52 protein-coding genes and 2 pseudogenes (2 of these 54 cut by a window edge) are annotated in these 55,932 nt (G+C 60.4%); 31 read left to right on the top strand and 23 right to left on the bottom strand.

What is annotated here, in order from left to right; genetic code table 11:
- The 3 genes in view from ACIO0C_RS09430 to ACIO0C_RS09420 are tightly spaced (at most 36 nt apart) and all read right to left on the bottom strand, a layout consistent with a single transcriptional unit that may run on beyond the window.
- Window positions 1-393, bottom strand: the beginning of a protein-coding gene (locus ACIO0C_RS09430) for an acetyl-CoA C-acetyltransferase (protein WP_401310722.1). It extends 789 nt beyond the left edge of the window; only the first 393 of its 1,182 coding nucleotides appear in the window; it begins with the start codon at window positions 391-393; the stop codon falls past the left edge of the window.
- Window positions 394-404: 11 nt separating this feature from the next.
- Complete coding sequence (locus tag ACIO0C_RS09425) at window positions 405-1,070, bottom strand: CoA transferase subunit B (protein WP_401310719.1); 666 nt, start codon at window positions 1,068-1,070, stop codon at window positions 405-407.
- A 36-nt stretch (window positions 1,071-1,106) separates the two neighbouring features.
- Window positions 1,107-1,805, bottom strand: a complete 699-nt coding sequence (locus ACIO0C_RS09420) for a CoA transferase subunit A (RefSeq protein ID WP_008063052.1) — start codon at window positions 1,803-1,805, stop codon at window positions 1,107-1,109.
- A gap of 141 nt (window positions 1,806-1,946) precedes the next feature.
- On the opposite strand from ACIO0C_RS09420, the gene ACIO0C_RS09415 reads away from it, so the two are divergent.
- Complete coding sequence (locus ACIO0C_RS09415; RefSeq protein WP_401310716.1) at window positions 1,947-2,834, top strand: LysR family transcriptional regulator; 888 nt, start codon at window positions 1,947-1,949, stop codon at window positions 2,832-2,834.
- 37 nt (window positions 2,835-2,871) lie between these two features.
- On the opposite strand, the gene ACIO0C_RS09410 is transcribed toward ACIO0C_RS09415, so the two are convergent.
- Window positions 2,872-3,714 (bottom strand): NAD-dependent protein deacetylase, encoded by an 843-nt coding sequence (locus ACIO0C_RS09410; protein WP_401310713.1) that lies wholly within the window; start codon window positions 3,712-3,714, stop codon window positions 2,872-2,874.
- 28 nt (window positions 3,715-3,742) lie between these two features.
- Window positions 3,743-4,789 (bottom strand): class I SAM-dependent methyltransferase, encoded by a 1,047-nt coding sequence (locus ACIO0C_RS09405; RefSeq protein ID WP_401310711.1) that lies wholly within the window; start codon window positions 4,787-4,789, stop codon window positions 3,743-3,745.
- Between the two features lie 382 nt (window positions 4,790-5,171).
- Here ACIO0C_RS09405 and ACIO0C_RS09400 point away from each other — a divergent pair, with 382 nt between their 5' ends.
- From ACIO0C_RS09400 to ACIO0C_RS09390, 3 genes are all read left to right on the top strand, one after another.
- Window positions 5,172-6,506, top strand: coding sequence for an acetamidase/formamidase family protein (locus ACIO0C_RS09400; RefSeq protein ID WP_401310708.1), 1,335 nt, complete (start codon window positions 5,172-5,174; stop codon window positions 6,504-6,506).
- A 144-nt stretch (window positions 6,507-6,650) separates the two neighbouring features.
- The gene (locus ACIO0C_RS09395; protein WP_401310706.1) at window positions 6,651-7,490 is read left to right on the top strand and encodes a DUF692 domain-containing protein; all 840 of its coding nucleotides are present in this window, start codon (window positions 6,651-6,653) and stop codon (window positions 7,488-7,490) included.
- Entirely contained in the window at window positions 7,483-8,241 is a 759-nt protein-coding gene (locus tag ACIO0C_RS09390) for a DUF2063 domain-containing protein (protein ID WP_401310704.1), read from the top strand. The genes ACIO0C_RS09395 and ACIO0C_RS09390 overlap by 8 nt, the downstream gene beginning before the upstream one ends.
- A gap of 55 nt (window positions 8,242-8,296) precedes the next feature.
- Here ACIO0C_RS09390 and ACIO0C_RS09385 read toward each other — a convergent pair whose 3' ends face one another.
- Both ACIO0C_RS09385 and ACIO0C_RS09380 read right to left on the bottom strand, forming a co-directional pair.
- A complete protein-coding gene (locus ACIO0C_RS09385; RefSeq protein ID WP_401310701.1) occupies window positions 8,297-9,607 on the bottom strand; it encodes an ATP-binding protein in 1,311 nt (436 codons plus the stop codon).
- Window positions 9,604-10,344 (bottom strand): response regulator, encoded by a 741-nt coding sequence (locus ACIO0C_RS09380; RefSeq protein WP_008063067.1) that lies wholly within the window; start codon window positions 10,342-10,344, stop codon window positions 9,604-9,606. Before ACIO0C_RS09380 ends, ACIO0C_RS09385 begins: the two co-directional genes overlap by 4 nt.
- Window positions 10,345-10,638: 294 nt before the next feature.
- Here ACIO0C_RS09380 and ACIO0C_RS09375 point away from each other — a divergent pair, with 294 nt between their 5' ends.
- The 3 genes from ACIO0C_RS09375 (at window position 10,639) to ACIO0C_RS09365 (ending at window position 12,535) form a co-directional block, all read left to right on the top strand.
- Window positions 10,639-10,902: a DUF2790 domain-containing protein gene (locus ACIO0C_RS09375; RefSeq protein WP_401310698.1), complete on the top strand. Its 264-nt coding sequence runs from the start codon at window positions 10,639-10,641 to the stop codon at window positions 10,900-10,902.
- 49 nt (window positions 10,903-10,951) lie between these two features.
- Window positions 10,952-11,164 (top strand): hypothetical protein, encoded by a 213-nt coding sequence (locus ACIO0C_RS09370; protein ID WP_401310695.1) that lies wholly within the window; start codon window positions 10,952-10,954, stop codon window positions 11,162-11,164.
- A gap of 156 nt (window positions 11,165-11,320) precedes the next feature.
- Entirely contained in the window at window positions 11,321-12,535 is a 1,215-nt protein-coding gene (locus tag ACIO0C_RS09365; RefSeq protein WP_401310692.1) for a cytochrome c biogenesis protein DipZ, read from the top strand.
- 9 nt (window positions 12,536-12,544) lie between these two features.
- Here ACIO0C_RS09365 and ACIO0C_RS09360 read toward each other — a convergent pair whose 3' ends face one another.
- Complete coding sequence (locus ACIO0C_RS09360) at window positions 12,545-13,537, bottom strand: AraC family transcriptional regulator (protein ID WP_401310689.1); 993 nt, start codon at window positions 13,535-13,537, stop codon at window positions 12,545-12,547.
- 176 nt (window positions 13,538-13,713) lie between these two features.
- Between ACIO0C_RS09360 and ACIO0C_RS09355 the strand changes: the two genes are divergently transcribed.
- Window positions 13,714-13,983 carry a DUF4242 domain-containing protein gene (locus tag ACIO0C_RS09355; RefSeq protein WP_008063076.1) on the top strand — a complete coding sequence of 90 codons (270 nt, stop codon included), beginning with the start codon at window positions 13,714-13,716 and terminating at the stop codon, window positions 13,981-13,983.
- A 39-nt stretch (window positions 13,984-14,022) separates the two neighbouring features.
- A complete protein-coding gene (locus tag ACIO0C_RS09350) occupies window positions 14,023-14,835 on the top strand; it encodes a class I SAM-dependent methyltransferase (RefSeq protein WP_401310685.1) in 813 nt (270 codons plus the stop codon).
- 113 nt (window positions 14,836-14,948) lie between these two features.
- On the opposite strand, the gene ACIO0C_RS09345 is transcribed toward ACIO0C_RS09350, so the two are convergent.
- The 3 genes from ACIO0C_RS09345 to pcsA form a co-directional block, all read right to left on the bottom strand.
- Entirely contained in the window at window positions 14,949-15,875 is a 927-nt protein-coding gene (locus ACIO0C_RS09345; protein ID WP_401310682.1) for a universal stress protein, read from the bottom strand.
- Between the two features lie 151 nt (window positions 15,876-16,026).
- Entirely contained in the window at window positions 16,027-16,413 is a 387-nt protein-coding gene (locus ACIO0C_RS09340) for a DUF488 domain-containing protein (RefSeq protein ID WP_401310679.1), read from the bottom strand.
- Between the two features lie 4 nt (window positions 16,414-16,417).
- Window positions 16,418-17,140 (bottom strand): phosphatidylcholine synthase, encoded by a 723-nt coding sequence (gene pcsA, locus ACIO0C_RS09335; RefSeq protein ID WP_401310676.1) that lies wholly within the window; start codon window positions 17,138-17,140, stop codon window positions 16,418-16,420.
- A 248-nt stretch (window positions 17,141-17,388) separates the two neighbouring features.
- Between pcsA and ACIO0C_RS09330 the strand changes: the two genes are divergently transcribed.
- Window positions 17,389-18,132, top strand: a complete 744-nt coding sequence (locus ACIO0C_RS09330) for a tellurite resistance TerB family protein (RefSeq protein ID WP_401310674.1) — start codon at window positions 17,389-17,391, stop codon at window positions 18,130-18,132.
- 24 nt (window positions 18,133-18,156) lie between these two features.
- On the opposite strand, the gene ACIO0C_RS09325 is transcribed toward ACIO0C_RS09330, so the two are convergent.
- Complete coding sequence (locus ACIO0C_RS09325) at window positions 18,157-18,600, bottom strand: cupin domain-containing protein (RefSeq protein ID WP_401310672.1); 444 nt, start codon at window positions 18,598-18,600, stop codon at window positions 18,157-18,159.
- A 184-nt stretch (window positions 18,601-18,784) separates the two neighbouring features.
- Between ACIO0C_RS09325 and ligD the strand changes: the two genes are divergently transcribed.
- Window positions 18,785-21,385 carry a DNA ligase D gene (gene ligD, locus ACIO0C_RS09320; protein WP_401310669.1) on the top strand — a complete coding sequence of 867 codons (2,601 nt, stop codon included), beginning with the start codon at window positions 18,785-18,787 and terminating at the stop codon, window positions 21,383-21,385.
- 164 nt (window positions 21,386-21,549) lie between these two features.
- On the opposite strand, the gene ACIO0C_RS09315 is transcribed toward ligD, so the two are convergent.
- The 7 genes from ACIO0C_RS09315 to potE all read right to left on the bottom strand — a co-directional run bounded on the left by ACIO0C_RS09315 (window position 21,550) and on the right by potE (window position 30,298).
- Window positions 21,550-22,224, bottom strand: coding sequence for a DUF3313 domain-containing protein (locus tag ACIO0C_RS09315; protein ID WP_401310666.1), 675 nt, complete (start codon window positions 22,222-22,224; stop codon window positions 21,550-21,552).
- Between the two features lie 45 nt (window positions 22,225-22,269).
- On the bottom strand, window positions 22,270-23,538 hold the full coding sequence (locus ACIO0C_RS09310; RefSeq protein ID WP_401310663.1) for an OmpP1/FadL family transporter: 1,269 nt from the start codon (window positions 23,536-23,538) through the stop codon (window positions 22,270-22,272).
- A gap of 77 nt (window positions 23,539-23,615) precedes the next feature.
- On the bottom strand, window positions 23,616-25,229 hold the full coding sequence (locus ACIO0C_RS09305; protein ID WP_401310660.1) for an arylsulfatase: 1,614 nt from the start codon (window positions 25,227-25,229) through the stop codon (window positions 23,616-23,618).
- A gap of 342 nt (window positions 25,230-25,571) precedes the next feature.
- Window positions 25,572-25,847, bottom strand: coding sequence for a DUF3303 domain-containing protein (locus tag ACIO0C_RS09300; protein ID WP_401310657.1), 276 nt, complete (start codon window positions 25,845-25,847; stop codon window positions 25,572-25,574).
- Between the two features lie 222 nt (window positions 25,848-26,069).
- Complete coding sequence (locus tag ACIO0C_RS09295; protein ID WP_401310655.1) at window positions 26,070-26,471, bottom strand: hypothetical protein; 402 nt, start codon at window positions 26,469-26,471, stop codon at window positions 26,070-26,072.
- A 135-nt stretch (window positions 26,472-26,606) separates the two neighbouring features.
- A complete protein-coding gene (locus ACIO0C_RS09290) occupies window positions 26,607-28,892 on the bottom strand; it encodes an Orn/Lys/Arg decarboxylase N-terminal domain-containing protein (protein ID WP_401310652.1) in 2,286 nt (761 codons plus the stop codon).
- Entirely contained in the window at window positions 28,889-30,298 is a 1,410-nt protein-coding gene (gene potE / locus ACIO0C_RS09285) for a putrescine-ornithine antiporter (protein ID WP_401310650.1), read from the bottom strand. The genes ACIO0C_RS09290 and potE overlap by 4 nt, the downstream gene beginning before the upstream one ends.
- Window positions 30,299-30,480: 182 nt before the next feature.
- Between potE and ACIO0C_RS09280 the strand changes: the two genes are divergently transcribed.
- The 3 genes from ACIO0C_RS09280 to ACIO0C_RS09270 all read left to right on the top strand — a co-directional run bounded on the left by ACIO0C_RS09280 (window position 30,481) and on the right by ACIO0C_RS09270 (window position 32,703).
- On the top strand, window positions 30,481-30,810 hold the full coding sequence (locus ACIO0C_RS09280; protein ID WP_401310919.1) for a hypothetical protein: 330 nt from the start codon (window positions 30,481-30,483) through the stop codon (window positions 30,808-30,810).
- Between the two features lie 226 nt (window positions 30,811-31,036).
- On the top strand, window positions 31,037-31,453 hold the full coding sequence (locus tag ACIO0C_RS09275) for an organic hydroperoxide resistance protein (protein WP_008064280.1): 417 nt from the start codon (window positions 31,037-31,039) through the stop codon (window positions 31,451-31,453).
- 602 nt (window positions 31,454-32,055) lie between these two features.
- Complete coding sequence (locus tag ACIO0C_RS09270; protein WP_401310647.1) at window positions 32,056-32,703, top strand: hypothetical protein; 648 nt, start codon at window positions 32,056-32,058, stop codon at window positions 32,701-32,703.
- Between the two features lie 101 nt (window positions 32,704-32,804).
- On the opposite strand, the gene ACIO0C_RS09265 is transcribed toward ACIO0C_RS09270, so the two are convergent.
- Complete coding sequence (locus tag ACIO0C_RS09265) at window positions 32,805-32,930, bottom strand: hypothetical protein (protein WP_401310644.1); 126 nt, start codon at window positions 32,928-32,930, stop codon at window positions 32,805-32,807.
- A 529-nt stretch (window positions 32,931-33,459) separates the two neighbouring features.
- Between ACIO0C_RS09265 and ACIO0C_RS09260 the strand changes: the two genes are divergently transcribed.
- From ACIO0C_RS09260 to ACIO0C_RS09185, 16 genes and pseudogenes are all read left to right on the top strand, one after another.
- Window positions 33,460-34,377 (top strand): LysR substrate-binding domain-containing protein, encoded by a 918-nt coding sequence (locus ACIO0C_RS09260; RefSeq protein WP_401310641.1) that lies wholly within the window; start codon window positions 33,460-33,462, stop codon window positions 34,375-34,377.
- A 287-nt stretch (window positions 34,378-34,664) separates the two neighbouring features.
- The gene (locus tag ACIO0C_RS09255) at window positions 34,665-35,852 is read left to right on the top strand and encodes an aromatic ring-hydroxylating dioxygenase subunit alpha (protein ID WP_401310638.1); all 1,188 of its coding nucleotides are present in this window, start codon (window positions 34,665-34,667) and stop codon (window positions 35,850-35,852) included.
- 12 nt (window positions 35,853-35,864) lie between these two features.
- Window positions 35,865-37,310 (top strand): aldehyde dehydrogenase family protein, encoded by a 1,446-nt coding sequence (locus ACIO0C_RS09250; RefSeq protein ID WP_401310635.1) that lies wholly within the window; start codon window positions 35,865-35,867, stop codon window positions 37,308-37,310.
- Window positions 37,311-37,315: 5 nt separating this feature from the next.
- Window positions 37,316-37,480: pseudogene (locus ACIO0C_RS09245) on the top strand (rubredoxin); the annotation flags it as partial.
- Window positions 37,469-38,713 carry an FAD-dependent oxidoreductase gene (locus ACIO0C_RS09240; protein WP_401310916.1) on the top strand — a complete coding sequence of 415 codons (1,245 nt, stop codon included), beginning with the start codon at window positions 37,469-37,471 and terminating at the stop codon, window positions 38,711-38,713. The pseudogene ACIO0C_RS09245 and the gene ACIO0C_RS09240, both read left to right, overlap by 12 nt.
- A gap of 10 nt (window positions 38,714-38,723) precedes the next feature.
- Complete coding sequence (locus tag ACIO0C_RS09235) at window positions 38,724-40,052, top strand: NAD(P)/FAD-dependent oxidoreductase (protein ID WP_401310632.1); 1,329 nt, start codon at window positions 38,724-38,726, stop codon at window positions 40,050-40,052.
- Window positions 40,049-40,420, top strand: a complete 372-nt coding sequence (locus tag ACIO0C_RS09230) for an ethanolamine utilization protein EutQ (protein WP_401310629.1) — start codon at window positions 40,049-40,051, stop codon at window positions 40,418-40,420. The genes ACIO0C_RS09235 and ACIO0C_RS09230 overlap by 4 nt, the downstream gene beginning before the upstream one ends.
- A gap of 27 nt (window positions 40,421-40,447) precedes the next feature.
- A complete protein-coding gene (locus tag ACIO0C_RS09225; protein WP_401310626.1) occupies window positions 40,448-41,629 on the top strand; it encodes an MFS transporter in 1,182 nt (393 codons plus the stop codon).
- 211 nt (window positions 41,630-41,840) lie between these two features.
- Window positions 41,841-43,508 (top strand): BCCT family transporter, encoded by a 1,668-nt coding sequence (locus tag ACIO0C_RS09220; protein ID WP_401310623.1) that lies wholly within the window; start codon window positions 41,841-41,843, stop codon window positions 43,506-43,508.
- Between the two features lie 473 nt (window positions 43,509-43,981).
- Entirely contained in the window at window positions 43,982-44,608 is a 627-nt protein-coding gene (locus ACIO0C_RS09215; protein WP_401310620.1) for a TetR/AcrR family transcriptional regulator, read from the top strand.
- Window positions 44,601-44,995: pseudogene (locus ACIO0C_RS09210) on the top strand (mismatch-specific DNA-glycosylase); the annotation flags it as partial. The gene ACIO0C_RS09215 and the pseudogene ACIO0C_RS09210, both read left to right, overlap by 8 nt.
- Before the next feature lie 458 nt (window positions 44,996-45,453).
- Complete coding sequence (locus ACIO0C_RS09205) at window positions 45,454-45,933, top strand: hypothetical protein (protein WP_401310618.1); 480 nt, start codon at window positions 45,454-45,456, stop codon at window positions 45,931-45,933.
- Window positions 45,934-46,042: 109 nt separating this feature from the next.
- Complete coding sequence (locus ACIO0C_RS09200) at window positions 46,043-46,600, top strand: polysaccharide biosynthesis/export family protein (RefSeq protein ID WP_401310615.1); 558 nt, start codon at window positions 46,043-46,045, stop codon at window positions 46,598-46,600.
- A 56-nt stretch (window positions 46,601-46,656) separates the two neighbouring features.
- Window positions 46,657-47,745: a hypothetical protein gene (locus ACIO0C_RS09195; protein ID WP_401310612.1), complete on the top strand. Its 1,089-nt coding sequence runs from the start codon at window positions 46,657-46,659 to the stop codon at window positions 47,743-47,745.
- 20 nt (window positions 47,746-47,765) lie between these two features.
- Entirely contained in the window at window positions 47,766-49,328 is a 1,563-nt protein-coding gene (locus ACIO0C_RS09190; protein ID WP_401310609.1) for a GumC family protein, read from the top strand.
- An 11-nt stretch (window positions 49,329-49,339) separates the two neighbouring features.
- On the top strand, window positions 49,340-50,128 hold the full coding sequence (locus tag ACIO0C_RS09185) for a CpsD/CapB family tyrosine-protein kinase (protein ID WP_401310606.1): 789 nt from the start codon (window positions 49,340-49,342) through the stop codon (window positions 50,126-50,128).
- Between the two features lie 249 nt (window positions 50,129-50,377).
- Here the strand turns inward: ACIO0C_RS09185 and galE are convergent, their stop codons facing one another.
- From galE to ACIO0C_RS09170, 3 genes are all read right to left on the bottom strand, one after another.
- The gene (galE, locus tag ACIO0C_RS09180) at window positions 50,378-51,355 is read right to left on the bottom strand and encodes a UDP-glucose 4-epimerase GalE (protein ID WP_401310603.1); all 978 of its coding nucleotides are present in this window, start codon (window positions 51,353-51,355) and stop codon (window positions 50,378-50,380) included.
- Between the two features lie 79 nt (window positions 51,356-51,434).
- Entirely contained in the window at window positions 51,435-54,068 is a 2,634-nt protein-coding gene (locus tag ACIO0C_RS09175) for a glycosyl hydrolase family 5 (protein ID WP_401310601.1), read from the bottom strand.
- Between the two features lie 5 nt (window positions 54,069-54,073).
- A complete protein-coding gene (locus tag ACIO0C_RS09170) occupies window positions 54,074-55,600 on the bottom strand; it encodes an O-antigen ligase family protein (protein WP_401310598.1) in 1,527 nt (508 codons plus the stop codon).
- A gap of 102 nt (window positions 55,601-55,702) precedes the next feature.
- Between ACIO0C_RS09170 and ACIO0C_RS09165 the strand changes: the two genes are divergently transcribed.
- Window positions 55,703-55,932: the 5' end (the start) of an oligosaccharide flippase family protein gene (locus ACIO0C_RS09165; RefSeq protein WP_401310595.1), read on the top strand. Its footprint extends 1,153 nt past the window's final position; 230 of the gene's 1,383 nt are visible here — the first part of the coding sequence; the start codon lies at window positions 55,703-55,705; its stop codon lies off the right edge, out of view.

Genomic DNA, 55,932 nt, shown 5'->3' with positions numbered 1-55,932 from the left:
GCCGGTGCGGGCACCTGGCATGACGTAGTTGGCCAGGCTCATGTTTTCCTGGCCACCGGCGATGATCACCTCGGCGTCGCCGCAACGGATCGCCTGGGCGCCCAGGTGCAGAGCCTTGAGGCCCGAACCACAGACTTTGTTCAGGGTCATGGCCGGCACGGCGAAGGGCAGGCCGGCCTTGATGGCTGCCTGGCGCGCAGGATTCTGCCCGGCGCCGGCGGTCAGGACCTGGCCCATGATCACTTCATCGACTTGCGCAGGGTCCAGGCCGGTTTGCGCCAGCAGCTGACGGATCACTGCAGCGCCCAGGTCAACGGCGGATACGCTGGCCAGGGAACCCTGGAAACTGCCGATCGCGGTGCGCGTGGCGGCAACAATGACGACTTCTTGCATGGAATGATTCCTCACAGGTCACCGAACTGCATTTCCGGCACGTGGTCCGGCACGATCAGTTTACCGGCAGTCTTGGCAACGATCTCTTCGACGCTGACACCCGGTGCACGTTCTTTGAGAATGAACGCGCCGTTTTCGATTTCCAGGTAAGCCAGGTCAGTCAGCACGCGCTTGATGCACCCGGCGCCGGTCAGCGGCAGGCTGCATTGGGACAGCAGCTTGGACTCACCGTCCTTGGACGCGTGGGTCATGATGACGATGATGTTGTCGGCACCGGCCACCAGGTCCATGGCGCCGCCCATACCCTTTACCAGTTTGCCGGGAATCATCCACGAGGCGATGTTGCCTTGCACGTCCACTTCAAAGGCGCCCAGCACGGTCAGGTCGACGTGGCCACCACGGATCATCGCGAAGGATTCGGCCGAGGAAAAGATCGATGCGCCGATACGGGCGGTCACGGTCTGTTTGCCGGCGTTGATCATGTCGGCATCGATGGTGTCTTCCGTAGGAAAAGGACCCATGCCAAGCAGGCCGTTTTCCGACTGCAGCATGACTTCCATGCCTTCAGGGATATAGTTGGCGACCAGGGTCGGAATGCCGATGCCCAGGTTTACGTAGAAGCCGTCCTGCATTTCGCGGGCGACGCGTTGAGCCATTTGTTCGCGGGAAAGTGCCATTGTTGTTATTCCTTCATTCGGTCCGGGGGCAGGGGATCACTTACGTACGGTGCGCTGTTCGATGCGCTTCTCGAACGTGCCGCAGATGATCCGGTCGACATAGATGCCAGGGGTGTGGATCTGCGCCGGGTCCAGCTCGCCGGGTTCGACGATTTCTTCGACTTCGACCACGGTGATCTTGCCGGCGGTGGCGGCCAGCGGGTTGAAGTTCTGGGCGGTGTGGCGATAGATCACGTTACCGAAATGGTCGGCTTTCCAGCCTTTGACGATGGCGAAGTCACCGGTGATGGATTCTTCCATCAGGTACTTGCGACCATGGAATTCGCGCACTTCCTTGCCGTCGGCAACCGGAGTGCCCACGCCGGTGGCGGTGAAGAAGGCCGGGATGCCGGCGCCGCCTGCGCGCATTTTTTCAGCGAGGGTGCCTTGCGGGGTCAGGATGACTTCGATTTCGCCTTTGAGCAGTTGCTCTTCGAACAGCTTGTTTTCGCCGACGTAGGAAGCCACCACTTTACTGATCTGGCGGTCGGTCAGCAGCACGCCGAGGCCGAAACCGTCGACGCCGCAGTTGTTGGAAACGACGGTGAGGTCGCGTGTGCCTTTGCGCTTGATCTCGTTGATCAGGTTCTCCGGGATCCCGCACAGGCCGAAGCCGCCTGCGATCACGGTCATGCCGTCTTCAAGACCTGCCAGGGCTTCCTCGTAGGAACTCACGCGCTTGTCGAAACCTGCCATATGCACCTCTTTTATTCTTTGTGGGCGGCTGGCTAGCCGAATGGGATTGAGTGTCGCGCTACAGGATTAATTTGTTAAGTTGATTTTTAATGTTGATTAATTGATAAAACTCAACAATCTAATGATTTGGAGACAACGACCATGACAGTCAAGCAGATCCGCGCCTTCCTGGCTGTGGCCCAAAGCCTGAGTTTTGCCGTGGCCTGCGAGCGCCTGCACCTGTCGCAATCGGCCTTGAGCCTGACCATCAAGGCGCTGGAAGAAGGCCTGGGTGGGCGTCTGTTCACCCGCAACACACGCAACGTCGCGCTGACTGCCGAGGGTGAATCGCTGGTCCCGCTGGCGCGCCGCCTGATCGCCGACTGGGATAACGCCGAGGACGAGATGCGTCAGCGCTTCACCCTGCAGCGCGGTCGCGTGACCCTGGCGGCCATGCCGTCGTTCGCCGGCAACCTGCTGCCGCCAATCCTCAAGACATTCCGCGTGCGCTATCCGAAAGTCAACGTCACGGTCAACGACGTGATCAACGAGCAGGTGCTGGAAATGGTCCGTGATCGCCAGGTGGAACTGGGTGTGGCCTTCGAGCCGACCATGAGTTCATCGCTGCAATTCACGCCGTTGTACATGGATCGCTTCGTGGCGGTGGTGCCCCAGGATTCACCGCTGGTCGAACTCGATGAAATCGACTGGCGGACGTTGCTCAAGGAACCGTTCATTACCTTGCAGCGTCCGTCGACAGTGCGGGTGATGCTGGAAGAGCATTTGCAGGCCCGGGGCATGAAGTTGCCGGTGGAGTTTGAAAGCCATCAATTGGCGACGGTCGGTCGGATGGTCGCCAGCGGGTTGGGCGTGAGCGCGGTGCCGGCCCTGTGCGCGGGGCAGATGCGTGAACTAGGGGCGCATTGTATTACCTTGCGCGACCCAGTGGTGGAGCGGGCCATCGGTGTGCTGACCTTGCCGGGAGGGGAACTGTCGGCGGCGGCGCAGGCGTTGTTTGATGTGCTCAAGGCGCAGGATTTTGCCGTGTAGAGTCTGATCGTTCCCACGCAGAGCGTGGGAACGATCTTCAGCCTGCCAGGCGCTGTGCCAGCAACGGCAGCAACTGCTCGCACGACCCCTCGATCTTCAAATTTAGCATGTCATCCGCCCGGGTCTTGCCCAGGTTGATCGCCAGCAACGGTTTGCCCTGATCCACCACCGCGCGGCACAGACGAAACGCCGAGTAGGCCATCAGCGACGAGCCGACGACCAGTAACCCTGCTGCCTTTTCCACCGCAGCCATCGCTTTGGCGGCCGTCTCCTGGGCGACGTTCTCGCCAAAAAACACCACGTCCGGCTTCATCCGCGCGCCAGAGCAGTGGGGGCAATGCGGGACCTGGAAGCGTCCTTCGAAGGCGGGGTCCAGCAGGGTATCGCCATCCGGCGCCTGTACAGCGTCGACGCCGGCCAGATACGGGTTTTGTGCTTCCATCAGATGCTGGATCGAATCGCGCAAACTGCGTTTTCCGCAGTCCAGGCACAACACCTGGTGCAGGCTGCCATGCAGTTCGATCACGTCATGGCTGCCGGCCTGGTCGTGCAAGGTATCGACGTTCTGGGTGATCAGTCCGCTGATTTGCCGATTGCTTTGCAAGCGGGCCAGGGTGTCGTGGGCCACGTTCGGTTGCGCCTGGCGCACTCGCGGCCAGCCGAGCATCGCCCGCGCCCAATAGCGCCGTCGGGATTCGGGCGCCGAGAGAAATTCCTGATACATCATGGGCTGACGGCCTCGGCGCACGCCCTGATTGTCGCGATAGTCCGCAATGCCCGACGGGGTACTGATACCGGCGCCGGTGAGGACCGCGAACGGCTCGTCGGCCATTAACTGCCGGAGGCGATCGAGCTGTTCGTGGATGAGGCTGTCGAGCATGGTCAACACTCCTACAAGGGCGGGGTGTTTATTTGCGTGCCTCCAGGATGAGGTTGAACGGCGTCTGCGTAGCCCGGCGGAAACTCGAGAACCCGGCCTCGCTGAACACCTTGCGCAACCGCGCTTCGCCTGCCTGGGCGCCAAGCCCGAGACCGACTTCCTGGGACAGCGAGTTGGGCGTGCAGATGAAGGTCGAGGCGGCGTAGAACAACCGGCCGACCGGGGTGATGTTGTCGTCCAGCGAGTCATTGGCGAACGGCTCCACCAGCAATACCGTGCCGTCCGGCTTCAACGACTCGTAGGCATGTTTGGCCGCGCCCACCGGGTCGCCCATGTCGTGCAGGCAGTCGAAGTAGCAGACCAGGTCATAGTCATCGCCGGGATAGCTCTTGGCCGTACCCTGGAAGAACCGAGCGCGGCCGGACACGCCACCTTCCTCGGCGCGCTGGGTGGCGACGGTGACTGAAGGCGCGTGGTAGTCGAAACCGACGAACCGCGAGTTTGGGTACGCCTGGGCCATGATCACCGTCGACGCGCCATGACCGCAGCCGATGTCGGCGACTTTGGCGCCTTCCGTAAGTTTTTCCACCACGCCGTCCAGGGCCGGCAACCATTCGGCGATCAGGTGCGCCTTGTAGCCGGGGCGGAAGAAGCGTTCGGTGCCGCTGAACATGCACGGATGGTGATCGCCCCAGGCCAGGCCGCCGTTGCCGCGCATGGCCTTGACCAGTTTGTCCTTGTCATGGAAGAACGACGCGACCACGCCGATGCCGCCGGCGATATAGACCGGCGAGTCTTCGACGGCCAGTGCCAGGGCTTGTTCTTCGGGCAGACGGAATTGACCGTCGCTGTGTTCCATGTAGCCGGAAGCTGCGTGGGCGCTGAGCCATTCGCGCACCAGGCGAGGGTTGCAGCCGGTCTTCTCGGCGAGGGCTTCGGGCTTGATTGGTTGGCTGTCGGCCATGGCCCGGTACAGGCCAAGTTCTTCACCGAGGATGACGTTGGCCAGCATCGCCGCGCCGCCCATGTCACCCACCAGTTTGCCCATGAAATCGTTGAGTCTGGCCTCGTCCATCACGTGTGCTCCTTTTGCAGGATCAGGGTCCAGTGGCAGTGTTTAGCGAGGCGTTCGCCCCTGGGCGGTGGTCGTGGGAATGGACAGGACGATGACTCGTCCTGTGTGCGTTAAGTTTAGTTCGCTGGTCGAAAGCCGCTTCTCTAGGCGACGAAGGTCCCACAGGGATAGTGTTCGGCAGTCACTGCGCATGTATCCCAATGTATCCAGGCAGCCTCTCGATACAGTCCCCCTCAATTCCAGGCCACCCTCGAACACAGAGCAGATACAAACCTGCGATGAACTGTGAAGACCGTTTGACTCCTGCAAAACCGAGGGTCAGCGCTACTTCCAGGTCGTCGCAGCAGGCGGCCATTCGCTCCTGACATCGAAGGGGATAACAATGACAACGCTTGTGCCTCAACCCAATCTCAACGCCACGCCGGTCAATCGCCTGCGGGTCGATCGCTACACCAACGGCATCATTGGCCCGAGTCAGCCGATGCTCGGCCCGCTGGCCGACGGCGGCACCCTGATCACTGGTACGCCGCCAGGTTGCTGGGGGCCGATGATCACGCCCGCTTTCGAGGGCGGCCATGAAGTGACGCAACCGGTGGCCATCGCCGGGGCGCAAATCGGCGATGCCGTGGCGATCAAGATCAACAGCATGCGCGTCACGTCGCTGGCCACTTCGTCCGGGGTCATGAGCTTCGTCGAGGGGCGCTACAACGGCGATCCGTTCGTCTCCAAGTTCTGCGCCAAGTGCGGTACCGAGCATCCGGCCAGCCATGTCGAAGGCATTGGCGAGGACGCGATTCGCTGCAACCACTGTGGCGCCGAGGTCAGCGCGTTTCGCTTCAGCCATGGCTATGTGATCGTGTTCGACGCGCAGAACCAGGTCAGCCTGACAGTCAACCAGGACATCGCCAACCGATTGGCCGGCAAAGCGTCCGAGATGTCGGCGCTGCCGGAATTCGCCGCGCAACATTCGATCCTGTCCCTGGCCCGCGCTGATATTCCCGGTGTCGCCGCGCACATGCGACCGTTCCTGGGCAACATCGGCACACTGCCTTCGCGCGACTTGCCCGACTCGCACAACTGCGCTGATTTCGGCCAATACCTGATCAATGCCCCGCACCGTTTCGGCATGACCCGCGAAGAACTGCACGCGGCCAAGACCGACGGCCACATGGACACCAACTCGGTCCGCGAAGGCTGTGTGCTGATCTGCCCGGTGAAAGTGCCCGGCGCGGGTGTGTACATGGGTGATATGCATGCGCAGCAGGGCAACGGCGAGATCGCCGGGCACGCCACCGATTGCTCCGGGGAAACCGAGGTGGTGGTGCAAGTGGTTAAAAACCTGACCCTGGAAGGGCCGATCCTCCTGCAAAACCTCGACGACCTGCCGCCGATGGCCCGGCCCATGAATGCCGAACAGCGGGCCAGCGTCCGCGCACTGGGCGAGCGTTGGGGCCAGCACGAGATCGAACAGAGCGGCCCGATCACCTTCATCGGCAGCGGCGAGAACCTCAACCTGGCGGTGGAGAACGGCTTGGCGCGCGCTGCCGCCGTCACCGGTCTGCCTTATGACGAAGTGCTCAATCGCGCCACCATCACCGGTTCCATCGACATCAGTCGCCTGCCAGGTACTGTGCGCGTGACATTCCTGTGCCCGATGGATGTGCTCGACCGAATGGGCATCGGCCATCTGGTGCGCGAGAAGTACGACCTGGCGTAATGCCCGGATGCGGGTTTGTACCAGAGTGTGTACAGACCCGCTGCCGATACACAGCTAGCCGTTTTCTGTTAGCACGCCACACAGACCCGATACATCCCTTCGATTAAATGTGATGACGTTCTGACAACCCTTGGAATCGACATCATGCAAACCCCTGCCACATCAGCCAAGGCCAGCGCCGGGCTCGGCCTGCGTCGCGGTTTAATCAAGGACCTGCTGGCCGCCCCGGCCGGTCATTTCGACTTTCTCGAAGTCGCGCCAGAGAACTGGATCGGCATCGGCGGTGCCCATGGCGCGGCGTTGCGAACCCTGGCCGAGCGCTATCCGTTGTCCTGTCATGGCTTGTCCCTGTCCCTGGGCGGGCCATCGCCGCTGGATGTGGAATTTCTGCAGCAAGTGCGGGTTTTCCTCGACCACCACAACGTGCCGCTGTACAGCGAGCACCTGAGCTATTGCAGCGATGACGGTCACCTGTATGACCTGTTGCCGTTGCCCTTTACCGAAGAAGCGGTGCATCACGTCGCCGCGCGCATCCGTCAGGCCCAGGACATTCTCGGCCGCCGCCTGGCGGTGGAAAACGTCTCCTACTACGCAGCACCGCAGCAGGACATGGACGAAGTGACCTTCACCAACGCCGTGCTAAGCGAAGCCGATTGCGACCTGTTGCTGGACGTCAACAATGTGTTCGTCAACTCGATCAACCATGGTTTCGACCCGCGTGCTTTCCTGGATCGGATCGATGCTAACCGTGTGGTGGCCATGCACATTGCCGGACATTTCGATGAGTCCGATACCTTGAAAATCGATACCCATGGCGCTTCGGTCAAGCCAGCGGTGTGGTCGTTGCTGGCCCAGGCCTATGCCCGATTCGGCGCGCAACCGACCTTGCTCGAGCGTGATTTCAACTTTCCGGCGTTTTCCGAACTGGTCGCCGAGTTGCAGACCATTCGCCGGTTACAAACCGCGGAGGTGTACCGTGGCTAAGCGCTCGCTGCATGAACAGCAAAACAGCATGGGCCGGTATCTGCGCGACCCCGAACGCTACGCGCCACCGCCGGAAATGGACCCGGCACGGGCCCAGGTTTATCGCGACCTGGTGTTCGCCAACCTGTCGTCGTTGATCAGCGGCACTTTTCCAGTGCTGGTGAAGATTCTCGACGACGAGCAATGGCGGGCACTGGTGCGGATGTTCCTGCGCGACTACCGCGCCCACACCCCCAAATTCGGCGAAATCGCCGAGGAGTTCATCGACTTCCTCGCCTCTGAACCCCCGGCGCTGGCCGCAGGCAAGTGGCCGCCGTTCATAGTCGAACTGGCGCACTACGAATGGGTGGAAATGGCCCTGCAACAATCCGAGGCCGAGCCGTTGCCCCGCGGCGATGCCGATGGGTTGTTGAATCGTCCACTGCAGGTTTCGCCTTTGGCCTGGCCCTTGGCGTATGCCTGGCCAGTGCAGCGGGTGGGGCCGGATTATCTGCCGGATGTCATGCCGGATCAGCCGACGCTGTTGTTGGTGCGTCGGGACCTGGATTTCAGTGTGAAGTTTTCTGAATTGAGTCCATTGGCCTTTCGGTTGTTGCAGCGCATCGAGGCGTTTCCCGGGCAGACCGGACTTACGCAGCTGCAGGGATTGGCGGCGGAGGCGGGGATGACGGAATCTGTGGCGTTTATGGATAGCGGGCTGGGGTTGTTGCAGCAGATGCAGGGGGAAGGGGTCGTAGGCGTCGTTTCTTGAACACTAGTCTGATGCTGATCGTTCCCACGCAGAGCGTGGGAGCGATCAGCCGGTGTCAGCCGCGCAACTTGAGCTCGGCACACAAGCCACCACCCTCGCGATTGCTCAAGGTCAACGATCCCCCGATCGCCGAGGCCAGCTGTTGCGCGATGGCCAACCCCAGGCCGGTGCCACCCGTGCTGCGGTTACGCGAGTTTTCCACGCGGTAGAACGGTTGCATGACCTGGGCCAGTTCCGCTTCGGCAATCCCCGGGCCGCGATCCATGACTTTCACCGAGACGCTGCCATCGGCTTTCTTCTCGACCAGCAACTCGGCGGTGCCGGCGAATTTCAGGGCGTTGTCCGTCAGGTTCACCAGCACTCGCCGCAAGGCGTGGGGGCGGGTGTCGATGACGGTGGCGCTTTTGCCGCTCAGCTGCACTTGCTTGCCCATGTCCTGGTAATCGAACACCAGGCTGTCGAGGAACGAGTCCAGGTCGGTGCGCCGACTTTCTTCCGTGGCGCCGTGGACGCTGCGGGCATACGCCACGCCTTCGCGCACCAGGTGTTCCATCTCGCACAAGTCGTTCCACAGTTTGTCTTTCTCCACCGAGTCGTCCATGAATTCGGCGCGCAGTTTCATCCGGGTAATTGGCGTTTGCAGGTCGTGGGAGATCGCCGCCAGCAGTTGCATGCGTTCCTTGAGGTAGGCGGCGATGCGAGCCTGCATGGCATTGAAGGCCTTGGCGGCGTGGGCCACTTCGGTCGGGCCTTTTTCGTCCAGCAGCACCGGGTGGGTGTTGGGGTCGAGGGTGTCCACGGCTTCGGCGAGGCGGGTGAGGGGGCGAATGGCGATCCGCACGGCCAGCCAGGTGCAGGCAATCATCAACGCTAATTGCCCGAGCAGCACGATGGGCAGCCAGGGCGACAGCGGCACCATCGAAGGCCGCACATCGATGGTCAACGGGCTGCCGTCCGACAGTTTGAGGTGCACCTGGAAGTGTTTCCCGGGCCCGGGAATATCGCTGAAGGTCATCGGATAGTCCTTGCCGATGGAATTCTTGATCGAGGCCATGGCAATCGGTGCCTCGGGCATGTCCGTGTCCATGGCGGTGCCGGGTGAACCCTCATTGAGCAAATAGCGGTAATTGCGTCGATCCAGTTGTTGCAGCCAGCTCGCACGCTCTTGCGCCGGCAGGCGGTCGAGGATGGCGATGGAGGTCGAGACGTCGGTTTCCAGGTTGCCGAGCATGGTATTTTTCGAGCTTTCATAGCGCTCGTAGTACTGCGCGCCGAAGGACAGCGCCTGGGCGAGGATCAGGCCGACCAGAAATATCAGCGACAGTCGCGAAGCCAGGGTGCGGGGCCAGCGCAGTGACAGGTTCATGCTGGCGCACCGACGATTTCCACCGGCAGGGAAAACACGTAGCCCTCGCTGCGCACGGTCTTGATGTAGGCCGGTTCGCGGGCGTCGTCCAGCAGGCGCTGGCGCAGGCGGCTGACCAACAGGTCGATGGATCGATCGAACAGGTCGGCGTCGCGGCCCTGGGTCAGGTTGAGCAACTGGTCGCGATTGAGCACTCGCTGCGGATGATCGAGGAACACCCGCAGCAACCGGTACTCGGCGCCGCTGAGGGCGACCATGGTGCCGTCGCCATCGAGCAGGTGCCGGGCGGAGGTGTCCAGGCGCCAACGACCGAAGGCCAGCAAGCGGCTGGACTCGGTCACCACCAGGTTCGGTGGCAGCATGCGCGTGCGGCGCAGTACGGCATTGATCCGTGCCAGCAGTTCACGGGCGGCGAAGGGCTTGACCAGGTAGTCGTCGGCGCCCATTTCCAGGCCGATGATGCGGTCGGTTTCGTCGTTGCGCGCGGTGAGCATCAAGACCGGGGTGGCCTTGTGTTTGCCGGCGCGCAGTTCGCGGCAGAGCATCAGGCCGTCGTCGCCCGGCATCATGATGTCCAGCACGATCAGGTCCACCGGCGTGGATTCGAGGAAGCTGCGCATCTGCCGGCCATCGGCCACGACTGTGGTGCGCAGGCCGTTTTTCTTCAGGTAGTTGCCCACCAGCTCGCGTATCTCGCGGTCATCGTCAACGATGAGAATGTGATCGACGTGCTCCATGGGGACTTGCCTCTGTCAGTGGGGGATGTCGCACAGTCTATCGAGCCTTGGCCCGCTCGCCCGCCGCCCTTTGTATTGCAGTGTATCTGGCCTGACGGCGGATACACATCGACGCAAAAACAGTCATTTTGCCGGGTTTTGTATCCCTGTGTATCCCCGCCCAGCCCAGATACTTGCCGATTTACACGCGCCGGTTCCCGACACATACGGGATACCTCGCAGGCTTCTAATAGGTTCCATCGAGGTAAACCCAAGCGCCTCTGCCAACAAACGATGAACCTTGAGGAAACCGCCATGAACACCAAAGCCATCTACGCCGCTTGCCTGTTTGCCGCCCTGAACATCTGCACCTTGTCGGCCCGCGCCGAAGCTGATGTTACCCCGATGAGCTACAGCTACGGCACGCACCTGGACATCAGGAAAGTGGTGTCGCTGAAACAGGATGCCTCGCCTTCCTGCGGCGTGGTGAATGCGCAGCTGACCTACCTGGACTCCCAGAGCAAGACTCAGATCCTGGACTACCGCAAATTTGCCGACAACTGCGGCTCGGATAACTGATTCCAGTCATCACCCTTAGCGCATTCCAATCCAGCCAGGAAAAAACATCATGAACAACGTCACCCGTTTTTTAACCGCCATCGCTTTTTCCGTTGCCGGGGCCGCGGCCCATGCCAACGCCGCTGTAGAACAGAACGCTTGCGGCAGCAGCACCTGCTTTCAGCTGACGCCGGTGGCTGAGAAGGGCGGCGATGCCTTCCTCGCCGAGAACGGCTCCAGCCGCACGCCGCAGGGCAAGTTGCTGGACAGCCAGACGGCCTGAAGCTTGAACACCACAAATCTCCTGTGGGAGCTGGCTTGCCAGCGATAGCGGTCAACAGGTCACACCCATGTTGAATGTGCCGCCGTCATCGCTGGCAAGCCAGCTCCCACAGGGGACGGATGTGGATTGCCACCCTCTATCTCCAAGGTGATTACCATGTTACTCATCGCTTTCCTGGGCGGCATATTGACCGTCCTCAGCCCCTGCATCCTGCCGGTCGTACCGTTCCTGTTCGCCGGTGCCGACCGTACGCGTTCATCGATCATGTTGACCCTCGGCGGCATGGTCCTGACGTTTGCCCTGATCTCCAGCCTGGCGGTGGTCAGCAGTGAATGGGTTATCCAGGCCAGCAACACCGGGCGCCATGTGGCACTGGGCGTGATGGTGCTGTTCGCCCTGTCGCTGATTTCCGCACGGGTCGGCGACTGGTTGGCGCGTCCGTTCGTGGCGCTGGGCAATCGCCTCGACCCCAACAGCCGCACACTGTCCGGCCCGCTGAGTTCGATCATGATTGGTGTCGCTACCGGCCTGCTCTGGGCGCCCTGCGCCGGGCCGATCCTCGGGGTGATTCTCACCAGCGCGATGCTGCAGGGCGCGAACGCCGGGACCAGTCTGTTACTGGTGGCCTACGGCCTGGGCAGCGCATTGTCCCTGGGCACCTTGATCTTCGCAGGTCGTGGCCTGGTCAATCGCCTGAAACCATCGATCCCGGTCACTGGCTGGTTGCGTCGTGGTGCCGGTGTGGCGGTGTTGGCCGGTGCGGCCGTCATTGCCACGGGAGCAGACGATGTGCTGCTGGCCAACACCTCGTCGCAAGGGGTCAGCAGCATCGAGAAAGGTGTGCTGGAAACCGTACCGAAAGTCGTCGATTACTTCGTCAGCAAGGTCAAGGCCGAGTCCATGGACAACGCCCAGGGCGCCATGCCCTCGCTGACCGGTGCGGTGGAGTGGATCAACTCGCCCGCGCTGACCAACCAATCGCTCAAGGGCAAAGTGGTGCTGGTGGACTTCTGGACCTTCGACTGCATCAACTGCAAGCACACCCTGCCGTACGTCAAGGACTGGGCGAAGAAGTACGAGAAGGATGGCCTGGTGGTGATCGGCGTGCACACCCCTGAGTACGGGTTCGAACGCATCATCGACAACGTCCGGGACAAGGTGAAGGAATACGGCATTACCTATCCGGTAGCGATCGACAACAACTATGCGATCTGGCGCAACTTCGACAACCAGTACTGGCCTGCCCACTACCTGATCGATGCCAAGGGGCAGGTGCGCTTCACCCACTTTGGTGAAGGTCGCTACGACGAACAGGAAAAGATGATCCGGCAGTTGTTGGAAGAGGCGAAGGCCCAGGCGCCAGCGGCCTGAACCTTAGGATCAATGGCTCGCAGGCCCAGGGCTGTGAGCCATTGATCGATTGCCCTGACTGCGCCGCCACGCCGCTGGCGGCGCTCCATACTCACGGCGAAAGGCCCGGCTGAACGCCGTGTCGGTCTGGTAACCCACCTCTTCGGCGATGCGCATCAACGAACTGTTACTGCTGCGTAACAGATTGGCCGCCAGCAACATGCGCCATTGCGTCAGGTACTGCATCGGCGCCACCCCCACCAGTTGCGCAAAGCGTTCGGCCAGGACTGATCTTGAGGTGCCGGCAGTGCGCGCCAGTTCATCCAGCGTCCAGGCGTGGCAGGGTTTCTTGTGCAAGGCGTTGAGGGCGGCGCCGACGATGCGGTCGCTCACGCCGGCCAGCCAACCGGTGCGGCCCTTGCCGTGTTCGTGCATGTACAGGCGCAGCACTTCGATGAACAGCACCTCGGCCAGTTTTGCCAGCACGCCTTCGCCGCCAGGCCTTGGCGATCGCGCTTCGGCCAAGGCATAACGCACCGAAGATTCCAGCCAGATGCCGGCGTTGGAGCCGCGCACATTGACCCTGACCACGGGCGGCAGTCCGGCCAGCAACATGCCAGCCAAACGTGTATCGCAGGCCAGGTAGCCACACACCAGGCGCGTCACCGCGCCGCCCCCGCCGTAACTCAATTGCCGCGGGCGTCGCGCCAATACTTCGTCGAGCCGCGCACCGCTGGCGGGCGTCAATCCCGGCTGGGAACTCATGCGATGGGCGTGGCCCTGGGGGAAAATCACCACGTCGCCGGGGTTGAGCAGCAGCGGCGGATCATCCCCCAGTTCGACGTAGCACTCGCCCTCGGTAATCAAGTGGAAGATCACCACCCGTTCCGCGCCCGGTTCCAGGAACGGTGCCGCGGTGTCGGCGCTCGGCGACTGATAGCACCAGGGCGCGGTGAACCTGGCGTTGATGAAAATCGCGCCGACCAGGCGGACGACGCGCAGGGTCTGTGACAGGGCGTCCATGGGCGTTTTCCCGTGCGGGGTTTCTGATTGTGAACGCGTCACGGCCCAAGGTGAATTCTCCGGACGATCGGGCAATGTTGGCCGACGATCGGGCAGGACGCCGATCAGCGTCAGAGAGATAGTTTGCACACGGGGCCACCGGGTCCTGTCATCAATAAGAATAAAGTGAGGTTGCCATGCCCAAGTTCGTCATTGAACGCGAGATTCCAGGCGCCGGAGCACTGTCAGAAAGGGATTTGAAAGCCGTCTCGCAAAAGTCCTGCAGGGTGTTGCGCGAGTTGCCAGAGGTGCAATGGCTGCAGAGTTATGTCACCGGCGACAAGCTGTATTGCGTGTACATCGCGCCAAACGAGGAGCTCATCAGGGAGCATGCCCGGCAGGGCGGTTTCCCGGCCAATCGGATTTCCCAGGTCATGAACATCATCGATCCCACCACGGCTGAGTGAGCCTGTGCCCGATGCTGTCCCAAACCAGAGATTGTCTCCATGAGTACACCCATTGATCTTTCTGCCCTGAAAACCCGTCAAATGGCCGCGTGGGCCAGTGGCGACTACGCCGTGATCGGCACCACCTTGCAGATCGTCGGCGAACAACTGGCCGAGGCCTGCGACCTGTTGTGCGATGAACAGGTGCTGGACGTTGCCGCCGGCAACGGTAACGCAACCCTGGCCGCCGCGCGTCGCGGTTGCAACGTGATCTCCACCGACTACGTCGCCGCACTGCTCGAACGTGGCGAAGACCGCGCTCGTGCGGAACGCCTGAACGTGACCTTCCAGGTGGCGGACGCCGAAGCGTTGCCTTTCGCCGATGCCAGTTTCGACGCCGTGCTTTCAACCTTCGGTGTGATGTTTGCGCCCGACCAGGCCAAGGCCGCCGCGGAGCTGGCGCGAGTGTGTCGCCCCGGTGGCCGGATCGGCCTGGCCAACTGGACCCCGGAAGGTTTCGTCGGCCAGATGTTCAAGACCCTGGGCCGGCACATGCCGCCACCGCCCGGCGCGCAACCGCCGTCGCAGTGGGGCACCGAAGCCTGGCTGCACAAGCACTTCGACGAGCGCGACTTCCTGGTGCAGGTGACTCGCCGGACCTTCAACTTCCGCTATCGCTCGGCCGAGCATTTCATCGACACCTTCCGCAGCTGGTACGGCCCGATCCACAAGGCCTTCGCGGCGCTGCCCCCCGACGGCGCCAAGGCCCTGGAAGACGACCTGACCGAACTGCTCAACCGCCTCAACAGGGCGGGGGAAAAGTCAATGGTGGTGCCCAGTGAGTACCTGGAAGTGGTGATCACCAGGCGTTGAGACCGGCCCTGTGGGAGCCGGCTTGCCGGCGAAGGCGTCCCTGAACATTGCGCTAGCCTTTCGGTCCCCTTCGCAGGCAAGCCTGGCTCCTACAGGTCCAATACATCGGGCAGCTATTCATCCAGCCGCTCGGTGTACACCACCCACACGCTGCAGGGCATTTTGTACAGCAGGTGCTCCACCGTACTGCCGATCAAGCGCCCCATGCCGCGATGGCCGAGACGGCCCATGACGATCACGTCGACGTCAAAGGCATCGGCGTAGCGGGTCAGGACCTTGGCCGGGTTGCCCATGATCATGTGCCGTTGCGCTTGGGCGATGCCATTGCGTTCGGCCAGTTCGTTGAAGGCGTCCAGCTGTGCGTCATATAGCGTCTTGTTGCGGGTCGAGGAAAAAAACGCCGAGCCGTTATCAAAGCCGAACTCGTCCGAACTGATGGACGAAAGGTCATAGGCGTAGACCACATCGAGTTCGGCATTGCAGGCAGTCGCCAGCTTCGTGGCCTCGTGCAGGATGCGGTCGTTGAAACTCTTGTAGTGATCATCACGATGGAAGGGGTCGACGGCGGCGACGACTTTGCGTGGCAGCGCGTTGACCGCGTGGCTGACGAAGTGTAACGGTACCGGACACTCACGCAGCAGATGTACGTCCAGCGGGGTGAAGATCAGTCGCGACAGCAACGACTGGTGTTCCAGCGCCTTGATCAGCACATCCATCGGCTGTTCCTTGAGGTGAATCAGGATTTCCTCCAGCGGGTTTTGCACCCACGTCACTTCCGTCGTAACGGTTACGCCGATTTTGCGCAGGGGCCGGGCCTGGTCTTCCAGCCACTGACGGTGGCGGTCTACATAACCCAGGCGCATCTGCTCCAGCGCCTTTTCATTGACCATGCCGGCCGTGGCCAGGCCTTCCAGATAGTCGAAGGCCACGATATGCAACGCCGCGCCCTCCGCCTTGGCCAGCGCGGCCGCCCGGTCGAAAGCAGGGCTGTGTTCCATCAGCGGCGAAGTCACCAGCATGAAGCGAGATTGACCAGACATGACAAACCTCCCGAGGGGTTGTGACGGCGGTTGTTTGGCTTGGCTTGAATCCTTGAGTATTGACCATGATGGGTGGGGGTGTAGCGGATCAAGTGAACAGACCTCTTGATCTGCGGATCGGGTACAGCCGTGAGAGTGGCGTGCGAGTTATCTAGACAACCTCCGCCCCCCGAGCCTCAAGCAACTCACGCAACACCGAGCGATGGCAGTGCGCTTCGTCCTCGCAATAACAGCCCACGGCCAGTGAGGTGTGATGCGAAAGGGCTGCGAGCAGATCGAGCAACTGGCTGGGGGCAGGTTGGTTCATTTCGGCCTTGAACTTGCGCCTGAACGCATTCCAGGCCTTGTCGTCTTCAGCCGCCTGGGCCTGGTGAACCAGCTCCGGGCTGGGCGAAAGCAGCGGCTGCCACACGTCGTAGAAATCCCGGCTGGCAAACTCGGCCTTCGGTACGCCACGGGGTGGACGGCGCACAGTGCCCAGGCGCAGGCCTTCGTCGGGTTTTCGCGGGGTGCCGAGGCGAACGATATGGACAGGCATGGCGTTACTTGAGCCGCGATTCGTCGAACCACTCAAGCGCGGTGCGCCACAAGCAGATCCCCAGGAAGTACGCCGACATCAGCAGCCAAAGCCCCATGACCATGGGATTGATCACCGGGTGGTTGATCACCAGCGACAGGCTGCACAGCAGCCAGATCGCCGTCACGGCAATGTTGATCGGCATGAAGCGGCGCACGCGAAACGGATGCAGGAATTTCATCCGGGTGAGGGTCAACAGGGCCAGGCCGATCACGGTGAGGAAGGTGATCCAGGGAGACGGCGCGATGATGTACAGGCACAGGGCAACCACGTTCCACGCGGCGGGGAAGCCCTGGAAATAGTTGTCCTTGCTTTTCATGTTGACGTTGCAGAAGCAGAACAGCGATGACACCAGGATCAGCGACACGGTCAGCAGCAGTGTGTAGTCCGGCAGCGGGATGTAGCGATAGATGAACAATGCCGGGATGAACACATATGTCAGGTAGTCGATCACCAGGTCGAGAATCGAACCGTCGAAACTCGGCAGTACCGACTGCACATTGACCTTGCGCGCCAGTGCGCCGTCCAGGCCATCGACGATCAGGGCCACGCCCAGCCACAGCAGGCAACTGGTCGGCTGGTTATCGAGCAGGGCGAGGGTCGCGAGGAAGGCGGTGACCACGCCGGTGGCGGTAAAACCATGGGCACCCCATGCTTTGAGCCTGGCGATGTGTAGGGTCGATATCACAGGGGCGCTCTCCAGAAAGTGAAGCAAGCCAGTCAACGCCCTCATCTGGCGGGCGGCGGCAAACCGGGTGGGGTTGCAGGTATCGACCGGGTATCCGGGAATAAGGTTCACCACCTGTGAATCTTAGCTGCGCCATAAAAAAATACCTTGGATAAATCGGCGGTGTGTCAGCCAAACGGTGGTAGCACATTCATTCGCGAGGGCTATCGTTGTCTGACTGAATCACTCCCATCGATGAGGATGTCGTCATGAACACCAGCGATCTGCTCGAACAATTACTGCGGGCCGGCCAGGGCTCGATGGCGCAACGGGGCGGCGGTGGGGCGTCGGCTCAAGGTGGCCCGGGTGACCTGGGCGGACTGCTTGGCGGCCTGTTGGGTGGTGGTAACGCAAGCGGTGCCGGGGCAGGCGGCATGGGCGGCTTGGGCGGGCTGCTCGGCGGCTTGCTCGGCGGGGGTTCGCCTATGGGGGGTGCAGCGCAATCGCGATCTGCTGGTGGTACCAATTATGCAGCGCTGGCTTCGCTGGGGATGATGGCGTTCCAGGCCTATCAGGCCTGGCAACGCAGCCAGGCCGCGCAACAGCAACAGGCGCCGCAACAGGTGATGCGTACGGTGGATATGCTGGCCGGGCCGCAAGTCGAGGAACACAGCCATGCGATCCTGCGTGCATTGATAGCGGCAGGCAAGGCCGATGGCCGGTTCGACGAAACCGAGAAGCAGATGATCAATGCCGAAATCGCCCGTCATACCGACGATCCGCAGTTGCAGCAGTGGCTTGATGAGGAAGTCGCCAAACCGCTTGACCCTGCCGAGGTGGCACAGTCGGCAACTGACTCCGGTATGGCCGCCGAGATGTACCTGGCCAGCGTGATGCTGGTGGATGATCAACAGGATGCCGAGCGCAGTTATCTGGATGAACTGGCAGCGGCGCTGGGCATCGAGGCGGATTTGCAGGTGCATCTGGAACAGCAGGCCCGGGGTACCGCCTGACGCAAAGCACCGTTGTAGGGCGGATCAAGAAGTCGATGGTTCGGGCACCAGGAACGTCACGCCAAAGCGCTCGGCCACCTCGAATATCCGCGGCAGATCCTCGGGTACCTTGAACTGATCCATTGCCGTAAAAAACTGCCCGCCCCGGGGATCGGAGACCACGCCGATCATCTTTGCGGTGGGACTGACGTTCTTGTAGGCATGGATCGCCCCGGCAGGAATGTGCACATAGCCCCCGGCCGAGACGGTGGTGGATGAGCCTTCGACGGTCACTTCGACCTGACCATCCACCACGTAGAACGCTTCGTCCCATGGATGAAAGTGCGGGGGCGGGCCGCCACCTTGCACGCCTTCCTGGATATGCATTTCAAAGGGTTTGCTCAGATCGCCGCCAGCCAGGACGGTGATCGTTTCGCCCACGACATTGACCGATGCCGGTGGGGTCTGGAGGACGTGAACCGCGCGCATGATTGCTCTCCGCAGATGAGGCAGCACCCGCCGATTGTAGGCTCTTGAACGCTCGCCGACAGCTGGGGCGCGGGGCCGTCTGTCCGGGCAATTTCGATGGCGATGGAATTTTTCTCGTGCTGACTTGCTCTGCTGTGAGAGGGAAGTGCTGATTCAGCGCCCTGCAGCGACCCGCGGGTGAGCCATGAACAAGAACCTCGATGACTACAACCGCATGCGCGATTTTTCGGCGACTTCGGAACCGGTCGCCGTCAAGCCAACGGGCAGAAAAAACACCAGGGATCATGCCTTGCAGTTCTGCATCCAGAAGCACGATGCCTCGCGCCTGCATTACGATTTCCGCCTGGAACTCGATGGTGCACTCAAGAGCTGGGCGGTGCCCAAGGGACCGTCGCTGGACCCCAAGGTCAAGCGCCTGGCGGTGCATGTCGAAGACCATCCCCTGGATTACGCCACCTTTGAAGGCAGCATCCCCGAAGGTCACTACGGTGCGGGCGATGTCATCGTCTGGGACCGCGGCGTGTGGGTTCCCCAGGAGGATCCGGCCAAGGCCTATGCCAAGGGCCGGCTCAAGTTCGAACTGCAAGGCGAGAAGCTCGCCGGGCTGTGGAACCTGGTGCGCACGCACATGCCGGGCAAGCAGGAGCAGTGGTTCCTGATCAAGCACCAGGACGGCGCCGCCCGGCCGGAAAGTGAGTACGACGTGGTCGCCGCCGAGCCCGATAGCGTGCTCAGCGAGCGGACCATCATTGCCAAATCACCCAAGGCGGCCAAACCCAAGCCCCTCAAGCAGCCCGCTGCGCCAAAGCATAAAGAGCCGCGCAAGGAAAAATCCGCGCCACTCACCGGTGCACACAAGGCCAAACTGCCGGACCAGATCAAACCGGAACTGGCGACGCTGGTGGAAAAGGCCCCGGGCGGCCAGTGGAGTTATGAGGTCAAGTTCGACGGCTACCGGATCATGGCGCGCGTCGACCACGACGAGGTCAAGCTTTTCACCCGCAACGGCCACGACTGGACCCATAAGCTGCCCGGCCAGGCCAAGGCGCTGGCCGGCCTGGGCCTGGAGTCGGCCTGGCTCGACGGCGAAATGGTGGTGGCCGACGAGCAGGGCGTGCCGGACTTCCAGGCCTTGCAGAACGCCTTTGAGGCCGGGCGCAGCGGCAATATTCTCTACTACCTGTTCGATATGCCCTACCTTAATGGCGTGGACCTGCGCGAGGTGCCCGTCGAGGAACGCCGGGCTGCGCTAGCGACGGTGCTCAAAACCAGCAAGGACCCGCTGCTGCGCTTCTCCGAAGCCTTCGGGGAAGACCCGGAGGCCTTGCTCAACAGCGCCTGCCAAATGCAGATGGAAGGCCTGATCGGCAAACGCCTGGGTTCGCCCTATGTCTCCCGGCGTAGCAATGACTGGATCAAACTCAAGTGCAAGCATCGACAGGAATTCGTCATCGTCGGCTTCACCGACCCCAAAGGCTCACGCAATGCCTTCGGTGCGTTGCTTCTGGGGCTGCATGACCGTGACAGCGGTGAGCTGCGCTATGCAGGCAAGGTCGGCACCGGGTTTACCGAGGCGACTCTCAACAGCATTCATGCACAACTCAAACCCTTGCAGACGAAGAAGCCCGCGGTGGTCAACCCGCCCGGCGGTGCCGAGTTCAACGCTGTGCATTGGCTCAAACCCAGCCTGCTGGCGGAAGTGGCCTTTGCCGAAATGACCAAGGACGGTTCGGTGCGCCATGCGGTGTTCCATGGCCTGCGTGACGACAAACCTGCCAAAGACATTACCGAGGAGCGTGCGACTGCCGTGAAAACTGCCTGCGCGAAAAAAACCGCCGCCGCCAAACCTTCCGCCGCGAAGAAGAAAACCGAACCTGCGCCGTCCCAGATCGGCCTTGACCAGGGCAAGGTGCGCATCACCCACCCGGACCGGGTGATCGATGCCAGCAGTGGCGCGACCAAAGTGCAACTGGCGGAGTATTACGCCAGCGTCGCGCAGTGGATTCTGCCGCAGCTCAAGGACCGCCCCGTGGCGCTGGTACGTGCGCCGGATGGCATCGCCGGCGAACTGTTTTTCCAGAAAAACGCCGAGCGCCTGGCCATCCCCGGCATCACCATCCTCGACCAGAAACTCACGGGCCAGCCGATGATGGTCATCAACAACGCCGAAGCCTTGATCGGCGCCGTGCAGATGAGCACCGTCGAGCTGCACACCTGGAACGCCACTTCGGACAACCTCGACAAACCCGATCGCTTCGTCCTCGACCTCGACCCGGACCCGGCACTGCCGTGGAAACGCATGGTCGAGGCCACCCAGTTGACCCTGACGGTGCTCGATGAGCTGGGGCTCAAAGCGTTCCTCAAGACCAGCGGCGGCAAGGGCATTCACCTGGTGGTGCCACTGACCCGCAAGCTCGGCTGGGATGAGGTCAAGGACTTCAGCCATGCCATTGTCAGCCACATGGCCAAGATGCTGCCGGAGCGTTTTTCCGCAGTATCAGGGCCGAAGAATCGGGTGGGGCGGATCTTCATCGATTACCTGCGCAACGGGCTGGGCGCGACCACCATCTGCGCCTACGCCGCGCGTACCCGCGAAGGATTGCCGGTGTCGGTGCCGATCTACCGTGAGGAGATTGCCGAGCTCAAGGGTGGCAACCAGTGGAACATCCACACGGTTCACGAGCGCCTGGCCGAAGTGGGTGACGGACCCTGGGCGGACATGAAGAAAACCCGGCAGACGATTACGGCGCAGATGCGGCGGCGGGTGGGGATGAAAAAGGCTTGATACAGAACGGATTATGCGGTGCAACAGGTACACCACGGTGTCGTGTTCCCTTGTAGGAGCGAGGCTTGCCCGCGAAGAACGATGACGCGGTGCAACAGGTACACCGCGGCGCCCGGTTCGCCGGCAAGTCTGGCTCCTACAAAAGAACCACACCAGCAGTCGTGTTACTTGATGAATGCCTGGAAGTCAGTACCCAGCTTGTCGATCGCCGCCTTGAAGTCTTGCGCGGTGATTTTCTGGCTTTCGTTTGAAAGCTGCTTGCCGAATACCTTGCGCACGACCTTGGCCACGGTCTGGTTGCTTTTCGCGTCGATGAACTCCGCTTCGATAAACAGTTCGGTGTCTTGGTCCCTGTGCCCGGTGGCGGCCTGGGTCGCGCCGACGACGGCAGCGATGGGCACCACTTCATACCACTTCATGCCTTCGTTGGAGGCGCTCACGCCCGTGATGGCGGCACGCATGACCAAGACTTTCGAACCGGCCGGCGCTGCGCTCGGGCTGGAGACCACCTGGTACTTCTGGCCGAGGGTGGCTTTGGCCTTGTTGGTCATGTAGTTCTGAATGTCATTGAGCGTCTGCTGGTTGACCCGCTCATTGGGCTTGGGCGCCGGATACAGTTCCAGTCGGTTGAACGCGACCGTGTCATAGGCATTGGCGTTCCACGACGGACTCACCCAACGCATCGCCGTGCCACCGCTGGGAGTGGTCACTTCCTGCAGGTTGTTGTAGTTGGACAGGTAGCCAGAATACTGCTCCTTCTCGGTGACTTTCGACGTACAACCGCCGAGCAAGAGCCCGGCCAGGGCCGTGCCGACGAGCAATTTACGGGTCAGGTTCATAGTGCTGTGTGCTCCTTGGATAAAGTCGTTTTTTTTTGATAATAATCAGAAACGCCAAGTCATGTTTGCGGCAATGGCTGAAATCCAGGCATCGTCGAACTGCCCGGACGTTCGATCGCCCGACGTTGACTTGGTCTGGTCCACTGACATATCACCCAGATAGACCAGGGCCCAACTGACGTTGACATCGGTATCCTTGTTCACAGCATAGGTGGCTCCTGTGGCAATGCGCCAGGATTCTGCCATTGGTACGGTAAATGTGCGATCGCTGTCGGAAACGGCACTGCTGTCGTAAGCCACGCCAACGTTCCACAGCAGTTGCGGCGTTGCCTGGTACTGCGCACCGAGCGCCAGTTGCCAAGTGTCTTTGTAGTTGGCGTCGATTGTAGTTGAGCGAGCATCGATTGCCGTGGTGTCGACCTGTACGCCGACCTCTCCGAACTCCGACCAGTCCTGCCAGTTGACCGAGGCGAGCAGGGCCCACTGCCGATCCAATTGCTGGAACAGGCTCAAGGTGACGGTTTGTGGCACCGTCAAATCGAGCTGGGTGTTCAGGCCATTGAGCCTGTCCAATGCTGGCCCATTACCTTTGACGTCGAGCCCGTCTTCAAAGTCCAGGTCGACCTTGCTGGTGTAGGTCAGGCCAATGCGCGTACCGGCTTGTGGGGCGTAGATCACCCCGACGTTCGCGCCAAAACCCCAGTCCTCGTCCTTGTACTTGAACTGCCCATCGCCGCGGTCGGTGAAACCGAAAGGTGAGCGGTCGATGGCGGTCTGGGCTTGCAGCACTCCGTACATGGCTTTGACGCCGACCCCCACCGACCATTGCTCGTTGAAGCGGTAAGACACACTCGGCACAAAAGACAAACCGCCGAGGCTGGCGTTCTGTGAGAAGTAGCGGCCGGACCAATCGTTGTCGTAATTCACCGCCAGCCCAAAGTCGGCGTACTGGCCGAAGCCGATGCTCCAGTGGTCGTCCAGCTCATGGGTGATGAAGAAACTGCCGCCGGGAATCGGATCGAGGGCGTTGCCGCTGCCACTGCCCGGGACATTGGTGTCGCCGTCGCGATTGAACTCGAGGTTGCCATAGAGCACTTGCAGGCCACCGGTGATCTGCGTACCCGGCAGATAGCTCATGCCCGCCGGGTTACTGGCGATGGTGGAAGGGCCCTGGGCCCGGGCGGCGGCACCGGCGTTGGCGAGGCCGGCGTTATCGGTGCCGATTTCATAGAGCATGATGCCGCCGGCCTGGGCTTGCTGGCAGCACAGCGCAAGCAGGGTGAAGGCGGGCAGGGCGGAGGTTTTTATCTGCATATCAATCCCCTACTGCGTCAACAAACGTTCGTCACGGATGCGGGTGGCCAGTGTTGGCCACCCGAGCACTCGACTGTTTACTTGGCCATTTCCGCTCTTGCCGCGGCGATCTTGGCTTTCACCGAATCAAGGTTGAAGCTCGCGCCTTTTTGCATCGGCGGGAACTCAATCGCGGTTTCAGCCAGTTTAGCTACCTGTTGCTGGACGAAAACGAAGCGCCAGAATTGGTATTTGAACCAGTCGAAGTACTGCTGCGAACCTTGAGCCGCCTGATTTTCCGGCCAGCCCATACGTTCGAAGGGATCGAGGCGCAGGTTGGTCAGGATCGGTACGTCGACCGCCACCTTGGCGCCCATCCAGCCGCCCGGTTGATCTATAAAACGATATTTGTAGTCGCCGATTCGCACCGCGCCCAGCGCACTTTCGCCAAAGTAGAAGATTTCGTTACGGGTCGAAGGTCCTTTGCCGGTGATCATCGGCGTCTGGTCATAGCCGTCCAGGTGCACCTTGTAGGTGCGGTCACCCAGTTGCTTGCCTTTGAGCAGTTCCTGGGTAATGTTCGGGTTGCCGGCCGCCGCGACCAGGGTCGGGAACCAGTCCATGCCGGACATGATGCCGTTGGCAATCTGATTGGCTGGCACCTTGCCTGGCCAGCGAATGATCGCCGGCACCCGGAATCCACCTTCCATGACGGTGCCTTTGCCCATGGCAAACGGCGTGGTGCCGCCATCGGGCCAGGTGAAGTTTTCCGCGCCATTGTCAGTGGTGAAGATGACGATGGTATTGCCGTCCATGCCGTCTTTTTTCAGCTTGGCCATGACGTCTCCGACGATGTCGTCGAGCTGCGCCATGCCGGCTTCCTGTTCCGACCAGCCGTTCTGCGAGTTGCGCATGGCTTCGTATTTGTCCGAGAGGTGCGTGACGATGTGCATGCGGGTCGGGTTGAGCCAGAGGAAGAACGGTTTGTTGTCGGTCTTGGCCTTGTCGATGAAGGTGAAGGCCTTGTCGCGTATCTCGTCGTCGACGGTTTTCATCCGTTGCGGATAGAGCGTGCCGGCGTCTTCGATCTTCTGTTTGCCGACCTTGCCCCAGCGTGGCATGACCGTGGTGTCATCGGTGGTGGTGGCCCAACTGTGGACCATGTTGCGCGGGCCAACGGTGGCGAGCAGCTCCTGCGGATAGTTGGGGTGCGCCGGATCTTCCATGGCGTCGAGGTGGTAGAGGTAGCCGAAGAATTCGTCGAAACCATGAACGGTGGGCAGGAATTCGTTGAGGTCGCCCAAGTGATTTTTGCCGAACTGGCCGGTGGAATAACCCATGGCCTTGAGGGCGGTGGCGATGGTCACGGCTTCGACGGGAATTCCGACTGGCGACCCGGCCTGGCCCACAGTCGTCATACCGGTCCGGATCGGCAATTCACCGGTAATGAAATTGGCGCGCCCGGCGGTGCAACTGGCCTCGGCGTAATAGTCGGTAAAACGCATGCCTTCATTGGCGAGCTGGTCGAGGTTGGGTGTACGACCGGCCATCATCCCCTGGTTGTAGACACCGATGTTGGACCAGCCGATATCGTCGCCCATGATCACCACGATGTTGGGGGGCGGGTCGGCGGCGATGACCATGCTGGGGAGCAATGTTGCAGACAACAGTAACGGGATAGCAAAAACAGAAGAGAACTTTGTCCGGATCATGTCGAGCTCCTGTGCACTGGTATTAGTACGCTGAGACGAACCCCCGAGCGCCGTTGGAAATTGGATCCCCCGCGAAAGAGCGTAGGTTTGAATCGCTAAATATCCAGTAATTAATCCTGGGCAAAAGCCTGTTGTATCAAGGGAGTTACAGCATTCAGATAATCAGTGCATCTCATCAAGAAGTTGCGCCAAACCCCCTGTAGGAACTAGCGCAGCCTGCGATCTTTCGATCTTTCAGAAAGGGGAGTTCAGGCCCAACGTCTGCCGACGTCGCCTTCGTTGAAGATCTGTGTAACATGCGCGGGGCTTAGGCGGCGAGCACGACTCGCCGCCTCGATGGTGTTACTTGCCAGCGGCTGCCAGCAGCGGCGCTATCTGTTCGTCAGTCAGTGCCGCCTGGACCTCCATGCTCATCAGGTCGCTCCATTGCAGTACCCACTTCTGGATCGGTACCGGATCACTGGCCTCGGCCACGCCAAAACCGGTCGCGCCACCAACGGCGTGCCAGCGTCCGAGCATCTTGACGCCTTCCGGTGGTGCGCCACCGGTCTTGAGAAAGCGTTCGATCGCGCTGTTGCGATTGGCCGAACTGATTTTCCAGCTGACGATGAACAACATCTGCCACCTCCTTCCAGGGGTCGGCACCTGTCTGTCTTCGCGCACCGGGTTGGCGCCGGGACCTCGGTCACGTTTGCCTTGCCAGCGTCATCCTGTCTGGCTTGAAACGACTGCTCCCTGCAGAAGGCATAGCAGCGCCGCGCACTTCACGTACGACCGCCGATCTTCTTTTACAGGGGGGTGGGGCGCCTGTTTCAGCGGCGAAACAGCGGCGGGGCGGGATCAGGCGTCACGTAACAGGTCGTTGGCGTTGAGCAGCTCATAGGCGATTTGCGGACGCCTCTCCATGGCCCGGCGAATCGCCGCCGGGATCGCTGCCCGGGTCTTGCGGCAAAGTCCTGGCAATTCTTCGATGTGAATGCCGATACCGCGCATGGTGCGCACTTCATTGAAACCGGGGGCAATGTCCACGCGAATGCCCAACTGCTCGAACATCCGCCGTTGCAGGTGCTCAAGGTCCTGCAGGCTTTGCAGGTTTTCCAGGCGTTCGACCAGGCGTTTTTCTTCCACGCGGGTCAGGAACAGGATGCGCAAGTCCGCCCCTGGCGTTTCCAGCAGCGGGTCACGCCCGCAGTCGCAGGCGCCGGGCGGGCAGGGTTGGCGGATCGGAGCGGAGGTGGTCATGGGGTTCAATCATAGAGCGCTGTGATTGAATTTGCCCATAGGCATTTGGACAGAGTGAGATCCAGATGTGGGAGGCGATCCTTGTGGGAGCGAGCAAGCTCGCTCCCACAAGGATTAGTGTGAACCGCGCTTACCTCATTTCAACACCAGCATCCGATAAACCCCGGCCTCGGCTTCGATCCCGTGGGTGTCATGGGTGAAACCCGGGAAGGATTTGTCGAAGGCTTCCAGCGCCTTGAGATAGGCCAGCAGCGGACCGTCGGCAGCCCCGGCGTTCTCGCCCGGCATCAGCAGGGGAATGCCCGGCGGATACGGCACGATGCCGGTGGCGGCAATGCGCCCGGCGGCTTGTTCCAGGGTGACCAGTTCGATGTCGTTGCGCACCAGTTTCTCGTAGGCCTCCACCGGGCTGAAGACGGCTTGCGGCAGTGTGCCGAACGCCTGGGCCATGGCCGAGGTGGTCTTGTGTTGCTTCATGGCGGCGAAGATTTCATCCGCCAGGTCCTTCAGGCCCATGCCGGCGTAACGGGTCTGGTTACCGGCCAGCAGGTCGGGCAGGCACAGCTCCAACTCGACGTTGTCGTCATAGTCGCGCTTGAAGTCCAGCAGCGCGTTGACCAGCGTGCCCCATTTGCCCTTGGTGATGCCGATGGAGAACAGGAACAGGATGGTGAAGTCGGTGGTTTTCTCCACGACGATGCCCTGGCGTGCGAGGTACGCCGTCAGCACACAGGCCGGGATGCCCGAGGCCAGCAGGTTGCCGTCGTCGCCCATGCCCGGGCTGAGCACCGAGACCTTGATCGGGTCCAGCATGCAGTAGCCTTCCTCGATGTCGCCAAAACCGTGCCAAACCTCGTTGGGATGGAGTACCCAGCAATTGGGCTCGGTCTTGAGCAGCAGCGGGTCGACTTCGTGGAACGGCACCGTGACATTGCCCACCTGCACGGTTGGTGGCTGCCAGCAGGTGAAGAACCAGTCGTTCTTGCTCAGCATCTCGTTGTGCATGCGCGAGATGACCTGGCGGAACGACACGGCTTCTTCGATGGATTCGCTGGTGAGGATCTGCCCGCTGGGCGCTTCCATCATCGCCGAGCTGACGTCGCAGGAGGCCATGATCGCGTAGTTGGGCGAGGTCGAGGCGTGCATCATGTACGACTCGTTGAAGCGTGCATGTTCGATCGGGTTGCGGCCATTGCGCACGTGAATCATCGAGGCCTGTGACAGGGCCGCCAGCAACTTGTGGGTCGACTGGGTGGCGAACACGGTCGGCTTCGAATCATCGTGCTCGTCCGGGCTGCCGTGCATGGCGTGGCGGTCGCGGTACAGCGGGTTGAAGCGCGCATAACCGTACCAGGCTTCGTCGAAATGCAGGCGGTCGACACTCTGGCCCAGCAGTTCTTCGACGCGGGTGACGTTGTAGGTCAGGCCGTCGTAGGTGGAGTTGGTGATGATCGCGTGGACCGGCGTCGGGTCGATGCCGTCCTTGACCATCGGGTTGTTGGCGATGGCCGCTTTCACGCCTTCGGCACTCAGGGTTTGCGGGAGGATCGGGCCGATGATGCCGTAGCGGTTGCGCGTCGGCACCAGGTAGGTCGGCAGCGCCCCCGACAGGGTCATCGCATGCTCGGCTGACTTGTGGCAATTGCGGTCGCACAGGGCGATCTGGTTGCGCGTAACGCTGGCCATGAGGATCACGCGGTTGGACATCGACGAACCGTTGGTCACGTAATACGTGCGATGGGCGCCGAACACCTTGGCCGCGTAGCGCTCGCCCTGGCCGATGGGGCCACTGTGATCGAGCAGCGAGCCGAGTTCGCCGACCGAGATCGACAGGTCGGAACGCAGCAGGTTTTCCCCGAAGAACTCGTAGAACGCCCGGCCCGCCGTGCTCTTCAGAAACGCCGTGCCACCGGCATGACCGGGGGTGTGCCAGGAGTACTCATAGGACCTGGCAAACTTCACCAGCGCCCCGAACATGGGGGGCAGGGCGGCCTGGCGATAGCGTTCGATGGCCGCCAGGATACGTCCGCTGAGGAAGCGGCTGGTGTCTTCCGGTAGCCAGATGAAGTCGTCGGCGTGTTGCATGACCACCAGCGGAATGCTGGAAGCGGTGCTGCGATCGCTGATCAGGAACACCGGGACCCGGGTATTGCGCTCGCGCAGGCTGACCAGCAGCTTGATGCACTCCTCGTGGCCTTCGCTTTTGTCCATCTCCCAACTGAGCAACACACATTGGATGGCCGGGTCCGAGCGCAGGATCGAGGTGGCGTCGCTCAGGCTTTCCGACGCCAATACGTGCACGGCGCGCTCTTCCACGTCGTTGACCAGTTGTTGCAGGGCGCGGCCGAACACCGTGCGTTTGTCCGGCGGGCTGCTGACCAGCAGGGTCAGCATGCCGAGCGAATGTCTATATTCCGTCATGATTGGGTCTCCAGTACGACTGATTTCAGATTATTGACCGGCACCGGTTGGCCCGTGATGTGCCGCGCGCTGACGGTCTGTGTCGGCACGCTGTTGTTGAGTGATTCAAGGCGGATCAGGCGGTTGTTGACGAAGCCGAACAGCGTGTAGCCGAAGATGGTCGCCACGCCGCCGAGCATCAGCGCCTGTTCGCCGGAACTGTAGAGCGCCAGGTAGCTATAGGCCGCCGCCACCCAGGCAATGATGTTGGTGGCCAGCGCCTTGCCTGGCGGTACGTTGGACACTTTCTGCATGGTCATCAGCGCGGCCATGGAGAGGATGTACGGCACCAGGTTGGTGACCACCGCGAGGTTGACCAGGGTGTCGAACTGCTTGCTCAGGTCCGGGCTGATGGTGAGCAAACCCAGGGCCGTCTGCGCGGCCAGCAGCACCAGCATGCCGACGATGGGCGTCCCGGCCTTGTTGGCCTTGGCGAAGATCGACAGGAAGTAACCGGTGTCCGCTGAACTCTTGTAGACCTGGGCGATGGTGAACTGCCACCCCAGCAGCGAGCCGATGCAGGCCAGTACCATCGCTGCCATCACAATGTCGCCAACCAGCGGGGTGAACATCTTGGCGAAGACCAGGCCAAACGGTGCGGTAGAGGCGGCCAGTTCCGGGTTATCGACGATGCCGGCGATCACGTTGGTGGATACGATGTAGATGACCGCCGCACCAAGGGTGCCGCCGAGCACCGCAATCGGTACGTTCTTCTCGGGGTTTTCCACCGCATCGGTGTTGGCGCACGCTGACTCAAGGCCCAGGAAGGCCCACAAGGTGATCGCCACCGAGGCACCCGCGGCGTCGTACCAGGCCATGTTGTGCGGGTTCCAGCCGGCGGCATACACACTGCTGTCGAACCAGAACCAGCCAACGGTGGACACCAGCACCACTGGCGCAATCACGCCCCATACGGTGACGGCGCCAATGCGACCGGTAATTCGCGCACCGCCAAAGTTGGCGAAGGTGGTGATCCACAACAGCGCAATGGTTGCCAGGCCCACTTGCAGTGAGTTCAGTTCAATGTGGAACAGCTCCTGGATATAGCCGACCGCGGTGATACTGATGGCCACGTTGGCAATCAGCAGCGAGAGGCCGTAGGTGTAGTTGGTGATGTAGTTACCGGCCTTGCCGAAGGTGTACTCCGCATATCCCCCCATGCCGCCGGTCTTGCGGCTGAGCATCCCGCATCGCGCAAAGGCATAGGCCAATGCGAGGGAACCGGTGGCCGTGATCAGCCAGGAAAGAATCGAAATCCCCCCAACTTCCGCTAGTTTCGACGGTAGTAGCACAATGCCTGAGCCCAACATGTTGACCGCAGTCAACATCGTCAGCTGCCCCACACTCATTTTTTTTGCGACTGACATTCCGTTGCCTCATAAGTTGGTGGTAAGCGCTTAGCTATAGCAAAGTTTTGAAATGTCGCAATAAAACGGCTTTCACTTACTGATGCAAATCAATGTATTGCAAAGAAGGCATTATGCTGGCCCCCAGATTTCCCGCCTGGCGCCAGAATCGCTTTATTTTCAGACGGTTAGGTGGAATGCAAATGCGCAATGTCTGGGTCGCGCTGATCTCGTTCAGCGTCGCGGGTCTTACAGTTTCTACCCAAGCCAGGGAACTGAAGCCCGGTGATACTTATATGTGCAGTTGGGGCGCGGGCACGGCGGCAAGAGCCCAGGAACTCAAGTTGTCCGGGGTTTCGCTGTATGCGGCGCGGCAAAAAATCCAGGCGTACAAGTTTGCCAAGTCGTGGATGCGGATGATGGCGATGGGGATTACCGAACAAACTTACGACAGCCCGACACGGCTCAAGCCAGCGGCGGTTCGGCAGAGTTTTTATGACGATTGTGTGAAGTACAAGTTGGCGCGTAAATAAGAGGAGTAAGCGATCAGGCCGTACGAACGCCCGACCAGGCTGGACTGTGCCAGGTGAGGTTCAAGACGGTATCTACAAGGTCTGCGCAGTGCAGGATGACCTTTGTCGGATCAGGCACCCGGTTGAGCCGCGCCGTCTATCATTGTTTGCCTGGCATCAAGCCTGAAGGCCGTTTTTCTGATTCACCTGACATTGCACTGAACCTCAATTCAATCAGGAGATCATCATGAACCAGCTCGACAAAGTCCTGTACACCGCAAAAACCCACACCACCGGCGGGCGGGACGGCGCCTCGCGCAGCTCCGACGGCATCCTGGATATCAAGCTGTCGTCCCCAGGCGCAGGCGGCGGTGGTACCAATCCCGAGCAATTGTTCGCCGCCGGCTGGTCTGCCTGTTTCATCGGCGCGATGGGCGTGGCTGCCAAAGAACTGAAAGTTGCACTGCCCAAGGATGTGGCCGTCGACACCGAGGTGGACCTGGGCACCAATGAAGGCGGCTACCTGCTGCAGGCGCGGCTGAATGTGAGCCTGCCGGGCCTGGATCGCGAAACCGCACAGAAACTGGTCGACACCGGCCACAAGTACTGCCCGTATTCCAAGGCCACCCGCAACAACATCAATGTCACGTTAAAGTTGGTCTGATTTGAAGTAATGAACTGTCTTGGCGGCAGATTTGGACAATGTCGCCAAGACTCGGAAAGCATTCGATAGTCAATAATCGGATCCATTGAATAGTCTGACTGTTTAGTCAGGCATGGGATAAATTGGATCCTGTCGCAATCGACCTGGCTTATTGCTCACACAGCAACTAGTGGATCCAATATTCAATGTCGACGTTCATCTAAACTTGACCAACTCAGTTGGAATGGGCCTCAACCCGCTAGTTGATGGCTGATCACCCGTGCCGATGGTCCCCGAGGATGCTACCGCTTGTCGGTGTGCTGGTTAAAAAATGAACATTTGCGGCCTGTGGGCCTCAGATTCTGCAGCACGTCATCCATGGCCTGCTCTCGCAATCGAAAACAAGAAGTGGAAATAGAACCTCAAATGCAGTGAATGCAGATGGGGATTTTTTTACCCGAAAATTGAGAGGTAGTCACTAAGCTGTCATCAATTCCCTAACTGGCTAGATAAGATTTCGATAATAAACCTATTGGTCAGTTTTCTTGTATGAGCAAGGTCGTGTAGAAAAATATTCTGCTGATTGGCCGATCTGTACTATCTAACAAGGTGGAGAGATACCCGTGGCGATAAACACAATTATGAGCCTGATCGAACATAAAGAATTCATGGAGTTATTTCGGCTGGGCGTTGTTTACGTTCATTTGCTCGCCTGTTGCGTGGCGATGGGTTTAGTGCTGACCAGTGATATTGCAATGGTCAGGGATATGTTGAAACGCAAAGTGCTGACTGAACATGACAATGCACACATGGAAAGTCTTCAGAAAACTGTCATGATGGCATTGATCGGTCTATGGGTGACGGGCGCTGCCATCATCGGCATCGACTACCTCGGCAAAGGCACGGAGTACTTCATGAATCCGAAGCTTCACGCCAAGGTGATCATTGTCGTGTTGCTGACCTATAACGGCATCCTGCTGCACCGACTGGTATTGCCGGCCCTGCAAAAGGCAGGCTCCTTGCTTGAACTTGGATTCAGCGCCCGCATGCTGGCCCTGTTTTGTGGCTCGCTATCGGCGGTATCGTGGATGTATGCCGCCATGCTCGGCGTTGGCCGTCCTTTGGCCTGGAAATACTCCCTCTCGGAACTGTTGATGGCTTACCCGGTTCTGATCGTGCTCGGCTTCTTGACGATGCTGGTATTGACTCAGCGAGCCAAGCGCCACAACACGGCTATCACGCCGCAATGGACGACGGCTGGCGCGCACTGACTCAGTGATGCGCGAGCGCCTGGTTCGTTGGCGCTGGAGTAAAAAGGTCCTGGCGACAGTTTTTCGGGAGCAACGTCACCAGGACCTGAAAAGCGTTCCCGTCACTGCGCTGTAACGGATAACGGGGCAGGACGCGCATCGATCAGTGCTACCGGATCGGTATCGAACAACAGCATCTCGCAGTGCTCGGTCTTCATGAAGGCTTCAGCCACGGCGTATTCGCTCATGCGCGTCTGCGGCTGCGCATGTCCTGCGTCACTTCATGCCGGATCAGCCCTTGATGCAGATGCCCGAGATCGAACAGCAGGCGGGTGATGATGCCAACCGTTCGCGGATCAATTGTTCGGTTTACCCACTGCGCAATGCCTGCGTTCGGCCATCGTGGTTACGGGGCGCCCAAATCCAAAGCCAAAGCGAGGCGGCCTGACAGCCGACCTGAGTGATCGTTCCCACGCTCTGCGTGGGAATGCCGCCAGGGACGCTCCGCGTTCCGCTGTCGACGCATGACGTGAGCCCTGCGCAACGGTGACGCGCAGCGTCACAGGATGCATTCCCACGCAGAGCGTGGGAACGATCACATCGCGGACATACCTGCAATCAGGTTGGCTGTCAGGCCGCCTCGTTTGGCTGTTGCTTTGGTTTTTGATTTCTTGCCACATCACGCCCTGAGCCTGTCCGTCAATGCCGCTGTCCACCACCTGTGACAGGGGCTAGACTCCCGCGATAAAACCAAAATAACGACGTGACCCGCCTTGTATGAAAATCCACCCTCTACCGCCACTCAATAGCCTGGTCGCGTTTGAAGCGGCAGCGCGCCATTTGAGTTTTACCCTGGCCGCGCAAGAACTGAACGTCACCCAAGGCGCAATCAGTCGGCAAGTTCGCCTGCTTGAAGATTATTTGGGCAAGGTCTTGTTCGAACGCACCACCCGCACGATTCACCTCAGCCCCGCAGCCAGCCAGTACTATGAAACGGTCCGTGCCTCCTTGCTGCATATTGCCCAGGCCACCGGTGAAATTCGCCATTGGCAGGGCGCCGAGCAAGTGACGGTCGCCACCAGTACCGCGATGGCTTCACTGTGGCTGTTGCCTAAAGTGAGTGAGTTTCAACGGGAGAACGAAGAGATCGATCTTCGGATCATCGCCCTTGACCAGGTCAAGGATTACTCTCGCCTGGACTGTGACCTGGCCCTGTATTACTGCCGCACACCGCCCAGGGACATGCAGGTCACGCCGCTGTTTTGCGAAGAGGTCTTCCCGGTGTGCAGCCCCGCTTACCTGGCCAAGCACCCGGCCTTGACCAAGCCCGAGGACCTGGCTGGCTGCACCTGGCTGTTCCTCGACGACCCGCAGCGTGACTGGATCGGCTGGCCCGAATGGTTCCGCAGCCTGGGCCTGAAAAACGTCGAGCCCAAGCGCCGGATCAATATCAACAGCTATTCGATGTTGATCCAGTCCGCTATCGGCGGACAGGGTATTGCGCTGGCCTGGTCCAACCTGGTCGACGATTACCTGCAGACCGGTGCCCTGGTGCGACCGCTCGACACGGTGTTACGCACAGACGCGCAATTTTGTCTGCTCGAACCCTTGGCGCGTGGCGGTATGCGGCAAAGTGTAAAACGCTTTCGTAGTTGGCTGATGAATCAACTTCCACCGCCCGAGGACAACCAGTAACCCAGGTGTCCTGGCTATCATCCCCACGATCTAAAACTCTCTTGCGTCCTTTATCTCGAACCCTCGGTATTTTTAATGCCGAGCGGCCACGTTGCATGCGCTGAAATGCGCACGACAAACGTTGCGCTTAAAAATACAGCTGTCTTTATTTATGACAAAAAGTCATGAGTTGCGCCGGAAATATCGTTTGTCGGGGCACCCCCTGTTTTCCCAAACTTGCTGCCAGCGGACCTTGGCCCATGGGCCTGCCGACCCTTCAACACCGTGCCCAGCAGGGGAGAACAATAATGAGCAGCATCCAGCAAATTCCTGTGCATCAGCTTGAAACCGTCCTTAATCCGATTCATGAAGCGACCGGCCTGAGCAACGAGTTCTACACCGAACAACGCTACTTCGAACTTGAGCGCGATCAGGTCCTGGGTAAAACCTGGGCGTGTGTCGGTTTCGCCAGTGACCTGGGCAAGGCCGGTTCGGTCAAACCCGTCGATTTCATGGGTTTGCCTTTGCTGCTGATGCGCAATCGTGAAGGCCTGGTGCAGGTGTTCCATAACGTTTGCAGCCACCGCGGCATGAAGCTGGTGGAGGAGGCCGGTGAGGTGCAGGGCGTGATTCGTTGCCCTTACCATTCCTGGACCTACGACCTCAACGGCGGGCTGCGCGGCACGCCCCATGTCGGCGGCATCGACCAGCACAAGGACGAACGTTTCGCCTGTGAAAAACACGGCTTGAAGGCCATTCGCAGTGCAATCTGGATGGACATGGTGTTCATCAACCTGTCCGGTGACGCGCAACCGCTCGAAGACATGCTGGCACCCCTGACCGCGCGCTGGACGCAGTTTCTCGGCGAGGACGGCATGAGTTTGCTGCGCCGTCGTCCGGGTCATGACGCCACGACGCTGGACATCAACTGCAACTGGAAGCTGGCGGTCGAGAATTACTGCGAGGCCTATCACCTGCCGTGGGTGCACCCGAGCCTGAACTCGTACTCGCGCCTGGAAGACCACTACAACATCATTTTCGACCAGCATTTCGCCGGCCAGGGCAGCTACGCCTACAACCTGTCGGACGTCGCCGGTACCCATTTGCCGAAATTTCCCGCCTGGCCGCTGGATCGCTTGCGTAACGCCGAGTATGTCGCGTTCTTCCCTAACGTCCTGCTCGGCATCCAGGCTGACCATGCCTTCGCCATGCAGCTGGAGCCGGTCTCGCCGGGGCGCACGATCGAACACCTGCGCCTGTTCTATGTGGGCGACGACGCGGCCACCAGCGAGGAATTCAGCGCTTGCCGCGAGGCTATCCTGGAGTCCTGGAAAGTGGTGTTCGCCGAAGACATCAGCTCGGTCGAAGGCATGCAGAAAGGCCGGCACTCCCCAGGCTACAAGGGCGGCGCGTTCTCTCCGGAAATGGACATTCCGACGCACTTCTTCCACCAGTGGGCCGCACGTCAACTGCTCGCCACCACGCCGTCTGCCTGAGGAGGTTGTCCCATGTATCCGATAGCCTCCCACTGGCTCAATTACATCGACGGTCAATGGTGCGACAGCGCCCAGCGCCTGACGGTGAACAACCCCGGCACGGCGGAGCCGGTCGCTACCATCGCCCAGGCCACCGTCGACGATGCCGAGCGGGCGTTGCTGGCTGCCCGCCGCTGCGCCGACAGCGGTGAATTGACCCGTGTGCGTCCGGCACAGCGCGTCACCTGGCTGCTGCGCATTGCCGAGGAAATTCGCGCGGTGACCGATGAGGGCGCCTGGGTGCTGTGCCAGGAAAACGGCAAGCGCCTGAGCGATGCCCGGGACGAGTTCATCGAGGCGGCGCGCTACTTCGAGTATTACGCCGGCATGGCCGACAAGATCGAGGGTACCTCGATCCCGTTGGGCAACGGCTACATGGACTTTACCCTGTACGACCCAATGGGCGTGTCGGCACAGATCGTTCCATGGAATTTCCCGGTGTCGATCTGCGCTCGCTCGCTGGCCCCGGCCCTGGCGGCTGGCAATGCGGTGGTCATCAAGTCCCCCGAGCTTTCACCGCTGGGCATGTGCGTGCTGATCCGCGCCATTGCCCAGGCCGGCTTGCCCGACGGCGCGATCAACCTGATTTGCGGCCGCGGCCGCGAAGTCGGCGCGTACCTGGTCAGCCATCGCGCTGTCGACCAGATCGTGTTCACCGGTTCCGTGCCGACGGGCCAGTCGATTTTGCGCGATGCCGCGCAGCATGCGATTCCCAGCGTGATGGAGCTGGGGGGCAAGTCCGCGGCGATCGCCTTCGCCGATGCAAACCGTGAGCAACTGTTGGCCAGCGTCCAGTCGGGCATTTTCTTCAATGCCGGCCAGGTCTGTTCGGCGATGTCGCGGTTGCTGGTGCAGCGCGAGATCTATGACGAGGTGGTCGAGGCCGTCGGGGCCATGGCCGAGGGGCTCAGCATCGGCCTGGGCCAGGACAACGCAGACCTCACCCCCGTGGTCAGCGCCGGGCAACTGGCGGGCATCGAAGCCTTGTGCCGCCGCGCAGTGGAAGACGGCGCGGTGGCGGTCACCGGTGGTGAAGCATTCGCTGACCGGGCCGGGCATTTCATGCGCCCGACGGTGTTCAGAGACGTCACCGCGCAGATGTGCATTGCCCAGGAAGAAGTGTTCGGGCCGGTACTGGCGATCATGCCGTTCGACACCGAAGAAGAGGCGATTGCCATCGCCAACGGCACCGAATTCGGTCTGGTGGCCGGGGTGTTCACCCAGGACATCAGCCGCGCCATGCGCTGCACGCGCCGGCTGAAATCCGGCCAGGTGTTTGTCAACGAATGGTATGCCGGTGGCATTGAAACACCCTTTGGCGGCGTCGGGCTGTCGGGCTTTGGGCGGGAAAAGGGCCAGGAAGCCTTGTACAGCTACGTGCGCACCAAAAACGTGGCGATCCGGGTCGCCGGGGAGTGAATACCATGTTCAAGACTTGGCTTTGCATTGTGTGTGGCCTGATTTACGACGAGGCACTGGGATGGCCGCAGGACGGCATCGTCGCGGGCACCCGCTGGGAAGATGTCCCCGAAGACTGGATGTGCCCCGAATGCCACGTGGGCAAGGCTGATTTCGAGATGCTCGATATCAGTGAGTACACCCAGGCGGCCACGGTCGCCAGCGTGCCGGTCAGCGCGCCGCCGCTGCCTGTCGCCGCGCCGTCGCCACGCCAGCCGATTGTCATCATCGGCAGCGGTTATGCCGGTTACGGCCTGGCCCAGGCGTTGCGCAAGGCCGACCCCAAGGTCGAGATCCGCGTGCTGACCCAGGAGTGCGGTCACCTGTACTCCAAGCCCGCGCTTTCGATCGGGTTGTCCCAGGGCAAAAGCGCCGAGGCCTTGTCCGGCGAAACGCCGCTGGCCATTGAGCAGCGTCTGAACCTGCGGGTTTATCCGCACTGCAAGGTGCTGGGCATCGACAGTTCAGCGCGGCGCCTGCGCACCAGTTTCGGTGAGATGGAATACGGCCAGTTGGTCCTTGCCAGCGGTGCGCAACCGATTCGCTTGCCGATCCAGGGCGACACGTCGGCGCTGATCAGCGTCAATAACCTGCAGGACTATCAGGGGTTCCGTGAACGCCTGGGCGGCGTGCGGCGTGTCGCCATTCTCGGGGACGGTCTGATCGGCTGCGAGTTTGCCAACGATCTGGCCCACAACGGCTTTGGCGTCGATGTCATCGGCCTGGGCCGCTGGCCGATGGAGCGCCTGTTGCCCGCGCAGGCCGGGCAGGTGCTGCAGCACGCGCTGGCAGAATTGGGTGTGACGTGGCATCTGCAAAACACGCTGCAAGCCATCGACTCCAGCGGGCAGGGCTATTTCCTGACACTCGCCGATGGCCACACCCTGGAGGCTGACCTGGTGTTGTCCGCGGTCGGCCTGCGCCCCGACCTGAGCCTGGCCGAGAGCGCCGGCGTGGCGGTTGGGCGAGGCATTCAAGTGAACGCCCAGCTGCAAACTTCTGTACCGGGCATCTACGCCCTGGGCGACTGCATCGAGATCGGCGGGCAACTGCTGCCTTATCTGGCGCCGATCAACCAGGGCATCCAGGCCCTGAGCAAAACCCTGCTCGGCCAACCGACAGCCGTCGACTACCCATTGATGCCCGTCACGGTAAAAACCCCTGCTGCGCCGTTGTGCCTGCTGGCGCCGGCCATCACCTGCGAAGGCGAATGGCGTTGCACGCCGACCGAGGATGGCTTGAGTGCCGGCTTCTATGATGCCCGGGGCCAGCTCAATGGCTTTGTCCTGCTCGGTCGCCAAGCGCAAACGCAACGCAGCGCATTGCTGCAGTCCTGTCAGCACTCTCAGCAGGCAGTTGCCTGAGGCCAGACACATGAAACACACGATCAACCTGCCTTACGACGATGCGAGTTGCGGCTGGTATGCAGCGTTGCCCGAACAACCGGCCTGCAAGCGCCTATCCGGCGAACAGCGCGCCGACTACGCCGTGATCGGCGCGGGCTTTGCCGGCCTGGCCGCGGCCCGTCGCCTGGCCGAACATCATCCGCAAGCGCGTATCCTGTTGGTGGATGCGCAACGGGTCGCCCATGGCGCCTCGGGGCGCAACTCGGGGTTCGTGATTGACCTGCCGCACAAGTTCGCGCTGGAGCATCCGGACCCCGCGCACAAACAGCGCTTGCTGTCGCTCAACCGCGCCGCGATTGCCCAGCTGCAGGGCCTGGTTGAAACCCGCAGGATCGATTGCCAATGGTCCCATGCCGGCAAATATCAAGGCGCCGTCGGCGAACGAGGCCTGGCTTACCTGGATCATTTCGAACGCCTGATGAGCGACCTCGGCGAACCGTTCCGCCGGGCCGATAGCGCCGAGCTGGCCAAGGTGTTGGGCACCGGCCACTATCGCGGCGCGATCTACACCCCCGGCTGCTACCTGATGCAACCGGCGGCGCTGGTCACCGGCCTGGCCCGGACCTTGCCGGCCAACGTCGAGTTGCTGGAAGAATCACCGATCCAACGCCTGGAGCGCGACGGCCGTGGCGGCTGGATCTTGCACGGCACGACAGGGCAGATCCGTACCCCGCAGCTGCTGCTGGGCACGAGCATCTTCACCCAGGAGTTCGGCTACCTGCGCAATCGCCTGTTGCCGGTCATGACCTTTGCCAGCTGGACCCGCCCCCTGACCGATGCGCAGCTGGCCACCTATGGCGGTCAACTGGACTGGGGACTGACCCCGGCGGATCACGCCGGCACCACGGTGCGCATGACCCAGGACCGTCGCCTGATTATCCGCAACACCTACAAGCACGTGCCCAGATACGGTCGCAGCACCAGCGATGCCATGCGTTCGAAAGTACAGGATTCGCATCGCAAGGCCTTCCTGGCGCGTTTTCCGCAGTTGGCCGAGGTGCCTTTCAGTCATACCTGGGGCGGCGTCTACGCCATCTCGCGTAACTTCACCAACTTCTTTGGCGAACTGGAAAACGGTGTCTATGCGTCGGCATGCGACAACGGCGTCGGTGCGGCTTGGGGCACCATCTCCGGGACGATGCTCGCCGATCTCGCGGTGGGTGCCGAATCGGTGCAGCTCAACGACATCCGCGCGGTGACCGGCATGCCATCGCTCAACCCGCCGGAACCCTTTCTTGGCCTGGGCGTTCGCTCGCGCATTCGCCTGGCGGCCTGGAACAGCCGGAGCGAGCTATGAGCCCGGCGGATAAAGGCAAGCGCCGGGTGCTGCGCATCGACCATCAGGACCTGGATTTTACCTTTCGTGGCGGCCCCCCAGGCGCCGCCTATGTGGCGCGTGCCCTCAGCAACGAAGTCTCGCCGAACATCGGTGTCGGTTTTGCCCGCTGGGAAGGCGCTCAAGTGGCCTGGACGGTGCTGTACGACGAGGTGATTTTCGTCATCGAAGGGTGCTTCGAGTTGCAGGTCGGCGACGAGCTGTTTGCCGTCACACCCGGCCAATTGCTGTGGATTCCCGAAGGCACGGAGCTGGTTTATGGCGGACATGCGTTGTTTGGGTATGTGGTTCACCCGGGCAACTGGAAGCAACTGCACGGTTTGGCTTGAAACACCATTATTCAGGGAGTCGGCACGGTGATAACACTGACAAGAACCTTCGGCGCCCTCTACCTGGCCAGCTTGTTGATGCAATTGGGATCAACCTTGCTGATGACCTACCTGGCGCTGCGCCTCAATGCATTGGGCGCGAGCGAAACGGCGGGTGGCGCGTTGATGGCCGCCAATGCCCTGGGGATGGTGCTGGGTGGCTGGGTGGGGCGCAGCCTTATCGCGCAGGTCGGACACATTCGCACCTACGCGGCCTGCGCCGCAACGATTGCGGCGGCGGTCCTGGCCCATGAGTTCAGCACGTCCCTGGCTTTCTGGCTGATACTGCGGGCGCTGGTGGGGCTGGCCATGATGTGCCAATTGATGGTGCTGGAAAGCTGGCTCAATGACCAGGCCCGGACCGAGCAGCGCGGTGGTGTCCTGGCGCTGTACATGGTTGCCAGCTACGTCGGCATGATGCTCGGTCAATTGGCCTTGAGTCTCGACGAGGGGCTGGGCGTCCGTACACTGCTGGTGGTGGCGATGGTATTCGCCCTGTGTTCGGTGCCGGTGGCGCTGACCCGCAGTGCGCATCCGATGGCGGTGCCTGCGACCTCGATTGACCTGCGCTTGTTCCTGCGGCGCATTCCACAGGCATTGGGGACGATCCTGGTGTCCGGCGTGCTCAATGGCAGCTTCTACGGCCTGGCTTCGATCTATGCGAGCAAGCAGGGATTGGTCACGGCGCAGGTTGGCCAGTTCCTGGCATTGACCATTGGTGCCGGGCTAGTGGCCCAGCTGCCGTTGGGCTGGCTGTCGGATCGGCTACCCCGAGCGAGCCTGATCCGCGCGGTGGCGGTATTGCTGGTACTCATCAGCCTGCCGCTGGGGTTCGCCCAAGCGCCATCGTTCCTGACCTTGCTCTGGTTCGGTGCGGGCATCGGTTTTCTGCAGTTCTGCCTGTACCCGCTGGGCGTGGCGCTGGCCAATGACAACATGGAACCGTCATTGCGCGTTTCGCTTTCGGGCATGCTGCTGATCACTTTTGGCGTCGGCGCCTGTATCGGGCCACTCATTGCCGGAGCGCTGATGGAAGTCTTCGGCGCCTCGAGTTTTTATTTCTTTCTGGCGGGCAGCGCAACGTTGCTGGCCCTGCTGGTAGGGCAGGCGAAAGTCAGGCTCTTGAGTGAACAAGGGGCCTGCGAAAGCACCCCTGAAACAGGCGCTTGATCGCGCTGTATTGATGCGTTTTTCTCATGAGTCGGTGACGAAAAATGGTTTGAACGCTGGTCAACGTTCAACCATCTTGGTGATGCTGCCAAGGGCGCAATAGACCGGAATCCAGCTGCAGATGAAACCGTCCTGGTATCAGTCGATACCAGGCGATGAGCGTACTGCGGAACATATCCAAACCCTTAAACAAAAACAAAAGGGGAAAACAATGCGTGCTCAATCCGGCCTGTTGAAAGGCCTTAATCCGAATGTGACTGTTGCTTCGATATTAGCGGTGATCATATTTGTCGTGTTCTGTGCATTTAAAGACGAGCAGGCAGCCAAGGCTTTTGAAATGGCTTCGGTGTTTATCCTGCACAACTTCAAATGGTATTACATCGCCCTGATCAGTGGTGTACTTGGCGTACTGCTTTATATATCGATCAGCCGTTTCGGTAACTTGAAACTTGGCACCGAACAGGATGTTCCCGAGTTCAGTTTCGCTTCATGGATTGCCATGCTGTTCAGCGCGGGAATGGGCATCGGACTGATTTTCTGGTCCGTGGCCGAACCCATGCTGCACTACGCCGACAACCCGTTCTCCAAGGGCTTGACGGACGAGTCCGCGACCCTGGCGATGCGCATCACCCTGTTCCACTGGGGCCTGCACCCGTGGGCGATCTTCTCCATGATCGGCTTGAGCCTGGCATATTTCGCCTACCGTAAAGGTTTGCCGCTGGCCCTGCGATCGCTGCTTTATCCGCTGATTGGCGATCGTATCTACGGCTGGATCGGCCATGTAGTCGATATCATGGGCGTGGTCATCACGGCCTTTGGTGTCTCCCAGTCGCTTGGCCTCGGTGTGGTGCAGATCAATACCGGATTGCATCAGGTCTTCGGCATTCCGGTCAGTGTCGGGTTGCAGTTATCGATCATTCTGTTTGTCAGTATCGTTGCCTGCATTTCGCTGTTGGCCGGACTGTCCAAGGGCATGAAGCGTATCTCCACGCTCAATATGTACCTGTCCTTCATCTTGATGCTGGCCGTGTTGGCAATCGGTCCGACCCGTTACATTCTCAACCTGATGTTTGAATCCACCGGCGACTATGTGCAAAACATTGTTGGCCTGAGTTTCTGGATGGACACGCAAAAAGACAGCGAATGGCAAAATTGGTGGACGGCGTTCTACTGGCCATGGTGGATGACCTGGGGACCGTTTGTGGGCCTGTTCATCGCGCGCATTTCCAAAGGCCGGACCATCCGTGAACTGGTGATCGGGGCGTTGGTGGTGCCGACCATGGTGACCATCCTGTGGATGTCGGTGTTCGGTGGCGCGGCGTTGAAAAACGAACAGCAGGACAGGCAGGCCTACCAGGCCTCCGTCGCCAGCCAGGGGGTGACCCAGGAGCAACCGAAGTTCGAAGGCGGCACCGTGTTGCTTGCCACCAAGAAAGAAACCACTGCGGCCATGTTCACCTTGCTGCAGTCGCTCGATGGCAAGGCCATTGGCGCCGCGCTGTCGATACTGGTCTGCGTATTGCTGGGTGTGCATTTCGTCACCACCGCGGATGCCGGCACCCAGGTCCTGTGCACCCTGTGTGCGTTGGGCAGCACCAATCCGCCGAACTGGATCAGGTTGCTCTGGTGCATTCTCGAAGGTGCCATTGCCGCAGGGCTGTTGCTGGCCGGGGGACTCAAGGCCATTCAGATGGCGAGTATCGCCGCCGGTTTGCCGATCGCCATGTTGCTGTTGGTGATGTCCTACACGCTGATCCACAGCTTGCGCAAGGAGATGCCCGCCGTGCCGGCCTGGACGCCTGCGCTGGATCGCCTGCCGCAGCAGGAGCGTTCTGCGCAAGAGGGGCGTGATGAGTTGGCGGCAACACCCGCCTACTGAGCCTCGCTGAGGCATCCGTGAACACACCGCAACCGTCTGCTGCCGACACAGCCGACGGTTGCGGTTTGATGCTCTCCTTCAAATTCCGATCGCTGCATTCCTGCGCATTCTGTTAACAGTGTTTATCCTTCAGGGCGCTGTTTGGCAGCGGGGCAAACCCCTGGCATCGTCTCTACCGAACCGTGATTGAGGGCAAATCGGGTATCGCGAAGTTCATCGTCATGATCGAGTGCACCTTTAACCGGGAAGGCGGGCCTGCAGTAATCGCCTGGCACCGACGTCAATGTATGTTGTGGAAAAGCAAACCCGCAGGCGCATGGGAGGATCGCTCCGGCGCCTCTTTTTCGTCGCTGCAACACCCGGTTCGAGCTGCGCTTGAGCAAACATGGATCAAGGAGTTTGTGGTTCCTTATTTTTGTGCGATGGTGTAAAAATATCCCCTCATCCACCTTCCTGCAAGGATTGTGTACGGCATGGCACAAAATAAAGTGACAGCGGGCAAAGGCCGCGGCCGACCCCGTGCGTATGACCCGCAGACGGCGCTGCAACAAGCGCTCGGTGTGTTCTGGAACACCGGCTATTGCGGCGCGTCCCTGGACAGCATCGCCACGGCGGCCGGGATGAATCGCCCCAGCCTCTATGCGGCTTTCGGTGACAAACATTCCCTGTACATCAAGGCGCTCGAGCAGTACTGGGAGTTCGCCGCCGCCGACATGCAGGCCGCGCTGAGCGACAGCGAACTGACATTGCGCCAGGCGCTGATGCGTTTCTATGAGGGACAGCTGTCGATCTACTTCTCCGGCGACGGCCAGCCACGTGGCTGTTTCGCGATTGGCACGGCGACCACTGAGGCCGTCGAGGATCCGCAGATCCGCGAGGTGCTGGGGGATCGCCTGAGCAGGTTGGATGCCGATCTGGAGGCGCGCCTGCGAACCGCCATTACATCCGGCGAGTTGAAAGAGGATGCCGATGCGGGGGCGCTGGCCGTACTCGCTTCATCGTTGCTGCACAGCATTTCGATCCGTGCGCGGGCCGGCAAATCCCGTGAGGAACTGACGGCGCTCGCCCGCAACGCGGTGGGTGTAATCTGCGGTGGGTGAGGGGCTCGACGATATACTGGCGCCACAACTGGAGGTGGTTTTTTGTGGCATCAACCCAGGTTTGGCGGCCGCGGCCCAGGGTCATCATTTTGCCGGTCGTTTCTGGCGCACGTTGCACCTCGCCGGTTTTACGTCACTACAACTGCAGCCGGAGCACGACCGGATGATTCTGCACTATGGCTGTGGTTTGACGGCCGTGGTCCAGCGGCCGACGGCACGTGTCGATCAATTGTCGGCACGCGAGTTTGCTGCGGCTGCGGTGGCTTTCGAACAGAAGATCGCCGGTTTTGCGCCACGCTTCGTGGCGTTTCTCGCAAGGCTGCGTACTGCGCCTTGTCCGCCCAGCGCGACGTTGCCTGGGGGCCGCAGCCGAAAACCTTGAGCAACTGGTGGATGCGCACCGCCAGCTGTATGTGACGGCAGGCGCGCGCCTGTTTTAGCGCGAAGGCGCCAAAAAGCGTGCACTGGCGCACCAGGCTCGCACCTTATTTCCCGCCCGGATATTGCTTGCCCAGAGCTGTTCACTGACCCTGCGGGCGACGGCGAGTTGCCCGATGCGAGGCGATCAACGTAACGCTCGACGGCATTGTCATTGCATTGTTTTATTTGTGCGATGACAGTCTTTTTATGAGAGGCCGCTGCACGCATAAACACTTGCTGTCTCTGACGCGTCACTTAGGCTGCTCGCGGCGTTTTTTTGACGTTATCCGGCGGCGTTTTATATTTCTATTTATTATTGTGACGTGCTATTGACGTACTGGCTATCTGCTTATAGGCTCCATTTAGCCTGATTCAGATTTTTTCAACCGACTCAATCCAAACCCTCAGCGCAGGGAGGCGGTTATATGCGGACGACAGTTTTCATTAAGTTGATTGTGTTATTTGCGACTCTGAATGGAGTAGCCGTTACCACTGCCCAAGCAGCCAATTTGCCCTATGAAATTAGTCGCATAAGTAGCGCTTGCGAGGGTGCACGGGCTCAGGCCGCCGTGGCTTCGACCGAGGGTGCCACTGCTGCGTCGGCAAGTCTTGGCGAAAACCATAGTGGCTCTTCGCTAACCGCCAAAAGTACCACCATTTCCAACACTGATACTGGATCCAAGTCGGGAACAAATGCTTCCGTCAATACTTCAGCGTGCGACGGTTTAATGACGGAAGTGGCCAAGCAACAGTTCGTGATTGATCCAGTCCAGAACAAGGGGCTGACGGGCGACTCGGCGTTCCACGACACTCAACCCAATGCAGTCCCGGTCTCAGCGGTGGTATGGTTATTCTCTTCCGCACTGTTAGGTTTCATCGTTGTCGCCAACCGGCGCAAGATCTAGATGACAGTTATGCAAGACAGTTTTTCTTGTGGGTGTTACAGGTTTAAAGAGGACGCTGATAGTCACGGTTGATCCTCATTAGATGTGCTAACCAGGCGGAGGAATCCAGATGCTGCGTTTAATGTTACCTGCACTGTGTGCGCTGGCTATCCTGCCCAGCATGGCCGGCGCCGTCGAAGAAAATGCCTATCTTCTGAACGCGGGAGATATTGTCGAAGTGTCCGTTTGGGGCGAACCACGGGAGAACAGGGAGACCGTCCCGGTTCTGCCTGATGGCTACATTACCTTGAAGCTGGCGGGGCGAGTCCAGGTCAAGGGGCTGGATACGGCTAAAGCCGAAAAGGTCATCACCAAGGCCTACGATGAATTCTATCCCGACCCGAAGGTGAGTGTTGTCGTCACGGAGGCCAGGGGTAATGTCGTCTATGTCCAGGGCAAGGTACTCAAGCCTGGCAGGGTACAGATGACCGGTGAGACCGATGTACTGCAAGCCTTGAGCGAGGCCGGCGGTTTGGACAAGTTCGCGGACAAGGACGATATCAAGCTCTTGCGGCGCGAAGGGAAAACCCAGAAAGTACTGCCCGTCAACTACGGCGATCTGATTGCCGGGCATGACATGTCCACTAACTTTCAACTTCAGGCCGGCGATACGCTGGTCGTTCCCTGACATTGCGCGATGCATTAAGGATTAACTTGCGTTCATTGCAAACAACCGGAGTGGTGATGGCAATATTGACTTTGCCATGTTCCGGCATGACCTACGCCGGTACCTGGCAGTCGGCAGTTGCACTGCCCATGACCGTCGAGCACGACAGCAATCCATTGCTCTTGACGACTGACGAGAAAGCGATCACGCGAACGATCATTGCCCCCGATTACACGCTGCTGGGTAATTTTGATCGGGACCAGTGGACGTTTGGCCTCGGTGTCAATGTCGAGCGCTCGTCCGACACCGACGTGGTGTCCAATCGAGAAGATCCGAGGCTGTCGTTTGGCTGGCAGCGCGAGACTGAAAAGGGAGGGTTCGGGCTCACGGCGAGATACATCGAGAGTTCGACGCTCTCCACTGAAGTCCAGGAGACCGGTGTAACTGACTCGACCGATGGCACGCAAAAGCTCTCGAACATCGGCGGTAACTGGCGAAGCGCGGTGACCGAGCGCAGCACCCTGGTCAACGAAATCGACCTGACCCATGTCGAATACGACACCGCTTCGCTGACCAACTACGATGAGCTGACCAACCGTTTCAGCTGGCTTTATCAATGGAATGAGCGGGTCGAACTGTTCACCCGTTTCGAAGCGACGCGCTATGAGCCCAAGGACGACACCACCATCGGCTCCTCGAACAGCTACACCCCGGTGGTCGGCGTGAACTACCAGATCTCCGAGCGGTTTACGGGGTCGGTGTTCGGCGGCGTCAATAAGGTTTCCAACAGCGACAGTGGCCTCACCGGCCAGGGTGGCGTGAACCTGCGTTACACCGGTGAGCGTGTCGAGTCCAGTGTCGAAGCCAGTCGCAGCACGATCGCCAACGGGGAGAATGGCCTGATCGAATCCGATGAGCTACGGGGTAACTGGAGTTATCTGCTCGACGAGACCAGTCGTCTCGGTGTTGATGGCTCCTGGCAAGAAACCAAAGGGGACGCGCCCAGTACCTTTCGCACCTACGGTGCCTTTGTCAGTCGCGAACTCTCGCCTTTTTGGCTTGCACGCCTATCCTTCACCTACAAAGAGCGCGAGCGAGATGGCTTGCCAGATGCCGATGCCAACATCATAGGGATGACCGTGATCTATAGTCACCCCGACTTCTGACCTTCAGCAGCGTGGTATTTATGTCCTCTGAATACGAAATGTCGGTCAACGACTACATTGCAGTAATCAAGCACCGGGCCTGGCTGTTGATTGTGACGGTGGCCGTGATAATCGGGGCGACAGTATTGGTGGCGACCTCCATGCCGCCGATCTATCAGTCGTCCGGAACTATCCTGGTCGAGTCTCAACAGATTTCGCCGGACCTGGTGGCGGGGAACAACAATACCTTTGCCGACGAGCGCATCGAGGTCATCCGCCAGCGCGTGATGACCCGCGAGCATTTGGAGGCAATCATCAACAAGTACAATCTTTTCGAAACGGGAAGCCGGCGGCTGACCCTGACCGAGAAGATCGAAGAGATGCGCAATGCGATTTCGGTCGCCCTGGTCAGTGCGGCGGTGAAGGGGCGAGGCGAGGTGACGATTGCCTTCCGCCTTGCCTTCGAGCACAGGGAGCCGCAAGTCGCGAACGAAGTGGCCAACGAACTGGTGACGCTGTTCCTCAATGAGAACATCAAGCAGCGGACCGAGCGGGCCAGTGAAACCACTGAGTTTCTGACCCAGGAGGCGAACAAGCTGCGCACCGAGCTGGAAGTGCTGGAGAACAAGCTGGCGGACTTCAAGCAGGCCCATGGCAACGCGCTGCCTGAGCATCAGGAGCTGCGCATGAACATGTTGTCGCGCTCTGAACTCGAACTCAAGGATATCGACCGTGACTACAAGGCGGCCAACGAAGAGTTGCGCTTCCAGGACCTGGAACTGTCGGCAGCCCATGCCGGTCTGGCGATCAAGGCGGGTACGGCGGGCGCGGTCGTTGAACCGGTGCAGGATCTACCGAGCCTCAAGGCCGAGTATGCTCGGCTGCTGACGATCTATAAGGAAGCCCACCCTGATGTTCGGGCCATCAAGCGCAAGATTGCCGCAATGCAGGCCAGCGAAGGCCGCGGCAGTTCGGTCACACCGGTCAGCCTGGACGTTGCCAGGGTCCAGGCGCGCATTGCCGCCTCGGAACAGCGCATGAGATCGCTGGCCGCGCAGAAGCAGCAATTGCTCGACAAGATCGCGACCCTGGAGAGCCAGATTCTCGAGGCGCCGCAAGTGGAACGCGGCTTGGTCACACTGATGCGTGACCATGAAAACGCACGCAAGAAGTATGAGGAAATCCGCACCAAGGAGATGAGTGCGAAGATTACCGAAAGCCTGGAGCAGGAAAACAAAGCCGAGCGTTTTGTGCTGCTCGAAGCGCCGCTGATGCCGGAAAAACCGGTGCGGCCGAACCGTAAGAAAGTCGTGGCCCTGGGCTTTGTCCTCGCGCCGGTAGGGGCGGGTGCACTGGTGATGCTGCTCGAGATGCTGAGCCAGCGGGTACGTGGCGTGGACGCGCTGACCAGTGTGCTGGGCAGGCGCGTACTGGTGGCCATTCCCTACATTCATACCCAGGCGGAACTGGCTCGTCGCAAACAGTGGCGAACGATACTGGTGCTCTGTGGCGTCTTGATGATCGTGGTCTCCCTGGTACTCCTGCACTTCTTTTACATGCCACTGGATCTGCTGATGTTCAAGGCTCTGGCGCGGTTTGAATAAGGAATATTGCGATGGAAATTATTAAGCCACCTCTGGGTAAAGGCGAACAATCGCCTTCGTCAGGCCTGGTGCTCTCTTCATCCGGACAGCCTGCACCGCTCAATGCACTCAGCTACGTGCAAACCAAGGTCGTACCGTTGCGGGCAGAGCATCTGGAGCGCCATCGCATTGTCGCCTACAACAAGAATTCGAACATGGGCTGGGCGTTCGACCTGCTGCGTACCCAGGTCCTCAAAGTCATGGAGGAAAATGGCTGGCGCACACTGGCCATTACCTCGCCGACACCGGAGGCGGGCAAGTCGGTGTTGGCGATCAACCTGGCAATGAGTATCGCGCATCACACGACAAAGACGGCGCTGCTGGTGGATTTCGATTTGCGTTGTCCCAAGGTGGGTAGCTACCTGGGGCTGCCGATGGAAAAATCGCTCAATGAATTTCTGACTAACGAAGCCGAGCTGCAAGAGGTGCTGGTCAATCCGACCTTGCCGCGTTTTGTAGTCCTGCCGACGCGCGAACCGATTCCGCTCTCCACCGAGGTGCTGTCATCGCCGGCGGTGAGCGAGTTGATCGTTGATCTGCGCGAGCGTTATAACTCTCGTGTCGTGATCTTTGACTTGCCGCCGGTGTTGAGTTCGGACGATGTGATTACCGTGCTGCCCAAGTTCGACTGTGTGCTGCTGGTGGTTGCCAACGGGATGAACACCAAGAAAGAGATCGAGGAGAGTCTGCATCATCTGGGCAGGGCGAATCTGATTGGTACGGTGTTGAACAAGTCCGGGCCGGCGAAACGCCCTTACTAGGAGATCGCCGTACGGCTCGCGTTCTTACCCGATCTACTGTAGGAGTGAGCCTGCTCGCGAAGGCGGCCTGACAGCCGACCAGTCGCTCGCGGATGTACTCGATCAACTGTGGGAGCTGGCTTGCCAGCGAAGGCGGCCTTACAGCCGACCAAGTCGCTCGCGGATGTACTCGATCAACTGTGGGAGCTGACTTGCCAGCGAAGGCGGCCTGACACCCGAGCTGGATTCTGTTGATTAAATACGTCGCCTTCACTGCCACGGATACTTCTTCTCCCATTCCCAGGCATGCGCCACGATCTGTTCCAGCGTGGCATATTGCGGTTGCCAGCCCAGCAGGGTGTTGGCCCTGCGCGCATCCGCCACCAGCCGCGGCGGGTCGCCAGCGCGGCGTGGTGCTTCACTGATGAATATGTCCCGGCCGGTCACGCGGCGCGCCGTGTCGATCACTTGCTGCACCGAGAAACCCTGGCCATTGCCGAGGTTGAAGGCCGTGCTGCTACCTCCCGCCAATAAATAGTCCACGGCCAGGGCGTGGGCGGCCACCAGGTCGACGACGTGGACGTAGTCGCGGATGCAGGTGCCGTCCGGCGTGTCGTAGTCAAAGCCGTAGACGGTGATGGTTTTGCGCCGCCCGGAGGCGGCCTGCAGGATCAGCGGCAGCAGGTGGGTCTCCGGTTCATGGCGTTCACCCAACTGCCCATCGGGGTCCGCGCCGGCGGCGTTGAAGTAGCGCAGGCACACCGACTTGAGCCCATAGGCACGGTCGAAATCTTCCAGCACCTGCTCCACCATCCACTTGCTGCGACCATAGGGGTTGATCGCGGCCTTGGGGTGCGCTTCATCGATGGGCACATACTCCGGGTCGCCATAGACGGCGGCGGTCGAGGAGAAAATGAAGTGTTTGATCCCGGCGCGAACCATGGCCCTGAGCAGCGTCAGGGTGGCCGCCAGGTTGTTCTGGTAATACTTGGCCGGTTCGGTGACGGACTCGCCCACCTGGATGAAGGAGGCGAAGTGGAACACGGCATCGAAGTCGTGGGTTCTGAACAAGGCGTCCAGCGCCTGGGCGTCGGCGATGTCGAGCTCGACCAGAGTCCCGCCCAGCACTGCGCTGCGATAGCCCGTGGAAAAGTTGTCCGCCACCACCAGTTCGTGCCCCGCGCCAAGCAGCTGCTTGACCATGTGTGAACCGATGTAGCCCGCGCCGCCGATCACCAGAAATTTCATGCAGCTCTCCTTGATATCGTTGCGGTGTCAGCGCGAGGCGCTTGACCCGTCCTTCAAAAGAGACCAGTGACCTGCGAGGTCACTTGAGACTGTCACTCGCTTGCGATGGATTTTTTTTCAGGAACAGCCAATTGTGCGCCTGCAGGCCGTCGAACTTGATCGTGTAGCGGCCATCCAGGTAGGTGGTTGGCAGTTTTCCTGGTTGCCCAAGGGGCCCGCCCTGGGTGAACAGGGTCAAGCCCGGAGGGGCCTGCAGGGTTAGCGTGCCCTCGAGGGGCTCAACGTGGTAAGGCGTCTTGTTGTTGTCCCTGGGGATGGCCCGGGTGCCGAGGGAAATCAGCAAGTCCGCGGACTTGCCGACGGGCGCGTCGTCCAGGCTTTGCACCACCACGCTGGCGTAGGCGGTCTTGAGTTGCACCTGGATATTGCCCAGCTTGATCGACTGGCCACCGATCCAGCCGGTGGCCGCCTGGGTGCGAGGCGTATCGATGGTGTAGAGGCCTTGTTTCCAGTTGCGCTTGAGTTCACCGGTGTCGCTGGTGGATTCGCTCGCCGAGGCGTCCAGCAGCGACTTTGCCGGGTCATGGAACACCTGTGCATTGCTGGCGATGACGCCTGGTTGCAACCAGGGCAGTTGCGGCGTCTTTGGCATGGCGATCTGCAGCTTGCCTTTCTCCATGGCGGTGCGCAGCAGGGCCGAGTTGGCCGGCGTAATGCTCTGGTTGAACAGGGTCTCTGGCGTCGGCGCGAAGACATAGGTGGTCTTGGCTTCGTGAACGTCGCCGCGACGATAAAGCAGCGCGGCGGCGGGCAGGGTGGCCAGCATGGCCGGGTCGTTGTAGGCGTGCCAGTTGCCGGCGGATTCCGATTGTTCGGTGAGTGGCTCCTGACTGTAGGCATATTGCATCAGCGCATCCCAGCCCTGATGGCTGGCCGTGCCGGCGATATACAGTGGCAGCGAGTGGCGGTCGGCTATCGGGAAGGGTTCGTTGTTCCATTCCGTGACAGTCAGGGGCTTGCCGACGACCTGGCCGGCGCCAATCCAGTCCACCAGGCTGGCGCTGGTCTGCGGGTTTTTCTCAAGGGTTCCCGGGCCACCGTAGATATGCACGTCGACCACGTCTCCGGCGGTCAGGGCGGGCAGGGCGCTCAGGCCGTTGCCGCCCCAACTGCTGGTCGTGGCAATCGGCACTTTCACGCCGGTCTCGCGCAAGGACTCGATCATGTCTACGTTGAAGCGCCGTTCCAGGTCATTGAGGAACAGCTTGGCGGGGCCAGGCTCCCACGACCGCCAGGTCTGGTTTTCCGCCAGGTCGTACTGCTTGGCAAAGGCCTTGGCTGCCTTCATGTACAGCTCGTTGTGCCTGGGCACGGACTTGTCGGGCAACAGGGCGTTGCCATAGTGTTGGGTGATGTCGTTTTCGTTGGTGATCAGCACCGCGGCAATCGCCGGGTCGTCCTTGTACGCCAGGCCCGTATAGCTGTTGACGTGGCTCAGGTAATCCTTGGCAAAGCGTTTCATGGCCTGCTGGATCGACACGTTTACGTAGGCGTAGCCCTTGAGGTCGGCGACGCCATACTGGTTCTTCGGCAATTCATCGAAGGCAAAGATGTTGTCGTTCGCCCACAAGGCGCGTTGGACGTGCATGTCGAGCCAGACATAGATGCCCTCGTCCTTGAGGCACTTGATCCACAAGTCGAGTTTCTTCAGCGATTCTGCGTTCAGGTGCTGGGTATCATGCACGTTCCTGCCGTCACCGAAGATGTTGGGCAGGACCCACCACGAATCATGGTGGTGCAGTCGCACCAGATTGAAACCCAGGGCCGAGAGGCGCTTGGCTTGCAGCTTGATCGCATCATCGGGTGTTTGAAATAACGTATAGGCCGACAGGTTGGTGCCCCAGAAGCGTGCCGGGGTGTTGTCGGCGAACAGCAGTTGCTCGCCGGCTGCCTTGACGAAGCCGCGCTTGCCCGCGGGCTTTTCCCGGGCATTGAGAAAGGACAGGTCGACCGGTGAGGTTTTCCAGTCCAGCCTGTCGCTCGGCCAGGTTTTCGGGTCCGCGATCCCGAAGCGCTCGGTGGCGGTCGGTCCCAGCACCACATCGCCAGACACGCTGAACGTGGCTTTGAAGTTTTCGCGACCGGGTTTGATCCGGTCCTTGTAGAGGAACGCCCGCACCTGGGAGCGATCACCGGGTTCGAAATACACCCTCTCCAGCGCGGGCTCGAAGCGCATCTCGATGCGCCGCCCTTGGGGTTTGCCCCAGGTCCAGCCACGGTTGCCAGGCAGCAACACCGGTTCGCCCATTTCTTCGGCCAGGGCCGGGTCGAAGTTGAAGACAATGCCCCCGCCCATCACGTTCGACTTGAGGGTGCGGGCATCCAGCACCAGGTTGATGCTCAGCGTCTGCTCGTTTTCCTTGCGAATCTGCCCGGTCGCGTCGAAATCCAGCCTCTGGCTCTTGCCCTCCATGGCGTAGACATAGGGCGAGATCACCTTGAGCGTGGGGGTAAAATCGGCCCATTCCCAGTTGCCGCCCCAAAAGACGAATTCCGAGGCGACGGCAGGACTGCCGCCACGGGTGACCTGGGGCAGGCCGCTGCGCTCATCGACGTGGGCGACCCACTCCGACGCCCGGGTGCCAAGAGGCCATATGACAAGAAACAGGAGAAAGACTGACAGCAAAGGCATGCGGTAAAAAAAACACGTCATGAGCGTTACCAGGTCCGTTGGAGGGTGCTCTTGCTGCTTACCGTCTCTGCGCGCTTGAGCCTGCGCGCCATCTGAGCATAGGACACGCCCAGCCCGGCTACCGACCAATACACCACGGGGATTACCGTAATGCTGCTGACGGTGATGATGGTCACCAATATTCCGGCCAGTGTCGCCAGCAAGGCGCGTCCGAGGCGGTACGACTCATCGTCCCGGTTGGGGAACGAACGCATCGCCTTGCGAATGCCGAGTACGATCGTGCCGAAGAAAGACACGAACAGCGACAGCCCGATAACGCCCATTTGCAGGGCGATGGCGATGTAGGTGTTGACGATGTCGATGATGCCCTGCCCCTGGATCATTGACTGCATTTCAGGGGTGCTGCGGTAATCGAAGGAACCCAGCCACAGATTGCGCTGGATGACGATCAGCGAGTTATCGATCAAGCGCTGGCGGTAGGTGATGTTCTCGGCTTCCACCGAGCCGATGAAGGGCAGCAGATCAATGATTTTTTGCCCGCCGGGCAAGATGGCCAGCAGTGGCAGGGCAAGGACGGCGGCTAGCCCGAGAAGCATCAGGCGCCGGACCGCATGACGGCCGGTACCGATGAACATCACGATCATGACGGCGGCACCGATCCACGGGCCGCGCGACAGGGGCGCAAACAGTCCTCCGGCGAGCAGCAGGGCGCCGAGTCGTCGCTGCATTTTGCTGCGAACGCCTTCCTGCAGGAACAGGTAAAAGCCGATGGCCACGGCGATGACATAGCCCAGCGCAATGGCCTGGCCCGTGGTGACGCTGGCACGCAGCGAGCCGCCACGGCTCAGGTAGGTGGAAATTTCCCATTGCACGCCCATGGCGTAGGTCAGCCCGTTGTACAGCAGCCAGCGGCGGGTATATTCGAAGAGACCGATCAGCGACAGCAGCATGGCGGCGAGTAAAAAGGCCAACAGTACATCCTTGAAGTCGCTGACATTCTTCATGGACCGACTGGCAACGTAGTAAGGCAAAAAAACATCGACGAACAGATAGAGCGATTGCCGCAAGGTGTCGGTGGGCGTGGTTTGGCGCAGGGAAAGAGCGGCGGTCAGGAGCAGAAAGGCGAGCAGCAGCTTGTCCGGCAAGATGCGCCCGAAGGGCAGCGTATCGGGCTTCCTGCGCAACGCCAGAAAAGCCGGAAACAAAATGCACAGCGCCAGAAGTCGTACATGGTTCAGGTCGAAAAGATAGTTGATCAGGCCGAAGCCGGGGACCTGCGCATTGGCGGGTGGAATGAGAAACAACAGCATGAAAAACAATGCGAGGGGATTGCGTTCGCGCTGCCGCGTGACCGTCAGAATGATTGCGGTAACACCCGCGTACACCCAGAAGCTGTGGGAAAAAAAGGCTACCAGCGTCAATCCAAACCAGAGGTTGCGCCGTCGGGTGAAATCACTCAGAGGGATCAGATCTGCCGCCGGTCGCCGTGCAAAAGCGAAGACGATACCGGCAAGGACCAGGATGACGACTAACGCGCGAAAATGCTCAGGCATGGGCTACCGATATTTTTGATGGGTGAGCGATGGCTACTGGCTAGTGGTTTGCCTAATAGCGACTATAGTACCTTTCGTGTCGTCCAATACGGGATTGATGTTATGCCTTCAGTAAACATCTCGCCAACGTTTAGCCTTCGCGGGCGAGCAATATCTGCTGGGGCATGGAACATGGTGGCGTTGGTCACCTCTCAAGTGATGCGCCTGGCCGGCAACCTGGTGATGACCCGCCTGCTGATGCCGGAAATGTTCGGCATCATCAGCATCGCCGCCACCGTTTTGTTCATTCTGCACCTGCTCTCCGATGTAGGGTTGCGCCAGAACATTCTGCA

The organism is Pseudomonas sp. NPDC087336 (assembly GCF_044744285.1).
Classification (GTDB): domain Bacteria; phylum Pseudomonadota; class Gammaproteobacteria; order Pseudomonadales; family Pseudomonadaceae; genus Aquipseudomonas.
Note: the sequence above shows the minus strand (reverse complement) of the source record. Positions and strands in the feature narration are given on the sequence as shown.

Excerpts from the sequence above, each read along its gene's own strand:
- ACIO0C_RS09425 (WP_401310719.1), bottom strand. The coding sequence starts at position 1,070 with ATGGCACTTTCCCGCGAACAAATGGCTCAACGCGTCGCCCGCGAAATG.
- ACIO0C_RS09420 (WP_008063052.1), bottom strand. The coding sequence starts at position 1,805 with ATGGCAGGTTTCGACAAGCGCGTGAGTTCCTACGAGGAAGCCCTGGCA.
- ACIO0C_RS09415 (WP_401310716.1), top strand. The coding sequence starts at position 1,947 with ATGACAGTCAAGCAGATCCGCGCCTTCCTGGCTGTGGCCCAAAGCCTG.
- ACIO0C_RS09410 (WP_401310713.1), bottom strand. The coding sequence starts at position 3,714 with ATGCTCGACAGCCTCATCCACGAACAGCTCGATCGCCTCCGGCAGTTA.
- ACIO0C_RS09405 (WP_401310711.1), bottom strand. The coding sequence starts at position 4,789 with ATGGACGAGGCCAGACTCAACGATTTCATGGGCAAACTGGTGGGTGAC.
- ACIO0C_RS09400 (WP_401310708.1), top strand. The coding sequence starts at position 5,172 with ATGACAACGCTTGTGCCTCAACCCAATCTCAACGCCACGCCGGTCAAT.
- ACIO0C_RS09395 (WP_401310706.1), top strand. The coding sequence starts at position 6,651 with ATGCAAACCCCTGCCACATCAGCCAAGGCCAGCGCCGGGCTCGGCCTG.
- ACIO0C_RS09385 (WP_401310701.1), bottom strand. The coding sequence starts at position 9,607 with ATGAACCTGTCACTGCGCTGGCCCCGCACCCTGGCTTCGCGACTGTCG.
- ACIO0C_RS09380 (WP_008063067.1), bottom strand. The coding sequence starts at position 10,344 with ATGGAGCACGTCGATCACATTCTCATCGTTGACGATGACCGCGAGATA.
- ACIO0C_RS09375 (WP_401310698.1), top strand. The coding sequence starts at position 10,639 with ATGAACACCAAAGCCATCTACGCCGCTTGCCTGTTTGCCGCCCTGAAC.
- ACIO0C_RS09370 (WP_401310695.1), top strand. The coding sequence starts at position 10,952 with ATGAACAACGTCACCCGTTTTTTAACCGCCATCGCTTTTTCCGTTGCC.
- ACIO0C_RS09365 (WP_401310692.1), top strand. The coding sequence starts at position 11,321 with ATGTTACTCATCGCTTTCCTGGGCGGCATATTGACCGTCCTCAGCCCC.
- ACIO0C_RS09360 (WP_401310689.1), bottom strand. The coding sequence starts at position 13,537 with ATGGACGCCCTGTCACAGACCCTGCGCGTCGTCCGCCTGGTCGGCGCG.
- ACIO0C_RS09355 (WP_008063076.1), top strand. The coding sequence starts at position 13,714 with ATGCCCAAGTTCGTCATTGAACGCGAGATTCCAGGCGCCGGAGCACTG.
- ACIO0C_RS09350 (WP_401310685.1), top strand. The coding sequence starts at position 14,023 with ATGAGTACACCCATTGATCTTTCTGCCCTGAAAACCCGTCAAATGGCC.
- ACIO0C_RS09345 (WP_401310682.1), bottom strand. The coding sequence starts at position 15,875 with ATGTCTGGTCAATCTCGCTTCATGCTGGTGACTTCGCCGCTGATGGAA.
- ACIO0C_RS09340 (WP_401310679.1), bottom strand. The coding sequence starts at position 16,413 with ATGCCTGTCCATATCGTTCGCCTCGGCACCCCGCGAAAACCCGACGAA.
- ACIO0C_RS09330 (WP_401310674.1), top strand. The coding sequence starts at position 17,389 with ATGAACACCAGCGATCTGCTCGAACAATTACTGCGGGCCGGCCAGGGC.
- ACIO0C_RS09325 (WP_401310672.1), bottom strand. The coding sequence starts at position 18,600 with ATGCGCGCGGTTCACGTCCTCCAGACCCCACCGGCATCGGTCAATGTC.
- ligD (WP_401310669.1), top strand. The coding sequence starts at position 18,785 with ATGAACAAGAACCTCGATGACTACAACCGCATGCGCGATTTTTCGGCG.
- ACIO0C_RS09315 (WP_401310666.1), bottom strand. The coding sequence starts at position 22,224 with ATGAACCTGACCCGTAAATTGCTCGTCGGCACGGCCCTGGCCGGGCTC.
- ACIO0C_RS09310 (WP_401310663.1), bottom strand. The coding sequence starts at position 23,538 with ATGCAGATAAAAACCTCCGCCCTGCCCGCCTTCACCCTGCTTGCGCTG.
- ACIO0C_RS09305 (WP_401310660.1), bottom strand. The coding sequence starts at position 25,229 with ATGATCCGGACAAAGTTCTCTTCTGTTTTTGCTATCCCGTTACTGTTG.
- ACIO0C_RS09300 (WP_401310657.1), bottom strand. The coding sequence starts at position 25,847 with ATGTTGTTCATCGTCAGCTGGAAAATCAGTTCGGCCAATCGCAACAGC.
- ACIO0C_RS09295 (WP_401310655.1), bottom strand. The coding sequence starts at position 26,471 with ATGACCACCTCCGCTCCGATCCGCCAACCCTGCCCGCCCGGCGCCTGC.
- ACIO0C_RS09290 (WP_401310652.1), bottom strand. The coding sequence starts at position 28,892 with ATGACGGAATATAGACATTCGCTCGGCATGCTGACCCTGCTGGTCAGC.
- potE (WP_401310650.1), bottom strand. The coding sequence starts at position 30,298 with ATGTCAGTCGCAAAAAAAATGAGTGTGGGGCAGCTGACGATGTTGACT.
- ACIO0C_RS09280 (WP_401310919.1), top strand. The coding sequence starts at position 30,481 with ATGCGCAATGTCTGGGTCGCGCTGATCTCGTTCAGCGTCGCGGGTCTT.
- ACIO0C_RS09275 (WP_008064280.1), top strand. The coding sequence starts at position 31,037 with ATGAACCAGCTCGACAAAGTCCTGTACACCGCAAAAACCCACACCACC.
- ACIO0C_RS09265 (WP_401310644.1), bottom strand. The coding sequence starts at position 32,930 with ATGAGCGAATACGCCGTGGCTGAAGCCTTCATGAAGACCGAGCACTGC.
- ACIO0C_RS09260 (WP_401310641.1), top strand. The coding sequence starts at position 33,460 with ATGAAAATCCACCCTCTACCGCCACTCAATAGCCTGGTCGCGTTTGAA.
- ACIO0C_RS09255 (WP_401310638.1), top strand. The coding sequence starts at position 34,665 with ATGAGCAGCATCCAGCAAATTCCTGTGCATCAGCTTGAAACCGTCCTT.
- ACIO0C_RS09250 (WP_401310635.1), top strand. The coding sequence starts at position 35,865 with ATGTATCCGATAGCCTCCCACTGGCTCAATTACATCGACGGTCAATGG.
- ACIO0C_RS09240 (WP_401310916.1), top strand. The coding sequence starts at position 37,469 with ATGCTCGATATCAGTGAGTACACCCAGGCGGCCACGGTCGCCAGCGTG.
- ACIO0C_RS09235 (WP_401310632.1), top strand. The coding sequence starts at position 38,724 with ATGAAACACACGATCAACCTGCCTTACGACGATGCGAGTTGCGGCTGG.
- ACIO0C_RS09230 (WP_401310629.1), top strand. The coding sequence starts at position 40,049 with ATGAGCCCGGCGGATAAAGGCAAGCGCCGGGTGCTGCGCATCGACCAT.
- ACIO0C_RS09220 (WP_401310623.1), top strand. The coding sequence starts at position 41,841 with ATGCGTGCTCAATCCGGCCTGTTGAAAGGCCTTAATCCGAATGTGACT.
- ACIO0C_RS09215 (WP_401310620.1), top strand. The coding sequence starts at position 43,982 with ATGGCACAAAATAAAGTGACAGCGGGCAAAGGCCGCGGCCGACCCCGT.
- ACIO0C_RS09205 (WP_401310618.1), top strand. The coding sequence starts at position 45,454 with ATGCGGACGACAGTTTTCATTAAGTTGATTGTGTTATTTGCGACTCTG.
- ACIO0C_RS09200 (WP_401310615.1), top strand. The coding sequence starts at position 46,043 with ATGCTGCGTTTAATGTTACCTGCACTGTGTGCGCTGGCTATCCTGCCC.
- ACIO0C_RS09195 (WP_401310612.1), top strand. The coding sequence starts at position 46,657 with ATGGCAATATTGACTTTGCCATGTTCCGGCATGACCTACGCCGGTACC.
- ACIO0C_RS09190 (WP_401310609.1), top strand. The coding sequence starts at position 47,766 with ATGTCCTCTGAATACGAAATGTCGGTCAACGACTACATTGCAGTAATC.
- ACIO0C_RS09185 (WP_401310606.1), top strand. The coding sequence starts at position 49,340 with ATGGAAATTATTAAGCCACCTCTGGGTAAAGGCGAACAATCGCCTTCG.
- galE (WP_401310603.1), bottom strand. The coding sequence starts at position 51,355 with ATGAAATTTCTGGTGATCGGCGGCGCGGGCTACATCGGTTCACACATG.
- ACIO0C_RS09175 (WP_401310601.1), bottom strand. The coding sequence starts at position 54,068 with ATGACGTGTTTTTTTTACCGCATGCCTTTGCTGTCAGTCTTTCTCCTG.
- ACIO0C_RS09170 (WP_401310598.1), bottom strand. The coding sequence starts at position 55,600 with ATGCCTGAGCATTTTCGCGCGTTAGTCGTCATCCTGGTCCTTGCCGGT.